Annotated in this window: 47 protein-coding genes and 1 tRNA gene (2 of these 48 running past the window's edge); 14 read left to right on the top strand and 34 right to left on the bottom strand. The window is 58.0% G+C overall.

The genetic code is table 11. The features are described 5' to 3' along the window. Positions 1-774, bottom strand: the 5' portion of a protein-coding gene (locus FJW00_RS16375; RefSeq protein ID WP_111208145.1) for a cytochrome ubiquinol oxidase subunit I. It extends 639 nt beyond the left edge of the window; only the first 774 of its 1,413 coding nucleotides appear in the window; the start codon lies at positions 772-774; the stop codon falls past the left edge of the window. Positions 775-1,560: 786 nt separating this feature from the next. Beyond that, complete coding sequence (locus FJW00_RS16370) at positions 1,561-1,941, bottom strand: winged helix-turn-helix transcriptional regulator (protein ID WP_009087181.1); 381 nt, start codon at positions 1,939-1,941, stop codon at positions 1,561-1,563. Positions 1,942-2,039: 98 nt separating this feature from the next. Here FJW00_RS16370 and FJW00_RS16365 point away from each other — a divergent pair, with 98 nt between their 5' ends. Both FJW00_RS16365 and treF read left to right on the top strand, forming a co-directional pair. Continuing rightward, on the top strand, positions 2,040-2,897 hold the full coding sequence (locus tag FJW00_RS16365; protein ID WP_140924963.1) for an SDR family oxidoreductase: 858 nt from the start codon (positions 2,040-2,042) through the stop codon (positions 2,895-2,897). Between the two features lie 330 nt (positions 2,898-3,227). Further along, complete coding sequence (treF, locus tag FJW00_RS16360; RefSeq protein WP_009087184.1) at positions 3,228-4,907, top strand: alpha,alpha-trehalase TreF; 1,680 nt, start codon at positions 3,228-3,230, stop codon at positions 4,905-4,907. A 66-nt stretch (positions 4,908-4,973) separates the two neighbouring features. Here treF and FJW00_RS16355 read toward each other — a convergent pair whose 3' ends face one another. The 5 genes from FJW00_RS16355 to FJW00_RS16335 all read right to left on the bottom strand — a co-directional run bounded on the left by FJW00_RS16355 (position 4,974) and on the right by FJW00_RS16335 (position 8,712). Continuing rightward, positions 4,974-5,480 carry a ferritin-like domain-containing protein gene (locus FJW00_RS16355; protein WP_009087185.1) on the bottom strand — a complete coding sequence of 169 codons (507 nt, stop codon included), beginning with the start codon at positions 5,478-5,480 and terminating at the stop codon, positions 4,974-4,976. Positions 5,481-5,490: 10 nt separating this feature from the next. Beyond that, positions 5,491-5,973 (bottom strand): YciE/YciF ferroxidase family protein, encoded by a 483-nt coding sequence (locus tag FJW00_RS16350; RefSeq protein WP_009087186.1) that lies wholly within the window; start codon positions 5,971-5,973, stop codon positions 5,491-5,493. Positions 5,974-6,476: 503 nt separating this feature from the next. Further along, the gene (locus FJW00_RS16345; RefSeq protein WP_004571242.1) at positions 6,477-6,641 is read right to left on the bottom strand and encodes a con-10 family general stress protein; all 165 of its coding nucleotides are present in this window, start codon (positions 6,639-6,641) and stop codon (positions 6,477-6,479) included. A gap of 742 nt (positions 6,642-7,383) precedes the next feature. Continuing rightward, positions 7,384-8,349, bottom strand: a complete 966-nt coding sequence (locus FJW00_RS16340; RefSeq protein WP_140924961.1) for a sensor domain-containing diguanylate cyclase — start codon at positions 8,347-8,349, stop codon at positions 7,384-7,386. 287 nt (positions 8,350-8,636) lie between these two features. Further along, a tRNA-Phe gene (locus tag FJW00_RS16335) sits at positions 8,637-8,712 on the bottom strand. Positions 8,713-8,935: 223 nt separating this feature from the next. Here FJW00_RS16335 and FJW00_RS16330 point away from each other — a divergent pair. After that, positions 8,936-10,255, top strand: a complete 1,320-nt coding sequence (locus tag FJW00_RS16330) for a methyl-accepting chemotaxis protein (RefSeq protein ID WP_140924959.1) — start codon at positions 8,936-8,938, stop codon at positions 10,253-10,255. Between the two features lie 26 nt (positions 10,256-10,281). Here FJW00_RS16330 and mrdA2 read toward each other — a convergent pair whose 3' ends face one another. The 13 genes from mrdA2 to FJW00_RS16265 all read right to left on the bottom strand — a co-directional run bounded on the left by mrdA2 (position 10,282) and on the right by FJW00_RS16265 (position 24,132). Then, positions 10,282-12,171 carry a peptidoglycan DD-transpeptidase MrdA2 gene (gene mrdA2 / locus FJW00_RS16325; RefSeq protein ID WP_140924957.1) on the bottom strand — a complete coding sequence of 630 codons (1,890 nt, stop codon included), beginning with the start codon at positions 12,169-12,171 and terminating at the stop codon, positions 10,282-10,284. A gap of 209 nt (positions 12,172-12,380) precedes the next feature. Continuing rightward, complete coding sequence (gene deoD, locus FJW00_RS16320) at positions 12,381-13,094, bottom strand: purine-nucleoside phosphorylase (RefSeq protein WP_009087192.1); 714 nt, start codon at positions 13,092-13,094, stop codon at positions 12,381-12,383. A gap of 27 nt (positions 13,095-13,121) precedes the next feature. Beyond that, positions 13,122-14,345, bottom strand: a complete 1,224-nt coding sequence (gene deoB, locus FJW00_RS16315) for a phosphopentomutase (RefSeq protein WP_058958350.1) — start codon at positions 14,343-14,345, stop codon at positions 13,122-13,124. Positions 14,346-14,440: 95 nt separating this feature from the next. Continuing rightward, positions 14,441-15,769 (bottom strand): thymidine phosphorylase, encoded by a 1,329-nt coding sequence (gene deoA, locus FJW00_RS16310; protein ID WP_140924954.1) that lies wholly within the window; start codon positions 15,767-15,769, stop codon positions 14,441-14,443. Positions 15,770-15,830: 61 nt separating this feature from the next. Continuing rightward, positions 15,831-16,610, bottom strand: a complete 780-nt coding sequence (gene deoC, locus FJW00_RS16305) for a deoxyribose-phosphate aldolase (RefSeq protein ID WP_140924952.1) — start codon at positions 16,608-16,610, stop codon at positions 15,831-15,833. Positions 16,611-16,819: 209 nt separating this feature from the next. Further along, entirely contained in the window at positions 16,820-17,617 is a 798-nt protein-coding gene (locus tag FJW00_RS16300) for a TatD family hydrolase (RefSeq protein ID WP_111208152.1), read from the bottom strand. Beyond that, on the bottom strand, positions 17,614-18,666 hold the full coding sequence (locus tag FJW00_RS16295) for a patatin-like phospholipase family protein (RefSeq protein WP_046102541.1): 1,053 nt from the start codon (positions 18,664-18,666) through the stop codon (positions 17,614-17,616). The genes FJW00_RS16300 and FJW00_RS16295 overlap by 4 nt, the downstream gene beginning before the upstream one ends. Before the next feature lie 219 nt (positions 18,667-18,885). Next, positions 18,886-19,047, bottom strand: coding sequence for a DUF1328 domain-containing protein (locus FJW00_RS16290; RefSeq protein ID WP_003848537.1), 162 nt, complete (start codon positions 19,045-19,047; stop codon positions 18,886-18,888). A 98-nt stretch (positions 19,048-19,145) separates the two neighbouring features. Next, entirely contained in the window at positions 19,146-19,760 is a 615-nt protein-coding gene (gene osmY, locus FJW00_RS16285) for a molecular chaperone OsmY (RefSeq protein WP_046102542.1), read from the bottom strand. Between the two features lie 258 nt (positions 19,761-20,018). Further along, positions 20,019-21,605, bottom strand: coding sequence for a peptide chain release factor 3 (gene prfC / locus FJW00_RS16280; protein WP_009087207.1), 1,587 nt, complete (start codon positions 21,603-21,605; stop codon positions 20,019-20,021). Between the two features lie 284 nt (positions 21,606-21,889). Next, positions 21,890-22,993, bottom strand: a complete 1,104-nt coding sequence (locus tag FJW00_RS16275) for a M20 peptidase aminoacylase family protein (protein ID WP_009087209.1) — start codon at positions 22,991-22,993, stop codon at positions 21,890-21,892. Positions 22,994-22,997: 4 nt separating this feature from the next. Continuing rightward, positions 22,998-23,474 carry a YjiG family protein gene (locus FJW00_RS16270; protein ID WP_140924950.1) on the bottom strand — a complete coding sequence of 159 codons (477 nt, stop codon included), beginning with the start codon at positions 23,472-23,474 and terminating at the stop codon, positions 22,998-23,000. Further along, positions 23,464-24,132, bottom strand: coding sequence for a nucleoside recognition domain-containing protein (locus tag FJW00_RS16265; protein WP_009087213.1), 669 nt, complete (start codon positions 24,130-24,132; stop codon positions 23,464-23,466). Before FJW00_RS16265 ends, FJW00_RS16270 begins: the two co-directional genes overlap by 11 nt. Positions 24,133-24,622: 490 nt before the next feature. On the opposite strand from FJW00_RS16265, the gene ftnA reads away from it, so the two are divergent. Next, positions 24,623-25,129 carry a non-heme ferritin gene (gene ftnA / locus FJW00_RS16260; RefSeq protein WP_009087216.1) on the top strand — a complete coding sequence of 169 codons (507 nt, stop codon included), beginning with the start codon at positions 24,623-24,625 and terminating at the stop codon, positions 25,127-25,129. 280 nt (positions 25,130-25,409) lie between these two features. Here ftnA and FJW00_RS16255 read toward each other — a convergent pair whose 3' ends face one another. After that, positions 25,410-27,773, bottom strand: coding sequence for a glycoside hydrolase family 31 protein (locus tag FJW00_RS16255; protein ID WP_140924948.1), 2,364 nt, complete (start codon positions 27,771-27,773; stop codon positions 25,410-25,412). Between the two features lie 10 nt (positions 27,774-27,783). Then, positions 27,784-29,094: an MFS transporter gene (locus FJW00_RS16250; RefSeq protein WP_058958355.1), complete on the bottom strand. Its 1,311-nt coding sequence runs from the start codon at positions 29,092-29,094 to the stop codon at positions 27,784-27,786. 223 nt (positions 29,095-29,317) lie between these two features. Here FJW00_RS16250 and FJW00_RS16240 point away from each other — a divergent pair, with 223 nt between their 5' ends. Further along, positions 29,318-30,382 (top strand): LacI family DNA-binding transcriptional regulator, encoded by a 1,065-nt coding sequence (locus tag FJW00_RS16240; protein ID WP_058958356.1) that lies wholly within the window; start codon positions 29,318-29,320, stop codon positions 30,380-30,382. Here FJW00_RS16240 and FJW00_RS16235 read toward each other — a convergent pair. Continuing rightward, positions 30,373-33,228 carry a bifunctional diguanylate cyclase/phosphodiesterase gene (locus tag FJW00_RS16235; protein WP_140924946.1) on the bottom strand — a complete coding sequence of 952 codons (2,856 nt, stop codon included), beginning with the start codon at positions 33,226-33,228 and terminating at the stop codon, positions 30,373-30,375. The two genes, FJW00_RS16240 and FJW00_RS16235, sit on opposite strands and share 10 nt — an antisense overlap. Before the next feature lie 280 nt (positions 33,229-33,508). Then, positions 33,509-34,108, bottom strand: coding sequence for a cupin domain-containing protein (locus FJW00_RS16230; RefSeq protein ID WP_009087226.1), 600 nt, complete (start codon positions 34,106-34,108; stop codon positions 33,509-33,511). A 310-nt stretch (positions 34,109-34,418) separates the two neighbouring features. On the opposite strand from FJW00_RS16230, the gene FJW00_RS16225 reads away from it, so the two are divergent. Further along, positions 34,419-34,901, top strand: a complete 483-nt coding sequence (locus FJW00_RS16225) for a YlaC family protein (RefSeq protein ID WP_009087228.1) — start codon at positions 34,419-34,421, stop codon at positions 34,899-34,901. On the opposite strand, the gene FJW00_RS16220 is transcribed toward FJW00_RS16225, so the two are convergent. The 3 genes from FJW00_RS16220 to FJW00_RS16210 all read right to left on the bottom strand — a co-directional run bounded on the left by FJW00_RS16220 (position 34,898) and on the right by FJW00_RS16210 (position 40,807). Further along, positions 34,898-36,301, bottom strand: coding sequence for an aminotransferase-like domain-containing protein (locus FJW00_RS16220; RefSeq protein WP_140924944.1), 1,404 nt, complete (start codon positions 36,299-36,301; stop codon positions 34,898-34,900). The genes FJW00_RS16225 and FJW00_RS16220 overlap by 4 nt on opposite strands. Positions 36,302-36,438: 137 nt before the next feature. Next, positions 36,439-38,583 carry a putative bifunctional diguanylate cyclase/phosphodiesterase gene (locus tag FJW00_RS16215; RefSeq protein ID WP_140924942.1) on the bottom strand — a complete coding sequence of 715 codons (2,145 nt, stop codon included), beginning with the start codon at positions 38,581-38,583 and terminating at the stop codon, positions 36,439-36,441. A 139-nt stretch (positions 38,584-38,722) separates the two neighbouring features. Continuing rightward, on the bottom strand, positions 38,723-40,807 hold the full coding sequence (locus FJW00_RS16210; RefSeq protein ID WP_140924940.1) for a putative bifunctional diguanylate cyclase/phosphodiesterase: 2,085 nt from the start codon (positions 40,805-40,807) through the stop codon (positions 38,723-38,725). Positions 40,808-41,351: 544 nt separating this feature from the next. On the opposite strand from FJW00_RS16210, the gene FJW00_RS16205 reads away from it, so the two are divergent. The 5 genes from FJW00_RS16205 to FJW00_RS16185 are packed head-to-tail and all read left to right on the top strand — an operon-like array spanning position 41,352 to position 46,621. After that, complete coding sequence (locus FJW00_RS16205; protein ID WP_009087237.1) at positions 41,352-41,921, top strand: Csu type fimbrial protein; 570 nt, start codon at positions 41,352-41,354, stop codon at positions 41,919-41,921. 46 nt (positions 41,922-41,967) lie between these two features. After that, on the top strand, positions 41,968-42,459 hold the full coding sequence (locus FJW00_RS16200; protein WP_009087239.1) for a Csu type fimbrial protein: 492 nt from the start codon (positions 41,968-41,970) through the stop codon (positions 42,457-42,459). A 25-nt stretch (positions 42,460-42,484) separates the two neighbouring features. Next, on the top strand, positions 42,485-43,180 hold the full coding sequence (locus tag FJW00_RS16195; protein WP_140924937.1) for a fimbrial biogenesis chaperone: 696 nt from the start codon (positions 42,485-42,487) through the stop codon (positions 43,178-43,180). A 7-nt stretch (positions 43,181-43,187) separates the two neighbouring features. Continuing rightward, complete coding sequence (locus tag FJW00_RS16190; RefSeq protein WP_140924935.1) at positions 43,188-45,635, top strand: fimbria/pilus outer membrane usher protein; 2,448 nt, start codon at positions 43,188-43,190, stop codon at positions 45,633-45,635. Then, positions 45,632-46,621 carry a Csu type fimbrial protein gene (locus tag FJW00_RS16185; protein WP_154929154.1) on the top strand — a complete coding sequence of 330 codons (990 nt, stop codon included), beginning with the start codon at positions 45,632-45,634 and terminating at the stop codon, positions 46,619-46,621. The genes FJW00_RS16190 and FJW00_RS16185 overlap by 4 nt, the downstream gene beginning before the upstream one ends. Here FJW00_RS16185 and FJW00_RS16180 read toward each other — a convergent pair. The 3 genes from FJW00_RS16180 to exbB all read right to left on the bottom strand — a co-directional run bounded on the left by FJW00_RS16180 (position 46,618) and on the right by exbB (position 49,328). Further along, positions 46,618-47,940, bottom strand: coding sequence for an MFS transporter (locus FJW00_RS16180; protein ID WP_140924933.1), 1,323 nt, complete (start codon positions 47,938-47,940; stop codon positions 46,618-46,620). The two genes, FJW00_RS16185 and FJW00_RS16180, sit on opposite strands and share 4 nt — an antisense overlap. A 236-nt stretch (positions 47,941-48,176) precedes the next feature. Further along, positions 48,177-48,599, bottom strand: coding sequence for a TonB system transport protein ExbD (exbD, locus tag FJW00_RS16175; RefSeq protein WP_009087249.1), 423 nt, complete (start codon positions 48,597-48,599; stop codon positions 48,177-48,179). Between the two features lie 6 nt (positions 48,600-48,605). Next, positions 48,606-49,328 (bottom strand): tol-pal system-associated acyl-CoA thioesterase, encoded by a 723-nt coding sequence (gene exbB, locus FJW00_RS16170; RefSeq protein ID WP_009087251.1) that lies wholly within the window; start codon positions 49,326-49,328, stop codon positions 48,606-48,608. A gap of 261 nt (positions 49,329-49,589) precedes the next feature. On the opposite strand from exbB, the gene metC reads away from it, so the two are divergent. Both metC and FJW00_RS16160 read left to right on the top strand, forming a co-directional pair. Further along, positions 49,590-50,780: a cystathionine beta-lyase gene (gene metC / locus FJW00_RS16165; RefSeq protein ID WP_009087253.1), complete on the top strand. Its 1,191-nt coding sequence runs from the start codon at positions 49,590-49,592 to the stop codon at positions 50,778-50,780. Between the two features lie 171 nt (positions 50,781-50,951). Continuing rightward, complete coding sequence (locus tag FJW00_RS16160) at positions 50,952-51,614, top strand: DedA family protein (RefSeq protein WP_009087255.1); 663 nt, start codon at positions 50,952-50,954, stop codon at positions 51,612-51,614. Positions 51,615-51,646: 32 nt separating this feature from the next. On the opposite strand, the gene FJW00_RS16155 is transcribed toward FJW00_RS16160, so the two are convergent. Further along, complete coding sequence (locus tag FJW00_RS16155) at positions 51,647-52,555, bottom strand: AraC family transcriptional regulator (protein WP_009087257.1); 909 nt, start codon at positions 52,553-52,555, stop codon at positions 51,647-51,649. Positions 52,556-52,758: 203 nt separating this feature from the next. Here FJW00_RS16155 and dkgA point away from each other — a divergent pair, with 203 nt between their 5' ends. Next, on the top strand, positions 52,759-53,583 hold the full coding sequence (gene dkgA / locus FJW00_RS16150) for a 2,5-didehydrogluconate reductase DkgA (RefSeq protein ID WP_009087259.1): 825 nt from the start codon (positions 52,759-52,761) through the stop codon (positions 53,581-53,583). An 80-nt stretch (positions 53,584-53,663) separates the two neighbouring features. On the opposite strand, the gene ftsP is transcribed toward dkgA, so the two are convergent. The 3 genes from ftsP to parC form a co-directional block, all read right to left on the bottom strand. Next, positions 53,664-55,094 (bottom strand): cell division protein FtsP, encoded by a 1,431-nt coding sequence (gene ftsP / locus FJW00_RS16145; RefSeq protein ID WP_009087261.1) that lies wholly within the window; start codon positions 55,092-55,094, stop codon positions 53,664-53,666. A gap of 146 nt (positions 55,095-55,240) precedes the next feature. Continuing rightward, on the bottom strand, positions 55,241-55,978 hold the full coding sequence (locus FJW00_RS16140) for a 1-acylglycerol-3-phosphate O-acyltransferase (RefSeq protein WP_140924931.1): 738 nt from the start codon (positions 55,976-55,978) through the stop codon (positions 55,241-55,243). A 45-nt stretch (positions 55,979-56,023) separates the two neighbouring features. Continuing rightward, on the bottom strand, positions 56,024-57,671 hold the 3' portion of the coding sequence (gene parC, locus FJW00_RS16135; RefSeq protein WP_140924928.1) for a DNA topoisomerase IV subunit A. It continues 626 nt past the right edge of the window; 1,648 of the gene's 2,274 nt are visible here — the last part of the coding sequence; its start codon lies beyond the right edge, outside the window; its stop codon occupies positions 56,024-56,026.

Raw genomic sequence — 57,671 nt, 5'->3', positions numbered from 1 at the left:
CCCTTCAATCGCTGCAATTTTGGCAGGCTGATGTTCCAGGGTGTTCAGGCCGTGCGCATCACCGATCATCGCCTGAATCGGCGCGACAATCAGTGCCATCCACAGCGCCATCGAGAACATACGGCGGATAGCCGGATTGTTGTTGCCCTTCAGCAAATGCCAGGCCGCCGACGATCCCACGAAAAACGCGCTCGCCAGGAAGGCCGCCACCGACATATGGAACAGCCGGTAAGGGAAAGAGGGGTTAAAGACGATTTTGAACCAGTCCTGCGGAACCACGATGCCATTCTGAATGATGTAGCCCTGCGGCGTATGCATCCAGCTGTTAGAGGCGAGGATCCAGAAGGTCGAAATCAATGTTCCGAGGGCAACCATACAGGTGGCAAAGAAGTGCAGACCCGGCCCCACGCGATTCCAGCCAAACAGCATCACGCCCAGGAAACCCGCTTCCAGGAAGAACGCCGTCAGCACCTCATAGGTCAGCAGCGGGCCGGTGATACTCCCGGCAAAAGCCGAGAAGCCACTCCAGTTAGTCCCGAACTGATACGCCATAACCAGCCCTGAGACCACACCCATACCGAAGTTAACGGCAAAGATTTTGGACCAGAAATGGTAGAGATCGCGATAAGACTGCTCGCGGGTTTTGAGCCACATACCTTCGAGTACGGCCAGGAAACTGGCGAGACCGATGGTTATGGCGGGAAAGATAATATGGAAGGACACAGTAAATGCGAACTGAATCCTGGCCAGATGAAAGGCATCTAATCCGAACATTGCTTACCTCTTTGCCACATAGAACACCATGTATTTACTTATAATTAACAACTTAAGCCTGATGCGCGGGTTTCTCTGCGCTTATTGAAATTCCCGCCGCAAATTTAAAACTATTTGCGACGCGGAAACAGAAACAGTGGGATGAATGAAAACTATAACAGTATTTGTTGATTCTGATCATTGTTTTTAGCAGGAATTACTTATTTAAAAATAAGGCTTAAAGGTTAATTTAAGCGCACTTATGTGTCGCTAATGTTACAGTAACACCACCCGTAAAAAGAGAGACTGGTCTGAGTCAGGCCTGCATGAAAAAGGTCTTCAACAGCCTGTTTTCAGACACTATTTTGTTATAAACCCCACTCAGGTAAAGGTCAAAAATGATAGAGGAAAAATTAAATCGCTTGGTTTTTTAACAGGTTAAAACCGCAAGCTTTTATCTCTGCCGCTTTGTTTGCTTTTTCGCATAACCCTGCTAATACCGCCATTAAAACCGCATAGAAAAACCGGGAAGAAAGCGATTTAAGCGCAGCTGTAAATGTTAATAAAATGAGTCAAAAAGCAGAGCTGAATTAAACGTCACACGCAGGCCGACGATTATTCCGGACCCGCGCGAGAAAAAACGGTTTAATAAGCGGCAACGGGCCGCTGGGGTTATTTGTGCCGCCGTTGCGCTCTGCCGTTTTGGCACCGAAGAGAATCCGTCACAGCGGATGCAGCCGGAGAACTGCGCGAGCGCCTGAAGAGTGAGTCGTCGCGTGGAGACGGAGGCCGGAAAACAGAGGGGAACTACTCTGCGGCGGATTTTTCGCGCTGCGCCAGAATCCGGCTCACGTTCAGCTCCAGCCAGTCAGCCAGCCCGACAACCTGCTCACCGACTTCGCGACCCAGCGGAGTCAGGCAATATTCCACATGCGGCGGCACCACGTCATAGGCGATACGCTGCACGAAGCCATCCTCTTCCAGATAGCGCAGGTTCTGCGCCAGCATCCGCTCACTGACGCCCCCCACCGTCCGGCGCAGCGCGCTGAAGCGCAGCGTCTGACCCTGCAGCGCTAACAGGATCAGCACACTCCAGCGGCTGGTCACGCGCTTCAGCACGTCACGGGACGGGCAGTTGACGTTAAGCAGCTCACCCCGGCTAAATCTTTCACTCAGTTTTTCAGACATTTACTCCGCTCCGTTCAAACTAACAATTCTGTAAGTACTTACTAAAAATTAGTCTATCCCGTAGTCTGATTTTCACCAACCGTCACAGGAGAGAAAACATGATTGCCGTAACAGGAGCTACCGGCCAGCTGGGCCGGTTCGTGATCGATGCCTTACTGAAAAAAGTCCCGGCGGGAGAGATCATCGCTGCGGTGCGTACGCCCGCCAGAGCGGCGGATCTTGCGGCGCAGGGTGTCACTGTCCGTGAGGCTGACTACAGTAAGCCAGAGACCCTCAGGGCTGCATTTTCGGGCGTGGATAAGCTGCTGCTGATCTCCGGCAGTGAAGTGGGCCAGCGTGAAGCGCAGCACAAAGCCGTTATTGAGGCGGCGCAGGCGGCGGGTGTGGGTTTTATCGCTTACACCAGTCTGTTGCATGCCGACAGCTCACCGCTGGGGTTATCGGTTGAGCACCGCGCGACCGAGGCACTGCTGCAGGCCTCTGGCATCCCCTTTGCGCTGCTGCGCAACGGCTGGTACAGCGAGAACTATGCAGCCAGCATTGCTCCGTCACTGGCGCACCACGCTTTTATCGGTGCGGCAGGCGAAGGCCGTATCGCCTCGGCAGCCCGTCAGGATTATGCGGAAGCGGCGGCAGAAGTCATGATCCGTGACGATCAGGCCGGTAAGGTTTACGAACTGGCCGGTGATGAGAGCTACACCCTGGCGCAGTTTGCTGCGGAGATTGCCGCCCAGAGCGGCGAGAAGGTCGATTACGTTAATCTCTCACAGAGTGACTTCGCCGCAGCGCTGAAAAATGCCGGTCTGCCAGACGGCCTGGCGGAGATGCTGGCGGATTCCGACGCCGGCGCAGAGAAAGGCGGCCTGTTTGATGATTCCCGTCAGCTGAGTCAGCTAATCGGTCGCCCGACGACCACCTGGCAGGCGGTGATTGCCGCGACGCTGGCGAAACAGTAATGTGGATGGCAGGGAGCGGACAGCCTGCTCCGCTCCCTGCCCGTTTCCGTCCTCCTTCCGTTGGGTATGCCACTTTTTGCACCCTGCCAGGGCCTCTGGTTTCTTTACAAAATGTAAACAGACGCCTGTTTTCTTCAGCTTAAATTTTTTTCTTTAGTTACCTAAGAGATTCATCTGAAATGCGTTTTTTGTGAACAGCAGCATATTTGGTTGAATTGTCTGGAATTTATTCAAAAACCTCAATTAATAGACAATTTTTATTACGTTCATAGGCAATCTGCATTGTTGTTCCGCAGATTGAGAGGTCTATAATTTGTCCTTTGTGCAACCATGACCGCTCAGGAGGCCGCTATTAATACTTATCGCCAGCAACAAAATGCACTTGAAGAGGTTCGTGCCGGGGCGGAAGTTGAGTATCAATACGATCCCCATGAACTGAAACTGGATCGCATGCAGGATTCTGAACCGGAACCGGAGCTGATCGAAGGCCTGCCGGCGCCGGATGCGCTGACGCCTGCCGATCGTTATCTGGAACTGTTTGAACATGTCCAGATGTCGCGAATTTTCGAGGACAGCAAAACCTTCCCCGACTGTTCGCCAAAGTACGATCCGCTGGATGTGCTGATGCGCTATCGTCGGCAGAAACGCAGCAGTGACTTCGACCTGTCGCGTTTTGTCGCCGATCACTTTTATCTGCCTGGCGTAAATGAAAGCTTCTATGTCTCCAACCCGGATAAAACGCTCAACGAGCATATCGATGACCTGTGGCCGGTTCTGACCAAAATGCCGCAGCAGCATATGCCGCACTCATCACTGTTACCGCTGCCTAAACCCTACGTGGTCCCCGGCGGACGCTTTGGTGAAACCTACTACTGGGACTCCTACTTTACGATGCTCGGCCTGGCAGAATCGGGTCGCGACGACCTGCTGCGTCATATGGCGGACAATTTTGCGTGGCTGATCGATAACTACGGTCATGTGCCTAACGGCAACCGCACCTATTACCTGAGCCGCTCTCAGCCGCCGGTATTTGCCCTGATGGTCGAGCTGTTTGAAGAAGATGGCGTGCGCGGTGCCAAACGCTATCAGGAACAGCTGATGAAGGAGTATCAGTTCTGGATGGACGGCGCCGGTTCACTGATGCCGAACCAGGCCTATCGTCATGTGGTGCGCATGCCAAACGGCTCACTGCTCAACCGCTACTGGGATGACCGCGATACGCCGCGTGATGAATCCTGGAGCGAAGATGTGGAAACCGCGCGTGAATCTAAACGTCCGGCCAGCGAGGTCTATCGCGACCTGCGCGCCGGGGCGGAATCGGGCTGGGATTACTCCTCGCGCTGGCTGCGTAACCCGAAACGGCTGTCGAGCATCCGGACAACGCAGTTCATCCCGATCGATCTCAACGCGTTTCTCTACAAGCTGGAACTGATGATTGCCACGCTTTCGCATGCCAAAGGCGAAGAGCTGACGGCGCTGGCGTGGCAGAAAAAAGCGGAAGCGCGTAAACGCGCCATCACCCGCTACCTGTGGGACAGCACCGCAGGCGTTTTCCGCGACTATGACTGGCGGCGTGAGCGTTTTGGGGCCTTTACGGTGGCGTCAGTCGTGCCGCTGTTTGTCGGGCTGGCTACACCGCATCAGGCACATCTGCAGGCGATCTCGCTGCGCCATCTGCTGCTGAGCAACGGCGGTCTGCTGACTTCTATGGTTGAAAGCGGCGAGCAGTGGGACCGTCCAAACGGCTGGGCGCCGATGCAGTGGATGGCCGTGGTTGGCCTGAATAACTATGGCGAAGAGACGCTGGCGAGTGAAGTGGCGGTTAACTGGCTCAACACGGTCAACAACTTTTATCAGCTGCACCATAAGCTGGTCGAGAAATATGACATCAGCGGCGATCGCGCCCGTCCGGGTGGTGGCGGTGAATATCCGCTACAGGATGGCTTTGGCTGGACCAACGGGGTAACCCGCAAGTTGATGACGATGTATGGTCATCTGATGGCAGACTGACACACAGAACAGCATTGACGCAAAAAAGCCGGGGCATCCCGGCTTTTTTATGCAGACTGTTCTGCGCTATTTCTTCGCTTCCGTGCCTGGCTGTGACGCCCGCTGCAGGAACTGCTGCGTCACTTCAGGCAGATGCTGCAATAGCCACTCCGCCATTGCCACTTCCTGGTCACGGATTTCGCTAAGGATCCGTACACCCTGGGTATCCCCTACCTGTTCTGCCGCCGCAATCAGGCTGGTGTAGCTGGCGATCTCGGCATTCTCAAACACATAGCCGCTGATGGCGCCTTTCACCACTTCATCAGAGTTGAACATGCCGCCCACGGCCTGGCCGGTGGCGGCCATTTTGCCCATCGCATCTTTCATCACGGAATGATCGATACCGTGGCTGTCGAGCAGCTGTTCCAGCAATGTCAGCTGATGTTTTGTCTCGTCCAGATGCTGGGCCAGGCGCTGTTCCAGCGCCGGATAATGTTCAAGACGGCCCGACATTTTGCTCAGCATGCTTTCCGCTTGTTTTTCCATGGCATGCGCATCGCGCAGCCAGTCATGATAATGCTCAATTGCAGTCATGTGTCACTCCTTAAGAGACGGTAATCGACTCAGCGACCGAGGTCAGCTTTTCATCCGTTTGTTTTTCTTCATTCAGTGTCGCTTCCAGCAGCTCGGCGGCTTTGGTGTAGCCCAGCTTTAACGCCAGCGCATGCAGGGTGCCGTAAGTCGCAATCTCATAGTGCTCAACTTTCTGCGCTGCCCCGATCAGCCCCTGATCGCGGACTTCTCCCTTCTCGACCGAGTCGATGATCTCCTGCGCTTCCTCAACCAGACCTTCAAGCGCATGGCATTTCATACGTTTAATTTTAACTTCAGGTGTTACCTCTACCAGTTCGTCGAGGCGTTCAATCTGCACCCGGGTCTCTTCCAGGTGTTGATTAAACGCAGCAACAAGCGTTTCGTCACTGGCAGCACGCGCCATTTTAGGCAATGCACGGGTTATCTGTTTCTCAGCGCTGTATACATCGGATAAGTCATGGATGAACAGATCGTTTAACGTTTTCACTGTCATAAGATAGCCTCATTGATTAAAAAGCTGCGTCGGTAATAACGCAACGCCAGTCATATCGTTGACACATGGAAAGTCTAGTGGAGATTCTTAATATCGCACGCTTCGGTAGTATGAATTTGAGACAAAAGTGGCATGTAAAATGCATTTTCCTTTTTGCAGCAGCATGTTAGCTGAAAAGCATTTTCCACGTTACGGCTTCGCTCGCGACATCGGAATTTGTACAAGGTTATAAATCACTGTATACATTTCCGGAATCCGGCGCATAAAAAATGCACCAGGCAAAACTTCATCTGTACAAACTTTTATTAAACCGTATAGCTTTAACGAAACGGAAATAAAAAAACCGGACAGGTAAACCCATCCGGTTTAATTAAGGATATCTGTTGCTGCCAGTCATTAAGCAGCGACATAATTCAGGGGGTAATTATCTTTAAGGAAAATTAAAGAGAATCTCTGTGGCCCGCTTAACCTGTTAACCTGCTGTGATGACAGCGCTTAAGGGTTTAGCTGCGGCGACTGACCTTACCTCCTTTGCGCCCTGCCTCAATAGCCCGCTCGGGGTCATTCTTAAAGTTCCCGCCGCTTTTCTGGCCGCCTTTGCGCCCGGCTTCAGCCGCACGCTCTTTGTCAGCCGCAAAGTTTCCGGCCCCACCACGATATTGAGTCATTCTGTGTTCCTCTTTGAATTAAAAATCAGAATTTGCACAGTTAATGCTTCATCAGGCCGATTCAGCAATCTAAATGTAGACAGAAAATCGGACCGATCAAGCGAGCCAAATAAAAATCCGTCATCGCTCTGGTTTATTGGTGGCTCTGCCCTCATCCGGATTGATAACGCATTTCAACTATCGCCTTTTCCTATTCAAAAAAGCGCAACGGCGTGTCAAAACTTTATAACCAAATTCGCCGCGCCCTATTAATCGATCTTTTTCGAAAAATGTCCAATTGAAAAAATCGTAAGCGAAGCGGCTGCAACATAACTTCTTCAATATCAGGTGGTGAAGATGATCAACAAACGATCAATTTCCCTAAGCGAAGCGCGAAATAAATCCAGGCCGCGTCTTTTCAGGATCAGAATTAAGCGAAGCGCACGGCATTATGAGCATCAGGTTTAAAATGGTGAATTTGATCAATAAATGATCAATTATCATGGTTTAACGAGAATTTTAATTAAAATCATAGGCCATTTCCGGCCCTGAAATTAATGACTAAGCGAAGCGGTATAATTTAAGCATGTGGACAGTGAAGGTGAGGCTTTCGGAATAGTACTAAAAAGTGTTTTATGCGGAGGCTGGCATCAACCCTGCCGCTCTGCGACACAGGCAGGAGTGTGATGAAGTGTAAAAGAGAAGATCGGGTGGGGTGTGCCGTTACGCCTGATGGAGAGCGCGCACAGCCGGGTATATCAGGTCACAGTAATCGGGTAATGTCAGGATCAAAAGCCACACCGCGTTTGCCGTTTTTCTTGATGCGGTACATCGCTTCATCCGCGCGCGCCAGCGCGGTGTCGAAATCATCGCTGGCCTGCACCTGAGATACGCCCACAGAAGCCCCGATCATGGCGTGTCCGTTTGCCATCTCAAACGGCGTCAGAACGGCATCCAGGCAGGCATGGGCCAGCGCTCTGACCTGCGGATGAATGATGGCAAAGGGCAGCAACAGGACAAACTCATCCCCACCGAGCCGGCCGGTGATGACCGCTTCCGGGACGCTTTGCGTCAGCCGCTGACTCAGCTCAATGAGTACTTCGTCACCGCTGCGGTGACCCAGCGTATCATTGACGTGCTTGAAGTTATCCAGGTCGATAAAGACGACACAGAGCGGCCCCTGCGCTTTGAGTTCGCAGAAGGCGCTTTGCAGTGCATGACGATTATTGAGTAATGTCAGAGGATCGTGCAGCGCCAGCAGCGCGAGCTGCTCTTCATATTGCTTCTCTTTGGTCATGTCGATATGCGTGCCGATTACTTTGACCGGCTGCCCCGCTTCATTCCACTCGCTGACCCGGCCACGATCCAGCACCCAGGCGATGCTGCCGTTTTTGGCGATCATACGATGCAGGGCCTCGTAGTAGGGCGCTTTCCCGGTAATGTGGTCGTAAAACGCGCGCAAAACCTCGTCTGCATCATCGGGATGCAGGCTCTCTTTCCAGGATTCAAACGTGGCGTCAGTCTCTTTCGGCTGGAAGCCCAGCATGGCCCCCCAGCGCCGGTTGAAGATCACCAGCTTGCCGCTGGGAATGTCCAGTTGCCACAGAAACAGCCCGGTGCCATCCAGCGCCGCATTGAGTTTTGTCCGGGCGTCATGCGCTATACGCTTCAGCCGCGCATTATGCTTTTTCAGGTTCTGTATCTGCAGACGCAGCGCTTCTTCTGACATGACCGTAAGACAGGATTGAGAAAGGGGTATTGTGCCTGTCAGAGTGATTCTGTAAAGAGAGGCGTATAAAACACGATTAGTCGCGGCCAATTGCAGGCTGAGCAGCATATCAGGCGGTGGCAGTCTGGCAACACAGCACAGAGGCGAGACGGTAAATTGATTTCGCCGTGAAATCTTTCTGGCGGGTGACCGGATGAGTGAGGGAACGCGGGCAAATCAGTGGCGGGTTATGAGGTGGGATGTGGCGCTAAAAAGCAAAAACCCGCCAGAGGCGGGTTCTTTAAATATGGTGCCCGAACCCGGAATCGAACCAGGGACACGGGGATTTTCAATCCCCTGCTCTACCGACTGAGCTATTCGGGCAACGGGGCGCATTAAACCAAAGCGGCCCGGCAGCGTCAAACGCTTTTCGCCAAAATCAGATCGACTGCCCGCTTTTCCATCAACCCGCCCGCTGTGGCTGTTCTGAGACCAAAAACGTGACGGACGTCAGGATAAATTTTCATCAGCGGAGCGGTAAAGACTCCATTGTGCCGCGCGGATGCCGATAAATAAGGCGAATCCCACACTAATAATAAGGATCGCTATGTTTTCCACCATTACATCAGGAATCGCTGCACGTCACAGCTGGCAGAAACGCGCACACTCAGCAGCCACGCTGAGCTCGCTTAACGGATCTATCGCCATGATCGAGTTTTCGCCTGACGGCACCATTCTCAGCGCCAACTCGCTGTTTCTGGCGCGGATGGGCTACACGCTGGCAGAGATAGAAGGCCAGCACCACAGCCTGTTCTGCACCGCAGAGCAGTTACAGTCGAAAGATTATCAGGATTTCTGGCTGCGACTGAACCGGGGAGAGAGCTTCAGCGACAAGTTTCTGCGCGTAGCCAAAAACAGCCGCCCTGTGTGGCTCGAAGCCAACTATGTCCCGGTGCAGAACCGACATGGCCGGGTGATCAAAATCGTTAAGCTGGCCACCGACATTACCGGCCATATCAACGACGCCCAGGAGCAGCGCGCCATCACGACCGCCATTGAGCGCTCTATGGCAGTGATCGCCTTTAACCTCAAGGGCGAGGTGCTCAAAGCCAATGATAACTTTCTGAAAACCATGGGCTACCGCCGCGAGGAGATCGAAGGTATCCATCACAGCCACTTCTGCTCGCAGGCGCTGCGCGACAGCCGGGAATACAGCGAATTCTGGCAGCAGCTCAACCGGGGTGAATTTGTCTCCGGTCAGTTTCCCCGCGTCAACAAGGCCGGTGAGACCATCTGGCTGCGCGCAACCTACAACCCGGTGTTTGACGAACAGGGCCGGCTCTACAAAATCGTCAAATTCGCGACGGATGTCACCGCTCAGGTGGAAAAAAATCAGCAGGAGCATGACGCGGCGCAGCAGGCTTACCACACCGCGCTGCAGACGGATGAGAGTACACGGCTGGGCGCCGATGTGATTGCCAGCAGCGTTCAGACCATGAATGCGCTGGCGGGGGAACTGCAGGGCATCTCCGGCGACATTACCGGCCTGAGCGAGTCATCAGATCGTATCGGCGCGATTGTCGAAGGGATCCGGCGCATTGCCGATCAGACCAACCTGCTGGCACTGAATGCCGCCATTGAGGCCGCAAGAGCGGGCAGCCATGGCCGCAGCTTTGCGGTCGTAGCAAACGAAGTGCGCACGCTGGCGGCGAACATCAACCGCGCGACTACCGACATCGAAAACCGGATACAGCAAAACCACGTGCTGGCGAGCCGCGCGCTGAAGGGGATCGAATCGAACCTGAAGCGCGCGGATCAGGGCGTGCAGCTGGCTCAGGAGGCGGGCGGCGTCATCGCTGAAATCCGCGAAGGCGCAACCGATGTGGTGCGTGCCATCGGCCAGGTCGCCAGAACGCTTAAGGCCTGAGTGGCTGCGGGGGCTGTTGCCCCCTTTTACTGCGCGGTCTGCGCGGTCTGGGTGGCGGACGCCGTCGCCTCTGACGCGGGCGGGATAAAGATATGGTCCAGAATATCCCGCATCACCGGCGCAGCCGTCACCCCTTCCCCGCCGCCATTCTCCAGAATCAGGGCCACCGCGACCTTAGGGTCGTTAAAGGGGGCAAAGGCGGTGTAGAAGATATGGTCACGCAGCCGGACCGGGATCATCTTCGCGTTATAGGTCTGGTTCTGGCGCAGGCTGAAAACCTGCGAGGTGCCGCTTTTCGCGGCGATGCCATAAGGCGCCGTGTGGAAATATTTATAGCCGGTGCCGTTAGGTGAGTTCGCCATGCCAAACATCGCACGGCGCACCAGCGCCCAGTAGGGAGAATGGGGATCGCCAATCTGCGTTTCGCGCAGCGGTGGATGGTAGTTCTCTACCAGGGTGCCGCGCTGGGTTTTCTCCAGCAGATGCGGCGCAATCACCCGGCCGTTGTTGATCAGCGCCACCATCGCTTTCACCATCTGAATCGGCGTCGCAATCCAGTAGCCCTGGCCAATGCCGACGGAGACCGTATCGCCCTGATACCACGGCTTTTTATGCACCTTCTGTTTCCACTCGCGGCTCGGCAGCAGGCCGTTATACTCCTCATTCAGATCGATACCGGTCGATTTGCCATAGCCGAACTGGCTGAGCATGGTGTGAATGCGATCGATGCCCATCATAAACGCCACCTGATAGAAAAAGGTGTCGGCAGACTCTTCAATGGCGCGGGTCACATCCAGCATACCGTGGCCCGTCTTTTTCCAGTCGCGATAGCGCCGGTCGGTGCCCGGCAGCGTCCAGGTCGGCGCGCCAAAGAACTGCGTCTGCGGCGTAATCACATGGGTCAGCAGAGCCGACATCGCCATGTAAGGTTTTACCGTCGAGGCGGGCGGATAGAGTCCCTGCGTGACGCGGTTAATCAGCGGCAGGTTTTTATCCTGCAGCAGCTTTTTGTAGGCCTGATAGCTGATGCCTTTGACAAACGGATTGGGGTCATAGCTGGGGCTGGAGACCATCGCCAGCACCGAACCGTCGTGCGGATCTTCAATCAGCAGCGCCGCACGCTGCCCCGCCAGGCGGCTTTCCACATACTGCTGCAGATGGAGATCCAGCGTCAGCGTCAGGTTCTTCCCTGCCACCGGCGGCACCTCTTTCAGCACCCGGACAATGCGGCCGTGGTTATCCACTTCCACTTCCTGATAGCCCGGCTTGCCGTGCAGCAGCGCTTCGTAATAGCCCTCAATGCCCTGCTTGCCGATGTTATGGTCCGCCGCATAGTTTTCGGCGATCCCCTCTTCATTCAGGCGCTTGTAGTCGCTGTCGTTGATTTTCGAAACATAACCGACCACATGTGCCAGATCGGCCCCGTAGGGATATTCTCGATCCTGATAGGTCTCAAGACTGGCACCGGTGAAGCGAAACTGATTCACCGCAAAGCGGGCGACCTCCTCTTCGGTCAGCTCCTCTTTCAGCACCACCGGCTTGTAGCGGCTGGTCTGCTTCAGCGCATGGCGGAAGGTGTCGATCTCATCGGGCGTCAGATCCACGAGCGGCGTCAGCTCGCGCAGCGTCGCTTCCATGTCGCTGATTTTATACGGCGTCAGCGTGATGGCGTACCAGCTGACGTTACGCACCAGCGGAATGCCGTTGCGGTCATAGATCAATCCGCGCGTCGGCGCGATGGGGATCATCTTGATGTCGTTCTGATTGGAGCGCGTCTGGTAATAGCCGTGATCGCGCACCTGCAGACGGAAAAGGTTCACGCCAAGAATAGTGAAACAGAGACAGACCAGAGCAAAGGCAACTGCAGCACGGCGGGCAAAGAGCTTCTCTTCAGCTTCGAAGTTACGAAAATTCATCAGGGGGCATTATCAGGCGATTAATTATTATCTGTTGTTGCGCACCATAATAAAGCGCGTTCGCGGCGGTGCCAGCACGAAGATGCACAAGCCTCGGCAAAAGTGTGTCATTTGATGTGAATGTTACGGGAGAGCGCGGGGGAGTGAGGCAGATCCCCCGGTTAAAGAGGATCTGAACAGATGGCGGACGACAGCGCCCGCCAGAGGGATTAATCACCCAGCAGGACAGATTCCAGTGCGATCTTAATCATGTCGTTGAACGTCGTCTGACGTTCAGCCGCTGTGGTCTGCTCATGCGTGCGGATGTGGTCTGATACTGTGCAGATGGTCAGCGCTTTAGCGCCAAACTCAGCGGCCACACCGTAGATGCCTGCCGCTTCCATCTCGACGCCGAGGATGCCATATTTTTCCATCACGTCGAACATCTGCGGATCCGGAGTGTAGAAAAGGTCGGCAGAGAAGATATTACCGACGCGTGCTTCAACACCCAGGTTTTTTGCCGCATCCACCGCGTTGCGCACCATGTCGAAGTCAGCAATCGCCGCGAAGTCGTGATCTTTGAAACGCATACGGTTCACTTTGGAATCGGTGCAGGCACCCATACCAATCACGATGTCACGCAGTTTGACGTCAGGACGCACGGCACCACAGGAGCCAACACGGATGATCTTCTTCACGCCGAAGTCAGTGATCAGCTCTTTGGTGTAGATGGAGCAGGAAGGGATACCCATTCCGTGACCCATGACAGAGACTTTGCGGCCTTTGTAAGTGCCGGTATAGCCCAGCATGCCACGCACATTGTTCACTTCAACCGGGTTTTCCAGGAAGGTTTCTGCGATGTGCTTTGCACGCAGCGGATCGCCGGGCATCAGAACAACATCGGCAAAATCGCCCATTTCAGCATTGATGTGAGGAGTAGCCATGGTTTAAATCCTTATTAAAGTGCTGATTTACAGCATGTTCTTGCCATAGTCCATGTCGGACAGGCCAAAGTAGTGTGCAATTGTCTGACCAATATCGGCGAACGTCTCGCGGTAGCCCAGTGAGCCCGGCTCCACCTTCGGTCCGTAGATCAGAATCGGAATGTGCTCACGCGTATGCTCGGTGCCTTGCCAGGTCGGGTCACAGCCGTGGTCCGCGGTGAGGATCAGAATGTCATCTTCGCCGACCAGCGCCATCAGCTCAGGCAGGCGACGGTCAAACAGCTCCAGGCCGCCAGCATAACCGGCGACATCGCGGCGATGCCCCCAGGTGGAGTCGAAATCCACGAAGTTGGTGAAAACAATCGCCTGATCCGGCGCCGTTTTCATCTCCTGGATCGTCGCGTCAAACAGCGCATCCAGACCGGTCGCTTTGACCTTTTTGGTAATGCCCTGCTCCGCATAGATATCGGCGATTTTACCCACTGAAATCACATGGCCGCCTTTCTCATCTACCAGCTTTTTCAGCATGGTGGCTGAAGGTGGCTCAACCGCCAGGTCGTGACGGTTACCGGTGCGCTCAAACTGCCCCGCTTTGTCGCCCACAAACGGACGGGCAATCACGCGGCCGATGTTATAGCCCCCTTCCGTCAGCTCTTCACGGGCGATTTCACACAGCGCATAGAGGCGGTCGAGGCCAAAGGTCTCTTCATGACAGGCGATCTGGAACACCGAGTCTGCCGAGGTATAGAAAATCGGCTTGCCGGTTTTCATATGCTCTTCACCCAGCTGATCGAGGATCACGGTGCCTGATGAGTGGCAGTTTCCGAGGTAGCCCGGCAGGTCAGCGCGCTCCACCAGCTTGTCCAGCAAATCCTGCGGGAAGCTGTTCTCTTTGTCGCTGAAGTAGCCCCAGTCAAACAGTACCGGCACACCGGCGATTTCCCAGTGGCCTGACGGCGTATCTTTGCCCGACGACAGCTCGCTGGCGTAGGCGTAGGCGCCGGTGATCGTCGCCTCAGGGTCCAGACCGGCCGGGAAGCGACCGGTCGACAGCTCCGCGGCTTTGCCCAGACCCAGCGCGGTAAGATTAGGCAGATGCAGAGGGCCTTTACGTCCCTTGTCTGCTTCACCTTTAAAACAGGCTTCAGCGATGTGACCCAGGGTATCTGAACCTGCGTCACCGAACTTATCGGCATCTTTACTGGAGCCAATTCCAAAGGAATCGAGAACCATAATAAAAGCACGTTTCATGCAAGTCTCCTGCGCATTGGCGCGTGACAAGTCAAAAAAAAGCGATCAGATCAGTATACCTGAATGCATCGCGGCTGGCACGGGTTACGGGCCAGTTAGCGGATATCGCTCACACGGCGATAGACAACCGGCGTCTCAGCCGGGGCGCTGTCACCCAGCACCAGCGCGGCTTTCACCGCGGCGGCGGCCTGCTGCCACTGCTCTTCGCTGCTGGCGTGAATCATCGCCAGAGGGCGCTGTGCGTCGGCCCGTTCGCCCAGGGTGATCATGTCGCTCAGGCCGACGCTGTAATCGATACTGTCGCTGGCACGCTGACGTCCGCCTCCCAGCGCCACCACGGCCAGCCCCAGCGCACGGGTATCCATACGGCTGACGATGCCTGGCTGGTCGGCATATACCGGTCTGCTCAGCATCGCCTGTGGCAGATAGGTGTCGTAGCGTTCGACAAAATCGGCCGGACCCTGCTGAGCCGCAACCATACGTCCGAAGCAGTCGGCCGCGCTGCCGTTGTCCAGCACCGCCATCAGCTTCTGACGCGCTTCGGCGTCGCTGGCAGCCAGTTTACCGGAGATCAGCATTTCACTGCAGAGCGCCAGCGTCACCTCCAGCAGGCGCGGATTGCGCTGCTCGCCGGTAAGGAAACGCACCGCTTCACGCACTTCCAGCGCATTACCTGCGGAGGAGGCGAGCACCTGATTCATGTCGGTCAGCAGGGCTGTGGTCTGACAGCCTGCGCCATTGGCGACGCCCACGATCGACTGCGCCAGCTGCTCAGAGGCATCATAGGTTGGCATAAACGCGCCAGAACCGACTTTCACATCCATCACCAGTGCATCCAGTCCCTCGGCCAGCTTCTTCGCCAGAATCGAGGCGGTGATCAGCGGAATGGAATCAACGGTGGCGGTGATGTCACGCGTGGCGTAGAAACGCTTGTCCGCCGGGGCCAGCGAGCTGGTCTGGCCGATAATCGCCACACCCACCTGCTTAATGATCTCGCGAAAACGGTCATCGCTGGGGAAGATGTCGAAGCCCGGAATCGCCTCCAGCTTATCCAGCGTGCCCCCGGTGTGGCCCAATCCGCGCCCGGAGATCATCGGCACATAGCCGCCGCACGCCGCCACCATCGGTCCTAACATCAGTGACGTCACATCGCCAACGCCGCCGGTAGAGTGCTTGTCCACCACCGGGCCATTGAGATGGAGTGATTGCCAGTTGAGCACCGTACCGGAGTCGCGCATCGCCATCGTCAGCGCCACCCGCTCAGGCAGGGTCATATCGTGAAAATAGATGGTCATTGCCAGCGCAGCAATCTGGCCTTCCGAAACGCTGTTATCGCGCACACCGTTGATGAAGAAGCGAATCTCCTCTTCAGTCAGCGCATGGCCGTCACGTTTTTTACGAATAATTTCTTGTGGCAGGAACACGAAAGCCCCCTGGTTCAGAAAAGATGCGGTGGGGAAAGGCGGTCAGCGACCGCCAGAAGGATCAGTAACCGGCTTTACTGGTGTCGCTGTCGTGACCCAGGGTATTCAGCAGGCTCGCCAGCAGGCTGGAGGCACCAAAGCGGAAATGGCGCGCATCGGCCCAGTCGGCGCCCAGCGTCTCTTCCGCCATTTGCAGATAGAGTGCGGCATCTTCCGCGGTGCGCACGCCGCCCGCAGGTTTGAAGCCAACCTGCTCACTGACGCCTTTATCCCGGATCACATTCATCATGATCTGCGCCACTTCGGGCGTCGCGTTGACCGGCACTTTGCCGGTAGAGGTTTTGATAAAGTCCGCACCGGCGTCGATGGCGATTTCTGACGCCTGACGAATCAGAGCTTCCTGCTTCAGCTCACCGGTTTCGATGATCACTTTCAGCAGCACATTCGCTTCCGCACAGGCCGTTTTACAGGCTTTGACCAGATCGAAGCCGACCTGACTGTTCCCGGCGATCAGCGCGCGATAGGGGAACACCACATCCACTTCATCGGCACCGTAGGCGATTGCGGCACGGGTCTCGGCCAGCGCAATGTCGATGTCATCATTGCCGTGCGGGAAGTTCGTCACCGTGGCGATACGAATCTCCGGCGTGCCCTGCTCGCGCAGCGTTTTACGCGCAATCGGAATAAAACGCGGATAGATGCAGATTGCGGCGGTGTTGCCTGCCGGGGATTTGGCCTGATGGCACAGGGCGATCACTTTTGCATCGGTGTCGTCCTCATTCAGGGTGGTCAAATCCATCAGTTTCAGGGCGCGCAGGGCGAGGTGTTTGATATCGGTCATGAGGCTCTCCAAAGAATCGGGGTGCAACCCACCGGCTCGCCGGCGGAATGTTATAATAATAACACTCTGAAGCGGCCTGATATGTGCCAGCAGTCACATAGAAATAAGAAATTGGTGCAAAATTACCACGCAGGCTGTGACAAAAATCGCAGATAACGCGGATTAATGGCCATTATACGTCAGGCGATGTGATGTTACTATTATCACATTTATGGGCGCAGCGCCGGAAAGGCGGGATCGAGCCGGAACAGCTGCTGGCTGTTGTGCCACAGGGCATCGGCAATTTCTTCAGGTGACTCGTCACGCAGGCTACAGAGCACCTCCCACACCCGACGCGCCCGTTCAGGACGATTGGGCTGACCCTGAAAGCCCTGCAGCGGCATATCAGGGGCATCGGTTTCCAGCAGCAGCGAAGAGAGTGGCAGCTGCGCCACGGTCTGACGGGTTTTGCTGGCGCGCTCATAGGTGATGGTGCCGCCAACGCCAATCGCATAGCCCAGCCGGATAAAAGCCTGCGCCTGCTGCAGGCTGCCAGCAAAACCATGCACCACGCCACGGCGCGGCAGATCGTGACGACGCAGGATCTGCGCGAGTTTGTCATGCGTGCGCCGTGAATGCAGGATCACCGGCAGCTGATAGGTTTTCGCCAGCTTAAGCTGCGCCTCAAGAAAGCGCTGCTGCTTATCAAACTGCGGATCGTCGCGATAGAGATCCAGCCCGATCTCGCCGATCGCCACCAGCTTACGCGGTCGCTGTTGCAGCAGCGTTTCAAGCTGGTCGAGATGGGAGGCCTGATGCGCTTCAATCACAATCGGATGCAGCCCCAGCGCGGCATATAAGGCCGGATGCGCCGCGGCCAGCGCAGAGACCCGCTCAAAGCGGCTGGCATCAATCGCCGGAACGATGATTTTCTCCACGCCCGCCTCAGCGGCGCGCGCCAGGCTGGCGGGAATGTCCCCCTCAAACGGCGGAAAGTCGAAGTGGCAGTGCGTGTCGATAAACTTCATGCCAGCGATCCTTTGTCGTAATGCTCATCGTTATCCGCCAGCGGCGGCGTGATAATCTGGCGGGTATCGGGCGCGTTCGCCACCGGGGCAGCCGGCGTGACGATGCGCGGCGAGGTCAGCGGTTCCGCATCGCTCAGCCACTGCCCCAGCGTCGCGAGGAAATAGCGGCCGCAGCGCCGTCCCAGATGATAATCCTGATTCAGTGAGCTGATGCGACTGCCAAGCGCACTGCTGGCCAGCGCATGCGGCGGAAAGATTTCGATGATACGCAAATCATCGGGGGGATTCTCAATGAACTGCTGAATTTCCCGATAGCTCTGCTCGTGCCGGTTGACCACATTCACCATTGGCTGCAACGCGCCGGTGCTGAGCCAGCGCTCCATCCGCCTGAACCATTTCGGCGTGTAGAACATCTGCGACGGCACGGTGCGGATCACCACGATGGTGTCAGCCCCGCGACGGGCCGCCTCCCGCACCGGAATGGCATCGCTGATGCCGCCGTCGAGATAGCTGATCCCCTCCAGATTGACCCCCAGCCGGTAAAAGCCGGGGATGGCGCTGGAGGCTTTGATCAGATCCAGCCAGTTGTCGGCAGTGGGCGTGAAGTAGCCAGGGGTGTAATCGTCACTGCGGCAGGCGCACATATAAAATTCGCGGCCGCTGGAGAACATCTGCTCTGCACTGCTCATCGCCAGCGGAAATTCACTGCGGGTTATCTCAATCAGCCAGTCGAGATCGATAAGATTTCCCCCGCGCACAAAGCGCAGCGGATCGAAAAAGAGTTTGCTGGTGGTATATCGGGTAATGACGCGCCGGGCATAGCCGGGCTGACCACAGACATAGGCAGAGAGATTTTGTGCACCGGCAGAGGTGCCAAGCATCAGCTGAAACGGGTTAAATCGGGCGCGCTGAAATTCATCCAGGACACCGGCGGTGAAAATACCGCGCTGACCGCCGCCTTCACACACCAGGGCAATCTTCTGCGATTTAAAGGGGATCAGTGCCAGAGGTTCAATGGCACCAAGCGTGACAGGAATGCGTATACCCACTGTGCGAACCTCAGAAGGGCTCCGGGCAGGCTGAGGGAGCAATCCGCTTGCAGCGGCAGCATTCCGGAGAACCAGTCCTCTATTCCTTTAACCGGTAAACCTGCCAGGCAGGCTTACCACCGTCGCGATATGAAGGTGTCCCTCTCTTCACGTCTGTCGCTGACGATGACTGGTCTCCGCTCTATGCTTTGCGTTGCATTACACTGCAGGACTCATCGGCTAAAGCTTTTTACGGCCGGTAAACAGGCTGATGAGGAACAGGATAATACCAACAACGAAGACAACTTTAGCTGCCCATGCTGCTGTACCCGCTAAACCGCCAAAACCTAACGCTGCAGCAATCAGTGCGATCACCAGAAAAATAATGCCCCAACGAAACATAAGCCTCTCCTTACCCTATTTAAATTCGAACTGCTTATTTCATCCCCGGATGGGTCTCTTTTATTCGTGCGGCCACAACCGTGACCGCACTGCAGCCATTAAGATTTAACCGTCAGGTCATTCTTAACGCTTTTCACGCCTTCAATGGCTTTAGCGATGCTTTCTGCACGGTCTGACTGTGCTTTACTCGCCACATGCCCTGAAAGCTGAACAACGCCGTCGGTGGTTTCAACTTTAACGTTGCGCGACGGAACAATGTCATCCGCTAATAGCTTAGCTTTAATTTCGCTGGTCGTTGCGGCATCGCCCGCATAACCTTTCACAGAAGTGGTTTTGCTGTCTCTGACGTGTAGTTTGTCGCTGACGGATTTAACACCTTCGATTTTCTGCACCACAGCCACAGCCTTTTCAGCCTGATCCTGTGAGGTGACGAAACCGCTTAAGGTCACGACGCCCTGATGCGTTTTTACCGAGATATCCGTGCTTTTAATGGCGTCGTCATCCACCAGTGCCGCTTTGGCTTTGGCGGTGATGCCGCTGTCATCCATATAACCATCGACTTTTTTCATAGAACTATCGATTTTCGAACCCGCGCTGTCGGCAGTCTGAGACGCTTTCTGAGAAAGTGATTCGTCAGCCAGGGCGCTGCCGCTGATCAGTGCTGAGCCAATCATGGCGGCCATCAGGGTTTTAGCAATCTTAGTCTTGTTCATCGATATCTTCCTTCTATCAGTTAACTCACCCAAAACTGTGGGCGAAACAGCAGCACAGGTGCCGCTGCGTTACAGGACGTAAGGACAAGAGAAGTCTCTTTCGCCGTCCGATAGAATAATCATAGTCGGCATTTTGCGATTTGCCTGGCTAACTGGTTGATCGCACGTTAAAACAGCAGAAAAACAGGGTTTTTAGGAGGAGTCTGTAGCGGGGAAAACAGGGCCATTCCCTGCTGGAATGGCCCGGAAACAGCGCGATCAGTGCTCGCGCGTTTTGCGGAAACGAACGTCCGGATAACGTTCCTGGGTAATATTGAGGTTGACCATGGTAGGCGCGATATAGGTCAGATTATCGCCGCCATCGAGCGCCAGGTTAACTTCGTTTTTACGCTGGAAGTCATCAAACTTTTTCACGTCGTCGCACTCAACCCAGCGCGCCGTAGAGACGTTGATCGCTTCGTAGATCGCTTCGACGTTATATTCGCTCTTCAGGCGTGCGACGACCACGTCGAACTGCAGCACCCCGACCGCACCCACGATCAGATCGTTGTTGTGCACCGGGCGGAACACCTGCACGGCGCCCTCTTCCGACAGCTGAACCAGCCCTTTCAGCAGCTGTTTCTGCTTCAGCGGATCGCGCAGGCGGATACGGCGGAACAGTTCTGGCGCGAAGTTCGGAATCCCGGTGAACTTCATATTTTCACCCTGAGTAAAGGTGTCGCCGATCTGAATGGTGCCGTGGTTATGCAGGCCGATGATGTCGCCAGGATAGGCTTCTTCCACATGGGAACGGTCGCCCGCCATGAAGGTCAGCGCATCGGAGATCATCACATCTTTGCCGGTGCGCACCTGACGCAGCTTCATCCCCTTTTCATACTTCCCGGAAACCACACGCATAAAGGCGACGCGGTCACGGTGTTTCGGGTCCATGTTTGCCTGGATCTTAAAGACAAAGCCGGTGAACTTCTCTTCCTGCGCTTCTACAGTGCGGGTGTCGGTCTGACGTGGCATCGGACGCGGCGCCCATGAGACCAGGCCATCCAGCATATGGTCCACGCCAAAGTTACCCAGCGCGGTGCCGAAGAAGACCGGCGAGAGTTCGCCGCTCAGGAACGCTTCCTGCTCAAACTCGTGCGAGGCACCCTGCACCAGCTCCAGCTCTTCACGCAGCTGCGTCGCCAGATCTTCACCGACGGCGCTGTCGAGTTCCGGGTTATTCAGCCCCTTCACGATGCGCACGTCCTGAATGGTGTGCCCTTTACCGGACTGGTAGAGGTAGGTCTCATCTTTGTAGAGGTGATAAACCCCTTTGAACAGCTTGCCGCAGCCAATCGGCCAGGTGATCGGTGCGCAGGCGATTTTCAGCTCGCTTTCCACCTCATCCAGCAGCTCCATCGGATCACGGATGTCACGGTCAAGTTTGTTCATAAAGGTCAGGATCGGCGTATCGCGCAGACGGGTGACTTCCATCAGCTTACGGGTACGATCCTCGACGCCTTTCGCGGCATCGATCACCATCAGACAGCAGTCCACGGCGGTCAGGGTGCGGTAGGTGTCTTCCGAGAAATCTTCGTGACCTGGGGTATCCAGCAGGTTCACCAGGCTGTCACGGTAAGGGAACTGCATCACCGAGGTCGTAATGGAGATACCACGCTGTTTCTCCATCTCCATCCAGTCCGACTTAGCGTGCTGGTTAGAGCCGCGGCCTTTTACCGTACCGGCGGTCTGGATAGCCTGTCCGAACAGCAGCACTTTTTCGGTAATCGTGGTTTTACCGGCATCCGGATGCGAAATGATCGCGAAGGTGCGGCGGCGTGCCACCTCTTCTAAAAAGGGATTAGACATGAATTCTTCTCAATGGAGCAGCGCGGGTCACAGGCGCTGCTGATAAATCACGGTGGCCGGCAGAACCTTACCGGCGGGTAAACGGTGCCAGAACGATCTTTTATCGTTGGCGGGTCAGCGCGAAGTTACATTGGCGTGAATTCCGGTTACCTGGTCAGCTTTAAGGCGGCATAGCATACAATATTTTGCGCGCGCGGCCTACAGGGGAAGCGGCGGGATTTAGCGGAGATAGCGCGGTGAAAAGTGGCTCAGGGCGGGGCTGACCCGCGCCCGCCCTGTTTTCGTTATCCCAGCACCTTTCTGACGCAGGCTTTGAAGATCTGCACGCCGATCTCCAGCGAGCTGAGGTCAAATCGCATATCGGGATGGTGCAGTCCTGGCGTCAGGTTAGTACCCAGCCCCCAGAACCCCGCTTTCACTCCCGGACGCTTCACCGGATAGTAGAAAAAGTCCTCGCTGCCTGGCGTCGTGCGGGCTGGCAGTGCACCCGCTTCGCCCAGTACCTCAACGATAGCGGCGCGGATCACCGCCGTGGCTTCATCATCGATCTCGGCCGCAGGCATCTCTTTCAGCACCCGGACCTCGGCGCTGGCCCCCAGCGCCGCCACGCTGTGGGTAATGGCGCGCGTCACCTGCTCTTTCAGCTGGGTCATCGGTCCATTCTCCTGAGAGCGCAGATCCCACACCACACGGGCTTCATCCGGCACCGAGTTCGTTACCCCGGCGTCACACAGGAAACGGGTCGCTTTAACGCTCCAGGTCAGGCCGGGAGAGAGATGCAGGGCGTTGACCGCCTGCACCGCCTGAACGGCGGCATCGAGCGCATTCACGCCCAGATGCGGACGCGCCGCGTGGGCAGGCTGGCCTTTAATCGTCGCTTCCAGCGTGCTGCAGGCGGAGTAAAGCACCGCAGGCACCGCCTGCCCCACGACACACTCCTCCAGCGGACGCAGATGGAAGCCCAGAATCATCTCTACATCATCCAGCGCGCCCCCCTCGATCATCGACAGCGCACCGGCGCCCAGCTCCTCGGCGGGCTGAAACAGGATCTTCAGCCGGCCACGTTTCACTGTGCCCTCCTGCAGCAGAGCCGCGGCCGCCGTCAGCACCACCGACGAGTGACCATCGTGACCGCAGGTGTGCCGCGCGCAGGGGACACCGTCGATCACGTGTCCCAGTGCATCCATATCCGCCCGCAGCGCCAGCACCGGCCCCGGGACACCGCTGTCAATCTCCGCCACGATACCGGTGGTGTTGTTAATGTTGCGCGTCACCTTCAGGCCCGCTTTCTCCAGCTGGTCAGCGATATAGGCCGAGGTTTTGAACTCCTGAAAACCGAGCTCCGGGATTTCATGCAGCGTGTGATAATGCTCCAGTACCTTAGTCAAAACGTTACTCCTGAATAAACAGACGCATAACAGACATGGCGATCAGCGCGTTGATGATGCTGACCAGCATCAGCAGCGGCCAGTATTTTTTGGGTACATCGGCCACACCCAGCAGCCGTCCCATATATTGCAGTTGCGATCCCATCAGAAAAATCGCCGGCGCCAGGATGGTGATATCTGCCCCGGTCAGCAGCCCTTTGGTCAGCAGGCTGACCGCCACACCGGTTCCCGCCGACGACGAGAGCCAGGCCGTCAGCAGCACCGTGATCGCTTCACCCGGCAAGCCGAACAGCCCCATGACCGGCGCAAAAACATGGCCAAGGAACTGCATGATGCCCAGCAGATTCAGCACCTCCGCCAGCACATAGGCCATCACCACATTCGGCATCAGGTTGTGGATGGCGATATGAAAACCTTTACGTGCGCCGATAACAAATACGTCAAACGGATTGCTGCTGGCAGTAACGCTTTTATTTTCCATCGATAAAATCCTTCTTATAAACACTGTTTAGCACAGCGCGCGTGATGGCCGCACCGACAAATTTCAGCGCGAACATGACTAACAGCGGAATGATGATCGGCAGCGTCATTGAGGCAAAGAGTGCGGAACCGATGGCGAAGTAGTTATTGATTAACCCGGCCCCGGAATATTGCCAGGCGCTCATGACCACCACCTCTTTCTTACCAATCTGCTTCTGATCGGCCATCTCTTTCGTTAATGCAGCACCTGCGTCGGTGCTTTGCAGGTCGGTGATGAGTGCCAGCCCGCAATGCCCCGGCAGACCCATCAGGGGTCGGAGTAAGGGCGTCAGCAGCCGGTGCGCCGCCCGAATCGCACCGTAGTGGGTAAAGATCTCCAGCACGCCCAGCGCCAGCATGACGGTAGGCGTCAGCGACAGGGCGAACAGGAAGCCGGCTTTGGCACTCAGCCCGCCTGCGCCGAGAAAGGTGTTACTGGCGGGATCTTTCATGGTGCCAAAACTGCCGCCCAGCGTGGTGAAATCAAACGCGCCAAGCCATTTCAGGCCGTCGACGTTATAAAAGAGCCCGGAAAAAAACAGAATGGCAAAAATTAACGCGACATAACTGCCTCGGGTCGCCGTCATTTTCATCGGTGTAACGCGGGTTTCATCTGACATGATTTTCTCCTGATCACCTGACCTGCCCCTGTTCCCTGTCGGGGCAAGTTTCAATATATGGAACTGAGTTCTAAGCAGGATTTATGCCAGTGCTGACGCAGTCAGCCTTTATTCCTGCCCTGTTTCGCCTCTCCGGCACTCCCATCCCCGCGATATGCGCGACTGCACGGAAATTTATTTTTGTATCCGCTGCGAATGCGTGCCTGCTGGCTGTATCCGGTAACCGCGCTCGTATGCCGCCATCAGGGCGATTGCACCAGCAGGATGCTGTACAGGTGCACTAGCGTGGTGCCGTCCCCTCTGTTGTCAGGCCGATAACCTGTAATACAAAATGAGAATTGGTCGCATTCAAATTGCTGAATAATTCTATTTAAATCAAACAGATAAATTGCCCTATTTTGCGAAAAAGGCTTCACATTACTAACATATCTGATGCATAATTCGCCGCATCTGCCTGTTTAATTAACATCTTCGTAAAAAGGATTCGGCCATGCTGACTGCTGAAATGACTGGACGTTTAAACGACCAGCTGAACCTGGAATTTTTCTCTGCCAATCTATATCTGCAAATGAGTGCCTGGTGCTGTGACAAAGGCTTTGAAGGCGCCGCGTCCTTCCTGAAAATGCACTCACGTGAAGAGATGCAGCACATGCAGCGTCTGTTTGATTACCTGAGCGACACCGGCGCAATGCCGGTACTGGGAACCATCGCGGCACCGCCGGTTTCCTTCAACTCACTCAATGAGATCCTGGAGCAGGCGCTGGAGCACGAGCAGCTTATCACCCGTAAAATCAATGAGCTGGCGCATGCCGCCATGACCTCACAGGATTACTCCACCTTCAACTTCCTGCAGTGGTATGTTGCCGAGCAGCACGAAGAAGAGAAGCTGTTCAAAACCGTGCTGGATAAACTGGCGCTGGTCAGCAACAGCGGCAACGGTCTCTTCCTGGTCGACAAAGATCTGGGCCGCATGAGCACCGAGAACCACGCGGAGTAATCTTTTTCAGGTCGGTTCCGACTGCTGACACTTCCCTGGTACGCTTTCAGGAAGCCATGATAAAGCTCAGGTAGCAGGGAATACGGTCAGAAGAGGAAAGCGTCCCGCGCCATGGATGGCGCGGGTCGAGCGTGTCATGGATGACGGCTTTTGCGTCTTTCCGATCTGACCGTATTTCCTGCTCAGGCACGATCTCACAGCGAAGCAGGTCCGGTTTTGCTGTTGCCCCTAACGGCCCCGCTTCGGGGCCGGACTTTTCTTCACTGCCACGTCAACACAGCTACTGCAGCCGGTAACTCGCCGCTTTCTCGCCATTCACCCACAGCTCACGATCTTCACCCGCAGGCAGTAACAGCGCGATCTCCCGCCAGGCAGGCTGATAATCACCGCGTTTTTCCACCGTCAGATCGATGCGCGTGGCGCTGCTGCACAACGTCCAGCTGAGCCACAGGGCGTTCCCCTGCTGCCAGCCGTGACTCTCACCATCATCGTCAAAGGTTTGTCCCTGCGTCGTTACCCCTTCAGGTGCAGGCCATATCTGCCACTGCCGCACCGTGTCGCGCCGCGCATCGGTCGTGCTTTCACACTCACCCAGCGGAATAACCGCACCGGCCCGCACCAGCAAAGGCAGCCGATCGAGCGGAGCATCCAGTGTGATCGTCTCGCCGCCCGCAAACGCCCTGCCACTGTGCCAGTCATACCAGCCACCGGCATGACGGGGCAGATAGACCTGACGGCTGCGCGCGCCCTGCTCCACCACGCTGGCGACCAGCAGATCGCGACCCAGCATGAAATCATCACACTCCTCATAGGTTCGCGGGTCCTGCTCGTGGTCGAGGAAGGTCGGACGCAGCATCGGCTCATCTTCTGAACTGGCCAGCCAGGCAAGCGTGTAGAGATAAGGCATCAGACGATAGCGCAGCCGGATCGCCTCGCGGATCATCGGCGTCACCTCCGGGTACATCCAGGGTTCGTTCACCGTGTGGTCATCATTCCATGAGTGAATGGTAAAGCGCGGATGCATCACGCCATTCTGAACCCAGCGCACAAACAGCTCGGCATCGGGCTTATCGCCCGAGAATCCGCCGACATCGTGTCCGACGTTAAACAGCCCCGACAGGCTCATGCCCAGCCCCATGCGGATGTTATAGCGCAGGGTTTGCCAGCTGGTGCGGTTATCCCCGCTCCAGGTCTGTACGTAACGCTGCATCCCGGCGCAGCCGGAACGTGAGATGAGATAGGGACGCTTGTTCGGGGCGAACTGCTGCTGGGCTTCCATGGAGGCGCGCATCATCAGCAGCGGCATTACCGGCCGGATATGCTTGATAGCGATCGGCTGACCAAAGCCGTGACAGCGTGCTTCGCCATCCCACACCTCATATTCGTTATTGTCGTTCCAGGTGGCGTCGATACCCTTTTCCAGCAGCTGTCGGGTGACGTTCTCCTGCCACCAGCGCACCGCTTCCGGATGGGTAAAATCGAGGTGCGAACCCTCATCATCCCAGAACACCGAGCGCTCAGGGCGATCCTGCTCAGAGTCCCGAATAAACAGCCCCCGGGCCGCCACTTCCTGATAGCGCGGGTGATCCTGCAACAGACAGGGCTTGATGTTAGCCGCCAGCTTCATCCCGGCATCGTGAAACGCCGCGCTCAGGCCGTCGGGATTCGGGACTTTGTCATAGTTCCAGTGGAACACGTAGCGCTTGTTATTGATCGAGGTATAGCCGGAAGAGAGCTGGAACGAGTCACAGGGGATCTCATGCTCGTGACACAGGCGAATAAAGGATTGCAGCTGCTGCTGCGCATCCGGTGCGTCGGTGTAGTGCATGGTCGAGCCGCTGTAGCCCAGGCTCCACTTCGGCTGAAACAGTGTCCGTCCGGTCAGGCGGACAAAGGCTTTGGTGACGTCGAGCAGCGTCGGGCCCAGCATCATATAGTAATCAAGGTCGCCCGCCTCAGCGCGGTAGCGGCGGTAAGGCAGATGGTAGTTATCCAGTTCGTTACCGAGATCCAGCCAGCTGCTGCTGAGGTTGTCATAAAACAAACCGAAGCTGACGCCATCGCGCTGCGTCAGGGTAAAGGGAATATGTTTATAGAGCGGATCGGTGCTGGCGGCGTTATAGCCCATCGCGTCGAGGTTGCGCATCTCAAAGCGCCGGTTGACGCGGTTCAGGTCGCCGCTCTTCTCGCCCAGACCGTAGACCCGATCCTGGGGCTGACGACGCTGATAGTGCTCCACCCCATCCCCGTGGGCATTGAGCAGATAGGCGCCGGTGTGACGGTCGGCGGTCAGCGGCTGCCAGCTCTCACCATCAAACTGCTCCCAGCTCAGGCAGAGCGGCTGATGCACCGTGACCCGCAGCCGTGACGTGCTGAGGCGCAGCTGCTGGGCATCGTGCTCAACCTGAAAGGGCGGCAGCGTAAAGCCGTCCAGCGCCTCACGATCCCGTCCCTGCCAGGGCACATCCGTGACCGGTGCAATGCTCCAGGTGCGGTCCAGCGCCAGCTCGCCATCGCGCTTCAGCAGAACGCGCATCAGCTTCTCCTCCAGCACGTAAAGCCGCAGGTGATGACGCTCTTCGACCTTGAGTTCAACAAAGTGGTCGGCCTGCTGATGCAGCGTCCAGTTCTTCAGGGTTTTCATCTCGATATCCTTATGGGTTAGCCGGGCGCTGGCGTCGTTCGGCGATCAGCATCACCAGGAAAACGGCACCAATCAGGTCAAAAAAGCCCATCGCCACAAACAGCGGATTAAAGCCGATGGTGTCGGCGGTGACGCCGATAATCAGCGAGAAGATAAAGCTGGCAATCCAGGCGCAGGAGCCGCGCATACCGTTGACCGTCGCCATCTGACGGCGATCGAAACGCTCCACCACCAGCGCACTGAGCATGCAGGAGATGACCTGATGCCCGAAGCCACCGATGGAGATGAGCGCGATAGCCAGCAGGGGATCTTTCACCAGCGTCATCAGCGCCAGCGAAACCATTAACAGCGCGCCCGTCACCGAGCTGGCGACAATTGAGTTGACGCGGGTAAAACCGAACCAGCGCACATAAATGCGGGTGAGATAACCGCTGGCGACGCTGCCAAGGTCAGCCGCCAGGAAGGGCAGCCAGGCAAACATCACGATCTGCTTCAGATCCATGCCGCGCTCATTGGCGAGGTAGAGCGGCACCCAGAAGCTCAGCACCGCCCAGGCGGGTTCAGCCAGAAAGGCCGGAATCGCAATACCGTAAAACTTCTTCTCTTTACCAATCACTTTCAGCGCTTTGAAGAACGGCAGCTTCTCGCCGATGGCTTCGTTGTCCTGATTGATAAAGTCGCGCTCCTCAGCAGAAAGGCGCGGATGGCTCTGCGGAGCGTGATAGCCCCACCACCAGAAGAGCACCCACAGCAGCCCCAGGCCGCCTGTCAGCAGGAAGGCGCCCTGCCAGCCAAAGTTGATGTGGGAAACGTAGATGATGGGCGGTGCCAGCATCGCCCCGATGGAGAAGCCGACGCCCGCCCAGCCTGCTGCCACCGGCCGCTCTTTTTTCGGGAACCAGTCACCAATCGCTTTGGCGTTGGCTGGCGTGGCGGCCGCTTCAGACGCCCCCATGACAAAGCGCAGCAGCGCCAGATGCAGCCAGCTTCCGGCCCCGGCGTGCAGCAGACAGGTGACCGACCAGACCAGCGCACAGATCAGGAAGCCCATCTTCAGGCCGATCACATCGATCAGCCAGCCGCAGACCGGCTGAAACAGGGTGTAGGCCAGCTGGAACGCTGCCACCACCCAGGAGTACTGTTCGGTACTCATGTTGAGGCTGGTTTTGAGTTCCGGTGCCAGAATGCCGAGTGAGTTGCGGGTGATGTAGTTAACGGTCACACCCAGCAGGAACATCCCCAGCATCCACCAGCGTAAATTTTTAATCACGCGCACCGTGCGTGAAGCACTGACGGGTTTGGTTGTCGATTCGAGGCTCATAGTGCCACTCCTGATTTCCATTGATAAATCACACCGCCTGCTGGCGTACCGCGTGTCCTTTTAGCGAACTTAGAAAAGTGCGAAACGTGGGTACAGCCTCTTTTTTGCAACTCTTTTCATGGCAGGCTGATTACCGGCAGGAAATGACACTGAAACGACCATCTGACGCGATTCAGCAGGTTATGAAAAATTTTTCACTGGCAGATTTGAAGGCGATCACAGAATGAAACAAAGGCTGAAAGTAAGCGAAATTGCGGCGCTGAGCGGCGTTTCGATCAGCACGGTGTCACGGGTACTGGCGGGCAAAGCCAACACCCGCCCCGCCACCCGCGACAAGGTGCTGGCCGTGGCGCAGCAGCAGGGTGTGCTGGATAACCTGCACAGCGGTCGCCTGCTGCTGAATAATCTGATGGTCTTCGCGCCGCCACGTGCCTTCGACGTGCGCAGTGACATCTTCTACTACAAAGTGATTCAGGGGATCAGCCAGGCGGTGGAGCCGCACGAGGTACGGCTGCGCTACTCTCCGCTGGAAGAGGTGGAGAGTGACGCGGCGCTGTTTATCGACAAGATGCAGCAGACCGAAGCGGCAATCCTGATCGGCATTGATGATGAGCACATTCATCAGCTGGCGGCGGAGATGAACAAACCCTGCGTGCTGATTAACGCCCGCGATCGCCGTATGCGGCTGCCTTCGGTTTCGCCGGATCATCAGCTGATTGGGGAGTTTTCAGCCCGCTACCTGTTTGAGCAGGGGCACCGGCAGATCCTGTCGCTGCACTGCCTGCGCCGCTACACCATGGAGCAGCGGCTGCAGGGCGTGCGTGACGCCTGGCATGCGATGAATCTGCGCTTTGACAGCCGTCAGCATCTGCTGACGCTGAACAGCTTCAGCAGCAATGAAGCGGCGGAACGGCTCGGTGAATATCTGCGCCACTGCCCGGACGTGCTGCGCCCGACCGCCATTCTGGCCAGCGGTGATTACATTGCCGCAGGTGCGGTCAGCGCGCTGGAGCAGGCGGGCCTGCGGGTGCCGCAGGATATTTCGGTCATGAGCATGGATGGCTTTAACCTGGCCGCCATCCACGATATTCCCCTGACCTCAGTGCAGGTGCCGCGTGATGAGCTGGGTGCCGCCGCCGTGAAAGTGCTGCAAGAGATGCGACTTAATCCTGCCACCCCGGCCGGCACCCTGCTGCTGAATGGCCGGCTGGTGGTGCGCGAATCGGTGCGCCGCATCCGCGACAACCTCAGCCATGCGCCGGTTCAGCAGCATGGCCTTTACGACTGACCCAGCGTTTTCAGCCGCAGTTCCGACGGCTGAGGACGCCCGAACAGGAAGCCCTGGAACAGCGTACAGCCCTCATCGCGCAGCTTCATAAACTGCTCATCGCTCTCCACCCCCTCGGCGGTGATCTGGATATCCAGACTGCGACTCATGCCGGTAATGGCCCGGATAATCGCCAGCGCCTCACGGCTGTCCCCCATGTCGTTAATAAAGGATTTGTCGATTTTGATTTTGTCGAACGGGAAGGATCGCAGATAGCTCAGCGACGAATAGCCGGTACCAAAATCATCCAGCGCAATCTGCACGCCCAGCGCCTTGAGATTCTGCAGGGTACGGATATTCCCCAGCGAATCATCCAGCAGCACCGATTCGGTGATCTCCACCTCCAGCCGCGCCGGATCCAGCCCGGACTCCTGCAGTGCGCCCTCCACCACCGGCACCAGTGAGCTGTTTTTAAACTGCAGCGGTGAGAGGTTAACCGACACCGACTGGTTGCCTTCCCAGCTCGCCGCTTCACGACAGGCTTCATAGAGCGCAAACGCGCCCAGCATATGAATCAGGCCGGTCTCTTCCGCAATCGGAATGAAGTCGTTGGGCATGATCAGGCCACGGATGGGATGATGCCAGCGCATCAGCGCTTCATAGCCAATGATGGTGTGGTGGTCGCCATTGGTGATGGGCTGGTAGTAGAGCCGCAGATGCCCGCCGCTGATCGCATCGCGCAGGTCATTTTCAATCAGGCGGCGGCTGCGTGCCACGTCGTCCATCTCCAGCGTGAAGTGCTCAAAGCGGTTACGGCCGTTGCGTTTGGCCTCATACAGCGCCATGTCGGCACAGCGCAGCAGCTGTTCCGGCGTGTTGGTGATGGTGGTGCTGAGCGCAATACCGACGCTGAGCCCGACCGAGAGGTTATGACCTTCGATGTTGACCGGCGGACGAATGGCCTCGATCAGCCGCTGCGCGACCACGCTCGCCTCGTCGCCGCTGGCAACCGACGGCAGCACGATGGCGAACTCATCGCCGCCGATACGCGCCAGGGTATCCTGATCGCGCAGCACGTTGCGCAGCCGCTTCGCCACACTGCGCAGCAGCTCATCGCCAATCTGGTGGCCCAGCGCATCGTTCACATTCTTGAAATTGTCCAGATCCAGGCAGAGCGCGGCGGTCTGACGCGGCGTCTGACCGGCGTTGCGCAGCGCTTCACTCAGGCGCTGGCGGAACAGGATACGGTTCGGCAGGCTGGTGAGGTTGTCATGGTGCGCCATGTGGTGAATGCGGGCATCTGCGGCGCGCTGGTCGGTCACATCTTCCACCAGCAGCATCAGATAGTTACGCCGTGCATCCTGACCATTAATCGCGGTGGCGCGGGTGTGCAGGATGCGCTCACCGCTGGCGGTCATCAGCAGCTGTTCACGCTCATGCATCCCCTCGCTGCGCAGCGCCACATCCGCCAGATTGTTGAAATAGTCGCTTAACTCAGGCGACATACACTCGTGCGGCCGTTTGTTGACGATCAGCGATTTGGACAGGCCAAACAGCTGCTGGGTACGGTCATTGACCAGCAGAACCTCACGGGTAATGGCATCTTCGACAATCACGCAGGAGGGGATGTTGGCGATGATGTTATCCAGAAAGCGGGAGAGCGCCGTTTTCTGGGTACTCTGGGCTTCCGCCAGATCGCGGGCGCGCAGCACCTGCTGCTCCTGCTCACGGCGTTCCGTCCGGTCGCGGGTGATCTTGGCGAAGCCGATCAGCTTGCCGTCATCGTCGTGGATCGCGTCGATCACCACGTGCGCCCAGAAGGCGCTGCCATCTTTGCGGTAGCGCCACCCCTCATCTTCGAAGCGACCGGTCTTCAGCGCAATGCCGAGGTTGGCTTCCGGCGTTCTGTTCAGCCGCTCCTGAGCGCTGTAAAACAGCGAGAAGTGCTGACCCACGACCTCTTCCGCCCGGTAACCTTTGGCGCGCTCGGCACCGGCGTTCCAGTTCACCACCACGCCGTCGATATCCAGCATATAGATGGCGTAATCCGTGACGCCCTCCACCAGCAGCCGGAAGCGTCGCTCCTGCTCGCGCTGCTCATTGCGTACGCGCTGCTGTTCGGTACAGTCGCGGGTGATCTTGGCGTAACCCAGCAGCTTACCCTGATCGTCACGGATCGTGTCGATCACCACATGCGCCCAGAAGGCGCTGCCATCTTTGCGGTAGCGCCAGCCCTCATCTTCAAACCGGCCGGTGCGATAGGCGATCTGCAGGTTCTGATTGGGAACGTGATTCAGACGATCCTGCGCGCTGTAGAAGCGGGAAAAATGCTGGCCGACAATCTCTTCGGCTACATAGCCTTTGGCGCGCTGGGCGCCGGCGTTCCAGTTCACGACGTTGCCGTCGATATCTAGCATATAGATGGCGTAATCGGTGACGCCCTCCACCAGCAGACGGAAGCGCGCCTCCTGTTCCCGCTCTTTGCGCTGCTGCTCCTGCTGCCGGGTACAGTCGCGGCAGACCACAGCGAAGCCCACCAGCTGCGCCACATCATTGCGGATGGGATAGATCACCACATGCGCCCAGAAGGTGCTGCCATCTTTACGGCAGCGCCAGCCTTCGTAATCATAACGTCCCACGGTGGCGGCAATATCGAGTTCCCGCTGCGGCAGACCGCGACGACGATCCTCTTCGTTGTAAAACACGGCGGCATGCTGACCCATAATTTCTTCTGGTCTGTAACCCAGAACGTTCAGCCCGCCTTCATTCCAGCTGGCGACGGTTCCGTCCGGTTTGAGCATGGCGATCGCGTAGTCGATCACGCTTTGTACCAGCATGCGATAGATGACATCAGAGTTATTATCCATTGTTATTTGCCTGCTGCTCGGTAGCCTGGTCATGGCTTAGGAATGTTCTTAATACATCTGCGGAGACTACAGCGGAAATGGGCTGTGAAGACAAGTGTATTAAGAAGAATAACTAATCTTAACAGGGGAGTTATCGGCAGCGGTGAGCAAATGTTCAATGGTGTCGCGATCGGGGCGAGCGCGCGCGCCTAAGGCGCAGAGCGGGATTGCGGGAAGAGGGGGAAAAGCGCGAGACGGGCTCGCGCATCGTTATTCAGCAGCGTGTCTGAAGCACCTTCCCTTATGGCTGCGGCTGCATGGCGGCAATCGGCTGCCAGATTTCTGTCAGTGCGCCCTCTTTACCGGTGAAGGGATCCTGGGTCGGCAGAGGCACTTTTTTCACCTGCTCCTGCGCCATTTTCAGTTTCGCTGGCTCATCGCGCAGTGTCTCAGGCGACATGCCACGCGGATAGGCTCCGACCACCATAAAGTCTTCACTGGCGCTGACCTGCCGGTGGCCGACGCCCGCCGGGATCAGCACCGCATCGCCGGCGCGCAGCGTCACCATCCGGCCACTGTCACCGCCAAACAGCACTTCCGCCCAGCCTTCAGCCACACCCAGCAGCTCATGGGTGTTGGGGTGGTAGTGGGTGTAAGGAAAAATCGGATAGCGCCAGGCGGGTGGCCAGCCGTTTTCTTCGAAGGTTTTCTCAAACCATGCGGCGATCTCCTCCTCTTCCGGCACCACGCGTGGCCAGATAATCAGAGGTAACGGGTTATTCGGCACGCCGCCCGACGGAATGGCGAGCATCAGGTGCTGAGGATTGTCAGACGCCCCGGCCGAAAAGGTGCCAGCGGCAAAAGACATCATCAATAACAGACTGGAGGATGGGGTACGCATGCAGGTTCTCCGCTTTTTTATCAGTGTGGCAAACCTGCGCCATAATGCAATGTGCGCCAGGCGACAGAATTGAGATAATTGACTGATATTGCTGACTAAAGCCAAATGCGGCGTTAACTACAGGGTGTTACCCGCCCTGCACCACCACGGGAAGCGGTTCTGACTGCGGTAAAATGTTGCAAAATGTCAGGCCGCCCGGAGCAGGACTCTGGTCACGGTTCAACTGTTATATAAAAATCGCACAGATCTGTTTCTGATATCCTTGACTGTTATCTGTTCTAATCGCTAGCAGATCACAGAGAGGTAACCAATGGACGCTATTAAACAAATCCTGATTGACGAGATCGCCACGCTTAACCGCGAAGAACGTCGCGACAATTTGCCGCGCTTCAGCCTCTCGTTTCTGAAAAACCATCCCGGCCTCTGGGCGGTGATGTACCTGTGCTATGGCCTGTGCGTTGCGCTGATTTTCACGACCGAGATGCTCGGCTGGCCCGCCTTCTGGTTTGCGACCATCTTTGTCCTGGTGATGAGCCTGCTGATGCTGATGGACATCAACCCGAAATATCGCTTTGAGGATATCGACGCACTCGATCTGCGCGTCTGCTACAACGGTGAATGGTATTACGTTCAGCCGGTGCGCGAGCAGGCCGTTTCGCGGATTCTGTCGCTGCCCGAGACGCCGGAACGGGTGAAGAGCGGCATCCAGCGTCTGCTGTCGCAAAAAGGCGAAGTCGATTTTTATGATGTCTACTACCTGACCTGGGGCCATCAGGAAGCGGCGCGGGTTTAATCTGCCCCGCTTTCCGCCATTAACCGACCCAGCGTTTCGATTGCCGCCTCGGCCCGGCTGTCCCACGGCCAGGCGGTATTCAGCCTGAAGCAGTGACTGAACTGCTCGCCTGCCGAAAATAACTGTCCCGGTGCAATACTGATCCCCTGTGCCAGCGCGCGCTGATAAAGCCGGGTGGTATTGATCCGCTCCGGCAGCGTCACCCAGAGAAAATAACCGCCGAGCGCCTCGCTGAGTGTGGCCTGGGGTGGCAGCACCTTCAGGAGTGCCTGGCGCACCATCTGCTGTCGCTTCGCCAGGATCTGCCGCAGGCGCTTCAGGTGGGTGTCATAACGCCGTGTCGCCAGAAAATCCGCCAGCGCCAGCTGCATGGGCGCGCTGGTCGAGAGCGTGCTCATCAGTTGCAGCCGCTGAATGCGCTGCGCATGCTGTCCCGCCGCCACCCAGCCAACGCGAAATCCCGCCACCAGCGATTTTGAAAATGACCCACAGTGCAGCACGTTGCCCTGACGATCCCAGGCTTTGGCCGGCAGCGGCGCGACATCGCCTGTCCAGAGTTCGGCATAGACATCATCTTCAATCATCGGCACCTGATAGCGCGCCAGCAGCGCCACCAGTTGCTGTTTGCGTTCCGGGGTCAGGGTGACGCTGAGCGGGTTCTGCAGGGTGGTCATCAGCCAACAGGCCTTTACCGGCCAGCGCTGCAGCGCCTCCTCCAGCTGGGCAAGATCGATGCCCTGTTTTGCATCCACCGGGATCGCCAGCGCTTTCAGCTTGAGCCGCTCAATCGCCTGCAGCGCGCCATAAAAACCGGGATGCTCAATCACCACGTAATCGCCCGGCTCGGTGAGGGATTGCAGGCTGAGGTTCAGCGCCTCCAGCGCCCCGCTGGTGATGACAATTTCATCCGGTGACAGCGTGATGCCCTGACGCGCATAGCGCTGCGCCAGCAGCTGTCGCAGCGTGGCGTTACCGGGCGGCAGGTTATGCAGCGCATCGGTTGGCGTGAGGTGATGGGAGACATTCGCCAGCGAGCGCATCAGCTGACGCTGCGGAAACAGCGCGGGGTCGGGAAAGGCGGAGCCAAACGGCACAATCGCCGGATCGCGCGTTGCCTGCAGGACATCAAATACAAAGTCGTTGATATCCACCTGCTCGCTGATCGCCACGCTCATGGGCGCGGGTGCCAGCGCGCGGGGCGCGACGTAGTAGCCCGACTGGGGACGGGAGACGATCCAGCCCTGGCTCTCCAGCAGCTCATAGGCGTGCAGCACCGTCATAAGGCTGACGCCCTGCTGCGCCACCTGCTGGCGCAATGAGGGTAAGCGTGTACCCGGCAGCCAGATGCCGGCCTCTATCTGCTGCTGAATCTCATCCATCAATCGCTGGTATTTCGCCACGGCTCATCTCTCCTTGTCTGACCGCGTGACTTTACCACGCGCGGCGGCCAATGACAGGCGGCATGAACCGCTTATACAGCCCCATTGCACTGATGCAACGCGCACGGGACGCTTTTTCAGCCCCGACGCGCCGCGCGTCAGACCGCTGCCACCTCTGGCGTCAGCGGCCGATCGACATCCGCAGTCAGGCCCGTGCTGGTCACCGTTTCTTCAGTTTCTGCCGCGACAAAGTCGGTCAGCTCCGGCACCCGCTCCGGCGGAACCGGCTTGCCCAGCAGATAGCCCTGCAGCGTATTGCAGCCCAGGCTGGTCAGAAACGCCTGCTGTTCGGCGGTTTCTACCCCTTCAGCTACCACTTTAAGTTGCAGCGACTGCGCCAGCGCCACGATGGCCGACACGATGGTGGCATCCTCTTTCTGATGCTGCAGCTCGTTCACAAAGGCCCGGTCGATCTTCAGTTCGCTGGCCGGTAATCGCTTCAGATAGAGCAGGCTCGAGTAGCCGGTGCCGAAATCATCAATCGAGGCTTTCACGCCCAGCCGGGTCAGCTCGGTCAGGATACGCACGCTCTCATCGGGGTCGCGCATCGCGGTGGTTTCTGTCACCTCCAGGGTCAGCAGCTCGGCCGGGATCTGATGTTTTGCCAGCGCCTCAACCACCGTCTCCACCAGATTCGACTGCTCAAACTGCAACGCCGAGAGGTTAACCGCCACCGACCAGTGCGGGTGCCCCTGCAGATGCCACTGGCGCAGCTGGCGGCAGGCTTCCTGAATTACCCAGTTGCCGATATTAACAATCATCCCGGTCTTTTCCGCCATCGGCAGGAATTTGTCGGGCGACAGCAGGCCGTGCTGCGGATGCTGCCAGCGCAGCAGCGCCTCAAAACCGAGGATCGGACCACGCGGGGCGCAGAATTTTGGCTGGTAGAAGAGGCGCAGCTCATCATTATCCAGCGCCTGCCAGAGATCGTTATTCAGCTGCAGCTGACTCTGTGCCTGAATATTCATAGAGGGCTGAAAGAAGGTATAGCCGTTGCGGCCATTATTTTTGGTGTGGTACATCGCCGCATCCGCATTGAACATCAGCTCCCGCTCATCCACCCCGTCACCGGGATAGACGGCAATGCCGAGACTCAGGGAAACCACCAGTTCATAGCGGGAGATATCAAATGGGCGGTCCACCGCTTTGACCAGCTTATCGGCGACGGCCGCGGCATCATTGGGATCGTCAATCTCCACCAGCAGCACGAACTCATCGCCGCCAAGCCGCGCCAGCGTGTAGTAGCCGGTCATCTGCTGGCTCATTCTCTCGGTTACGCCAACCAGCAGACTGTCACCAATATGGTGACCAAAGGCGTCGTTAACCGCCTTGAAGCCATCCAGATCCATAAACATCAGGGCGAACTGCGTCTGTTCACGGTTCGCTTTGTTGATCGCCTGCTCCAGCCGATCTTCCAGCAGGATGCGGTTTGGCAGCCGCGTCAGGTTATCGTGCAGCGCCAGCTGGGCCAGCTCGCGATTCGCCTCCGCCAGAGAGCTGGCGAGAATCGAGGTGCGCGCCTGCATCCGCGCATCCAGCATGGAGACCAGCAGGGTAATCCCCAGGATAGAGAGGGTGACCACAGTGACCAGAATCGCCAGCCAGTTGCTGTTGACGCCCTGCCCCACCGAATGACTGTGCGCGGGAAACTCGGCGGCCATCATACCGGTGTAGTGCATGCCTGCAATGGCAAACCCCATCACCACTGCGGCGCCAATCCGCAGCAGCGTGACCCGGCTGGTCTGCCCTTCGCGCAGGTTAAAGGCGAGCCACAGCGCCGCGCCAGAGGCTGCCAGGGCGATGATTACCGACAGTCCCACCCAGCCCCACTGCCAGACGATACCGGGCGAGAACATCAGGGCCGCCATGCCGGTGTAGTGCATCGCCACCACGCCGCTGCCGAGGATCAGCGCGCCGCCCGCCAGCCGCGGCCAGGGCAGATCGCTATGGCAGACCAGCCACAGCGCAAATATCGACGCACACACCGCGATGGCGGCAGAGAGCGCGGTCAGTGAGGCGTTGTAGCTCATCACCATATCCATGTTCATCGACAGCATGCCGATAAAGTGCATCGCCCAGATGCCGATCCCCATGGAAAAACCGCCGCCGAACAGCCAGACCAGCGCGACTTTGCCGGTCGAATGCACCACCCGCCCTGCCATATCCAGCGCGGTAAACGAAGCCAGCATCGCGACCAGAATCGAGACGATAACAATAAAAGAGTCGTATGAGGTCACTAACATAGTGCATTCCCGCGAAAAGCCGTGCTTGTGGTTAGACAGAGGAGAGTGTTCTTTTTGTTATCGGCACCGCCCGGCGGTTAATGAGCCGCGCAGGCTGCGTGCTTTCACTTACTCTGATTGCTAAAAACTATCATGACGTTCAGCCCGAGAGTGACGCCACCGGCTGCCGCCGTGAGGCGAAACGGAACGTGTCAACCCGGTCCGCCGGGGTCGGTTTACCCAGCAGATACCCCTGCAGGGCATCAAAGCCTAAGCTGGTGAGTAAATGCTGCTGCTCTTCGGTTTCCACCCCTTCCGCCACCATCCGCAGGTTGAGACTCTGCGCCAGCGTCAGCATGGCGCTGACCACCGTTGCATCTTCACTGCCGGGCCGCAGGCAGTTGATAAAGCTGCGGTCGATTTTGAGTTCGCAGGCATCCAGATCTTTGAGATGCAGCAGGTTGGCATAGCCGATGCCAAAATTATCAATGGCGACGCTGATACCCGCCTGCTGCAGTTCGCGGATGCGCTGCTGGCTGAACAGCGGGTCACGCATGGCTATCGTTTCGGTGATCTCCAGCATCAGCGCGCTGGCTGGCAGCTGGAAGTGCGCCAGCGTCCGGGTCAGCGTGGTCAGCAGATCGCGCTGATGAAACTGCAGGGCGGAGAGGTTCACCGACACCGTCCAGTCACTGTGGCCCTGATTGTGCCAGCTTCTCAGCTGGCGACAGGTCTCCTCGATTACCCAGTTGCCAAGCGCGACGATCTGGCCGGTCTTTTCGGCGCGCGGCAGAAACAGCTCCGGCGTCAGTAACCCGCGCAGCGGATGCTGCCAGCGCAGCAGCGCCTCGAATCCCAGTAACAGGGTGCCGCCGGAACTGAATTTGGGCTGATAGAACAGGCGCATCTGCTGGCGCTCTATCGCCTCCCACAGATCGTTCGCCAGCTCCAGCTGATGCTGGGTCGCATCGCTCATCGCCGGTTCAAACAGGCACCAGCCATTGCGCCCGTTGTGTTTGGTGTGATACATCGCCGCATCCGCATTGAACAGCAGCTCATGCCGGTTTCGCCCGTGCAGCGGAAAGATTGCAATGCCAGCGCTGAGTGATACGTGCAGCACATAGCGGTCAAGTTCAAAGGGGGTGCTGATCACCTTAACCAGCTTTTGCGCCAGCTGACGGGCTGGCGTGATATCCAGCGCCTCTGCCATCAGCACAAACTCATCGCCGCCCAGACGCACCAGCAGCATCGTGGTCGTGAGCTGGCTGCGCAGCCGCTCCGCGACTGCGACCAGCAGGCGGTCACCGACGTGATGTCCCCAGGTGTCATTCACCGCTTTGAAGCCATCCAGATCCATATAGAACACGGCAAAGCGGCTCTCCTGCAGCATCGCCTGCTTAATCGCCAGATCGAGCTGCTGCTCCAGCATGACCCGGTTCGGCAGCGCGGTCAGGTTGTCGTGCATCGCCAGCTGGCGCAGCTCCTGGTTGGCACGATTGAGCCGCGCCGCCAGCCGTGCCGCGCGCAGCTGAGCATCCAGCATGGAACTCAGCAGCGTGACGCTCAGAATAAGCAGGGTAATCAGCGTTACCCATACCGCCAGCCCCGGATTGCTGAGGCCATGCGGCTGCATGGTGCTGCTCGGGCTGAACCGTGCGGCGGCCATGCCCACGTAGTGCATACCGGCGATGGCGATCCCCATCACCAGGGAGGCCAGGCTGCGCATCAGCAGCAGATGCTGCTCCCCCTGGCGCAGATGAAACGCCAGCCACAACGCCAGCGCAGAGGCCACAAAGGCGATCAGCACAGAGAGGGTGACCAGCAGAGGATTCCAGTCAGGCCCCGGTTCAATCAGCAGCGCAGACATGCCGAGATAGTGCATGACCACCACTCCCGCGCCCAGGATCAGACTGCCGCGCAGCAGCCGGAAACGGGTGAGATGTACGCCTCCCACCGTCTGTCCGAAAGCCAGCATGGCGGCCAGAATCGCCACCAGCAGCGAGCCTGCCGTCAGCGGCACGTCATAGCGCATCGTCATCGGCATCATCATCGCCAGCATGCCGATAAAGTGCATGGCCCAGATGCCAATTCCCATGGCGGTGCCGCCGACCAGCAGCCAGAATCGGGCAGGCCAGCCCTGGGAGACCGCCACCCGTCCGGCGGTATCCAGGGCTGTAAAAGAGGCAATAAACGCCACGATCAGCGAAATGCCGATCAGGACGTTATCCCAGGTGATCTGCAGCATGTGCCACTCCTCACCACCCGTGCTGAACGGGTGCTGTGTAAAGTCTGATAAGTCATCTGAAAACCCCCGCGGGGGAAAAAGTTATTTAATGCCGGTATTTCGCCAGGGATTATTTCCGGCAAAACCCGCCCGCCAGCGCTGGAGAACGATGCGCAGCATCCTGTTCCCGCATCCGCTAAGCGAGCCGGTAAATCGTTATTATGTCTGATTGATACAGCAACATATTACCGAAGCGGAAAGCCTGTACGCGAGGAAAAAAGCAGGGATTTCTGCTTTCCCGTTACGCTTACACGCCTTGCTATTACTGGGTTATCGGCTGAAGTGACCATTAGATTAGTGAAAAATAATCAGGAGCACTTCGCCAGACGCGTTAACTGTTCTATAGTAAGTAAAACTGATATAAATCAGCACCCTTAAGTCTGAGATTTTTCTTAAGACAGCCCCGTTGCGGGCACTGCTTTATTTATTTCTTATTTTTGGGCCGAATCGTTAATTAATACCAGGTGAAAAAGCACTGACTCCTGATAATCCGTAAGGAAATATTATGAAACTCAAGCTTTTTCTGTGTGCTGCTGCGGGATTAACGCTGTCACTTCCGACCTTAACCCAGGCGGCAACCACCTCCGGGACCATCAATGCCACCCTCACGCTGACCACCGGTTGCCTGGTCAACGGTCAGTCCGCCACGGCAGGCGTTAACTTCGGTACGCTGAACTTTGGTAGCAGCGCCGCCACCTTTGATACGCTGAACGCCACCCTGGTGGGCGCCGCCGGTAACGGCATCTACGTGCGCTGCACCACCGGTCAGGACTATAACGTGGTGGTGACCAGCAGCAACGCGGCGCCAGCGACCATCTATGGCACCGCCTCTGCGTCACCGCGCTATTTGCTGCTGGGATCGGACAATGCGCAGGGCATCGCCTATACCCTCTACAGCGATGCCTCCTTCACTACCGCGATTGCCAACAATACGCCGATTGCCGCCAGCGGCACCAACGATCCGACGCTGGGCACCAACTACGCCATCTATGGCCGGGTGGTCGGCGGCGGCTTTAACCCGCTGATTCCGGCCGGAACCTACACCGATACCATTAACGTCGCCGTGAATTATTAACTGCAGCCGCAGGTCAATGAGGGTGGTTCTCTGGCGATCCTGCCTGATGATCGCACGTGCTTTGCCTCTGCTGACAGGGAGCGTCAGCGCCTGGGGGCTGCCCACCAGCACCTTTCAGGTCTCCGCATCGATTGTGGCAGGCTGCGTGATATCCGGTACCAATACCGGCGTTTTCGGCACGCTCAATTTCGGCACGCAGTCTGGCGTGGCGACAGCGACCGTCAACGCCAGCTTTCTGCAGAGCACGACCATCAATCTCGCCTGCACACCCGGCACTACGCTGAGCATGAGCATCAATCAGGGCAACAACTACACCACCACCCGCAACCTGAAGCTGCCCAATTTCAGCAATACCGTTCCCTATACGCTCTTTAGCAATGCCAGCCGCACCACGGTGATCCCGGTCAACCAGGCCGTGCCGCTGAGCTACAGCAATGCCGGTAACATTACGCTGCCGATCTATGGCCAGCTGCAACTTCCCGGCACCGCGCGCGCCGGCGTTTATACCGACACGCTGACCGTCACCCTGAGCTGGTGAGGCGATAAAAAACAAGGATATGATCATGAAGTCACTGTGCGCTCTGCTGCTGCTGAGCCCCTCCCTGCTCTCTCCGGCCTTCGCCGCTAACTCGGTGATGATCTGGCCCATCGATCCCGCCATTAATCCTGACGAGAAAGCCAGTGAACTCTGGCTGGAAAATCGCGGTAACAGCACTACGCTGATGCAGATCCGCGTCTTCAGCTGGCAGCAGGTCAGCGGCCAGGAACAGTATCAGACTCAGCAGCAGGTGGTAGCCAGCCCGCCGATGGTGCGGATGGAGCCGGGCCAGAAGCAGCTGGTCAGGCTGATTAAACAGACGCCGCCTGCGGCGGGTAAAGAGCTGGCCTATCGGGTGGTGCTGGATGAGATCCCGGCACCGCGCAATCCCGGTGAGAATCAGGCCGGGCTGACGTTTCAGATGCGCTATTCCGTGCCGTTGTTTGTCTATGGCACCGGGCTGAACACCGACAGCGCCCGGCCGGAGTTGCGCTGGCAGCAGGTCAGCGACGGCGGCAAGCGCTGGCTTCAGCTGACTAACAGCGGCAGCGGCCACGCCCGGCTGAGCAATGTCACGATTGGCGGTCGCCGGCTGGGGGAAGGATTGTATGGCTATGTGCTGGCGGACAGCATGCATCGCTGGCCGCTCACCTCCCCGGTCAGCGGCGAGCTGAGCGCTGAGGTCAACAAGCGCCAGTGGCGCAGCGCGGCTCAGAAGTAAGTGCTGAATGAGACGCTATCCGCTTCATCCCTGTGCGCTGGCGGTTGCCAGCCTCTGCTACGCCTGCTCGCCGGATAGCGTGCTGGCGGAGACTTACTCCTCCCTGCCACCGCCGCCGAGCCTGCAGTCCCGCGACAGCGGCCAGCAATATATGCTGGAGCTGGTGGTGAATCAGCAGGCAGAGGGCAATATTGTACCGGCAGAGCAGCGCGACGGTCACTTCTGGCTGCGCAGCGGCGATCTGCAGCGTGCCGGTCTGCCGCGGGAAAAGCTGGGCCAGCAGCCGCAGGTCGATGTCAGCAGCCTGCCTCTGGTCAGGGTGGACTATGATGCTGCGCGGCAGCGGCTGCTGCTGACCGTGCCGCCAGAGTGGCTGCCCGGCCAGGTGATTGGCGAGGCGAAAAACGGGCCGCGCTATCCGGGACGGACCAGCAGCGGCGCGCTGCTTAACTACGATCTTTACGCCAGCCGCACCGACAACAGCGGCACCCGCCTCTCCGCCTGGAATGAGCTGCGGCTGTTCGGGGAGGCCGGGCACCTCTCCAGCAACGGCGTCTGGCAGCAGCAGCTGGAAGGCAGTTCCTCTTATCAGGATGATGGCTACATCCGCTACGACACCTGGTGGAGCAACGAAGATGAAAATACGGCGGTGAGCTGGCGGGTCGGGGATCTGGTCAGCGACTCGCTCGCCTGGGGCAGCAGCGTGCGGCTCGGCGGCATCCGCATCGGTCGCGACTTCAGCATCCGGCCCGATCTGGTCACCTACCCGCTGCCCGCCTTTTCCGGCCAGGCCGCCGTTCCCTCCACCGTGGATCTGTTTATTAATGGCTATCGCTCCAGCCAGGCGAACGTGCAGCCTGGCCCCTGGTCGCTGACCAATGTCCCGTTCGTCAACGGCGCGGGTGATGCGGTGATCACCACCACCGATGCAACAGGCCGACGCGTCACCACGACCATGCCCTTTTACGTCTCCAGTAACCTGCTGAAAGCGGGACTGTCGGATTACGCCTTTTCCGCCGGGGCGATCCGCGAGAACTACGGCATTAAAAATTTCGATTACGGACAGGCCGCCGTCAGCGGCGCGTATCGTTATGGCATGACCGACTGGCTGACGCTGGAGAGCCAGGCCGAAGGCAGCGAAAACCTGGCAATGGGCGGGCTGGGCGGTCAGCTGCGCGTCGGCAGCTGGGGGGTGGTAAATGGTGCGGTGGCGCAGAGTCAGCTGGAGGGCGAGCGCGGCGGGCAATACAGCTGGGGCTATCAGTACAACAACCGCTGGTTCAATTTCGGCACGCAGCAGACCCGGCGCAGCCGCGACTTTGGCAACCTGGCGCTGGTCGGCAGCCGTGCCGGAAGTCAGGCAGATAGCCGCTACGCGCTGTCGCGCCGCAGTGCGCAGTACAGCGCCAGCGTCTCACTGAACCGTTTTGGCAGCGTCGGCGCCGCCTTTATCGATATTACCGACGGTCAGGGCGACCGCACCCGCCTGTGGAATCTCTCCTGGAGTAAAAACCTGTGGGGCAACAGCAGCCTCTATGTCTCCGCCAGCCGCGATCAGCAGGAGAAGAGCTGGACCGGCGCGATCTCGCTGGTGATCCCCTTTGGTGAACAGGGCAGTGCCGCGATCAGCACCGAACGCGACCGGCGCGGCCGCAACAGCCAGCGCGTCTACGCCTCACGCGCCATGCCCAGCGACGGCGGATTCGCCTGGGATGCCTCCTGGGCGAATCAGAGCGGTGACAGCGGCGATTACCGTCAGGGCAGCCTGCGCTACCGCAACAACCAGGTTGACGCCTCGGGAGGCTTTTATGGCGACGACGACAACCTCACGCAGTGGGCCGATCTCTCCGGCGCGCTGGTGCTGATGGACAACAGCGTCTTTGCCGCCAACGCCATCAACGACGCCTTTGTGCTGGTGAAAACCCGCTACCCCGACGTCAACGTCCGCTACGAGAATCAGTCGATGGGACGAACCAACCCGCAGGGCTATCTGCTGGTGCCCACCATCAGCAGCTATTACCCGGCTAAATATGATATCGACACCCTGGATCTGCCCGCCGATATGACCACGCCGCAGGTTGAGCAGCGCGTTGCCGTCCGGCGTCAGAGTGGCTATCTGCTCAACTTCCCGGTGGAGAAGCTGCGATCGGCCAGCGTGATTCTGGTCGATGCGCAGGGTCAGCCACTACCGGTCTCAAGCCAGGTCGTGCGGCCCGATCGTCCCACGGAGTATGTGGGCTGGGATGGGATTGTCTGGATGGAGGCGCTGACGGTCAGCAATCCGATCGCGGTGGTCACGCCCGATGGTCGCCGCTGTGAAACCGAACTGCACATCGCCAGCGGTCAGCCGCAGGCGCTGAAAACCTATGGCCCGCTGACCTGTCCGCTGCCTGCACCGGCCACGGGCAGCGCCGCCACGCCCGCTGATACTTTCTCTTCCGGAGCGCGACCATGATAAAAATTCTGCTGAAATGGCTGATCCCTGCGGGCCTGCTGCTCTGTCTGCCGTCGCTGGGTTATGCTGCCTGTACCCTTCCCGCCTCCACCGCCAGCTTCGGCTCCCTCACGACATTTGTGGCGAATACCACCGTGAACGCCACCACCACAAACGCCAACGTCAACTGTGGCTCGGGCAGCGCGCTCTCGCTGCTGGGTAATAACCAGATTACGTTTCAGCTGACCGGCGCGACGAATGTCAGCGGCACGCGCGGCACCCTGAAACGCAGCGGTGACACCGGCAGCGATAATGTACCGGTGCGGCTCTGCACCGACAGCGCCTGCGCCAGTGAACTGACGATTGGCGGCGCGGCCTACGTCTATGGGTCACAGACGCTGGTCAATCTGGCGGGGTTACTGGGCAGCCTCAACTTCGCTATCCCGGTTTACCTGCGCACCGTTCCCGGTCAGGTGGTGGCCGCCGGCACCTATCAGGTGACGCTGAACATGGCCGTGACGTATCGCGTCTGTACCAGTGTCAGCGTGGGAAACGTCTGCTTAAGCGAACAGAACGGCAGTGGCGTGATCCCGATAACCGTGACCGCTACGCTCACCAATGACTGCACCACCATCACCTCGCCCAACATCAGCTTCGGCAGCGCGCCGCTGGTCGGCAGCTTCTCTGCGGTGTCGCAGACCATCAATGTGCTGTGCAGCAAAGGCAGCACCTATACGGTCGGACTGAGCAATGGCAGTTATCCGGTGAGCAGCGTGAGGAATATGGCGAGCGGAACGAATCGTCTGAGCTATGAGATCTACAAAGGCACGACCAGCAATCGCTGGGGACCCTCAGGGACGGAGCGCTGGAGCAGCACGACCTCGACCGCGGTCTCTGCGGATGGACTGACGCGCGGCTTTAACTACACCGCGCGCATCCTGACGACGCAGGCCACGCCGCCCGCCGGAAACTACAGCGACAGCGTGGTGGTCGATTTAGCCTTTTAGAGCGAGGCGCTGACCGGCGTACCGCTGTGGCGCAGCTGATACTGCTTCACCATCCGGCCAATCAGCAGGGTGCCGATCAGCCCGCAGATGGCCGCAAAGGTCAGCCAGACGCCCGGCATCGCCTTGTCGCCGGTGGCGTGGATCAGGTAGCTGGAGATGGCAGGGGTAAAGCCGCCAAACAGTGCCGTCGCCAGGCTGTACGCCATGGAGAAACCGGCCGCGCGCACCTCAGCAGGCATGATCTCTGCCAGATAGACCACCATCGCCCCGTTGTAGCTGGCATAGAGAAACGACAGCCACAGCTCTGCTTCCAGCAGATGGGCGAAGCTGGCTGAACCGACCAGCCAGTGCAGCACCGGCCAGGTGGTGACAATCATCAGCAGGGTACAGGCGATCAGCAGCGGACGACGCCCGATGCGGTCCGACAGCGCGCCCATCAGCGGCAGCCAGAAGAGATTGGAGATGCCGACGCAGAGCGTCACCATGAACGCCTGCTTATCACTCATCATCAGCACGGTTTTGCCAAAGGTCGGGGTAAAGGCGGTGATCATGTAGAACATCACCGTGGTAGTGACCACCATCAGCATCCCCGCCAGCACCAGCGCCCAGTTGCTGGCGACCGAGCGCATGATCTCCGTCATGCGCGGATGATGCTTGCGTTTGCTGAACGCTTCGGTCTCTTCCAGCGTGCGGCGGATATAAAACAGGAACGGCACAATCAGACAGCCCACCACAAACGGGATACGCCAGCCCCACTCCGTCACCGCCTCTTTCGCCAGCAGATGGTTCAGCATCAGACCCAGCAGGGCGGCGAAGATCACCGCAATCTGCTGACTGCCCGACTGCCAGCTGACGAAAAAGCCTTTGCGCCCTTTCGGCGCCACTTCGGCCAGGTAGACCGACACGCCCCCCAGCTCAACGCCCGCGGAGAAGCCCTGCAGCAGGCGTCCCAGCAGGATCAGAATCGGCGCCGCAGCGCCCAGCGTGGCGTAACCCGGCACCAGCGCGATAGTCAGGGTGCCAATCGCCATCAGGCCCAGCGTCAGCAGCAGGCCTTTGCGGCGACCATGATGGTCGATGTACGCGCCCAGAATAATCGCCCCCAGCGGGCGCATCAGAAAGCCTGCGCCAAAGGTCATCAGGGTCAGCATCAGGGAAGCGAACGGGTCATCGCCGGGGAAGAAGGTTTTAGCAATGGCCGTGGCGTAGTAGCCAAAGACCATGAAATCGTACATCTCCAGGAAGTTACCACTGGTGACGTTGAAGATGGTTCGGGCGGCGCTTTTCGGGGGCTTTTGTAAAGACGGGGCGTGACTCATAACGGCTTCCTGTTGTTTTTTAGCCGTTTTAGCCTGCCTGCCGCGAGAATAATGTGACCTGGCTCACCATTGCACTTTACAATTCTATGTACATAAGTAACAACAAATTAACAATACGGACCAGCCAGCATAAGTGATCGGTGTCACGGCGGATCGGCCAGATATCATCTGGTCAGCAGAGGGCCATAAAAAAAGGCGACTGTCTCAGTCGCCTCTTTATCGTGCCGGATAACCCGCTATTTCTTCACGGTTTCCATACCCATCAGACCAATTTTCAGGTAGCCCGCCGTGCGCAGCTTATCCATCACGCTCATCAGCGTTTCATAATCGACCGACTTGTCCGCCTGGAAGAAAATGGTGGTCTCTTTGTTGCCCTGGGTCTGGCTGGTCAGCACATTCACCAGTGAGTCCGGCGTCACCGCGTCGTTACCGACGTAAAGCTGCTTATCCGCTTTGATCGACAGGTAAACCGGTTTTTCCGGACGCGGCTGCGGCGCGCTGGTAGAGGCGGGCAGATTGACGCGCACGTCGACCGTTGCCAGTGGCGCGGCCACCATAAAGATGATCAGCAGCACCAGCATGACGTCGATAAACGGCGTCACGTTAATCTCATGCATTTCACCATCGGTTTGCAGATCGTCGTTTAATCGCATTGCCATAAGAACTTACCCTAAGCGCAGTTTCTGAGCCGCTGCAGGACGCGGAACCTCAGTGGCCACGGTGCCCAGGTCGATGTCACGACTTTGCAGCAGCATCACCTGCGCAGCGACATCACCCAGCGAGGCTTTGTAGTTGGCGATCATGCGGGCAAAGACGTTGTAGATCACCACCGCCGGGATCGCCGCGACCAGGCCAATCGCGGTCGCCAGCAGCGCTTCGGCGATACCCGGTGCCACCACCGCCAGATTGGTGGTCTGGGTTTTGGCGATACCGATAAAGCTGTTCATGATGCCCCAGACGGTGCCGAACAGACCGATAAAGGGTGCGACAGAGCCGATGGTCGCGAGGAAGCCATTTCCGCGTCCGGCGTGGCGGCTGAACGCAGCAACGCGGCGCTCCAGGCGGAAGCTGGTGCGATCTTTAATGCCGTTGGTATCTTCCACACCCGCCGACAGCGTCAGTTCATTCTGCGCATCGTTCAGCAGTACGACGCTGTGACTGTGATCGGTAAACGACTGGGCAATGCGGGCGGCGTCATTCAGACTGCGCGCTTCGCCCAGCGCCAGCTGCTCGCGCTTCAGGCGGCGCTTCGCGGCACTGAGTTCGGCATATTTGCCAAAGAATATCGCCCAGGTCACTACGGAGGCCAACAACAGGCCAATCATGACCACCTTTACCACGATATCGGCATGCTGATACATGCCCCAAACGGAGAGGTCCGTTTGCATCAAATCACTGGCTACCACGCTGCTTCTCCAACTTCATATACAGGGATGCGGGACAAGCGCGAATAATAGCAAAATAATGGCGAATTGATAGTAGTTCTCATTACTATTTACAAACTCTGACCGCCCGCTTTGCCGTGAACCGCGCGGCTTTCAACCTGCTTTTTATCCTGCTCTCTGTTCTGATAATCGCCATTGAGTCTCAACCCTGCTGGCCGTTTCGTGGTAACGTGAGAGCTTAGTCAGAAGCGGCAAGGGCGACTCATGACCACCAGAAAAATTGATACCACGCTCGTCAGTGCAGGACGCAGCAAGCGTTATACCCAGGGTTCGGTGAACAGCGTGATTCAGCGCGCTTCCTCGCTGGTTTTTGATACGGTCGCGGAGAAAAAACGCGCGACCGCAGGACGGGCAAAAGGTGAACTCTTTTATGGCCGTCGTGGCACCCTGACGCACTTCGCGCTGCAGGATGCGATGACGGAGCTGGAAGGCGGCGCGGGCTGCGTGCTCTACCCCTGCGGTGCGGCAGCGGTGGCGAATGCGATCCTGGCCTTCGTCGAAGCGGGCGATCATCTCCTGATGAGCGGCGCGGTCTATGAACCGACGCAGGATTTCTGCACCAGAATTCTGGCGAAGATGAATGTCTCGACCAGCTGGTTCGATCACAGCATCGGCAGCGAAATCGGTGCGCTGGTCCAGCCCAACACCCGCGTCGTGTTTCTGGAGTCCCCCGCCTCAATTACCATGGAAGTGCAGGATATTCCGGCGATTGTGGCGGCGGTGCGCGCCATCGCGCCAGAGGCGATCATCATGCTTGATAACACCTGGGCAGCCGGTATCCTGTTTGATGCGCTGGCGCACGGCGTCGATATCTCAATTCAGGCTGGGACCAAATATCTGATTGGACACAGTGATGCGATGATCGGCACGGCGGTCGCCAATGCGCGCTGCATCGATCAGCTGCGCGAAAACTCCTATCTGATGGGCCAGATGGTCGATGCCGATACCGCCTATATGGCGAGCCGCGGCCTGCGCACTCTGGGCACCCGTCTGCGTCAGCATGAAGAGAGCGCCCTGCAGGTCGCGGAGTGGCTGGCAGCACGGCCCGAGGTGGCCCGCGTTAACCATCCTGCGCTGGCGCAGAGCAAAGGCCATACGTTCTGGCAGCGCGACTTTAACGGCAGCAGCGGCCTCTTCTCATTCATTCTGCAGGAAAAATTGAGCGCCCCGCAGCTGGCGGAATATCTCGATCACTTCCATCATTTCAGCATGGCTTACTCCTGGGGCGGCTATGAATCGCTGATCCTGGCCAATCAGCCTGAAGAACTGGCCGCGATTCGTCCGGCGGGCGGTGTGGATTTCACCGGTACGCTGGTCAGGCTGCACATCGGTCTGGAGCATGTGGATGACCTGATCGCCGATCTGGAGGCCGGTTTTGCGCGTCTGACGCGCTGAGCAAAGAAAAAAGTAAACAGAAGATAAACCGGGTCGCGGCTGACCAGTGAGTTTGCCGGGCTATGACGGATTTGTTGTTAACATTTATCCCGTATCGTTCAGCGTGTCAGTGCAGTCACTGCGCGCGCGGAATGCAGACGAATAGTTCCTTGTGACGTGATGGAATCGCTAATGGGTGTTTTACACGAGATTGTCCAGGCGCTCTGGCATCAGGATTTTGCCGCGCTGGCAAATCCGGATGTGGTATGGGTGGTATATGGCGTGATGTTTCTGACGCTGTTTCTGGAAAATGGTCTGTTACCTGCCTCCTTCCTGCCGGGCGACAGCCTGCTGTTACTGGCGGGTGCGATGGTGGCCAAAGGGGTCATGGATTTTGTCCCCACGATGGTGATCCTCACGACCGCCGCCAGCCTCGGCTGCTGGCTGAGTTATCTGCAGGGGCGCTGGCTGGGCAATACCCGTCTGGTGAAGAGCTGGCTGATGCATCTGCCCGCGCAGTATCATCAGCGTGCCTGGAATATGTTTAACCGTCACGGCCTGATGGCGCTGCTGGTCGGCCGCTTTCTCGCGTTTATCCGCACCATTCTGCCCACCATGGCGGGAATTGCGGGCCTGCAGAACAGTCGCTTCCAGCTCTTTAACTGGCTCAGCGGCGTGCTGTGGGTCGGCATTGTGGTCGCCTTTGGCTATGGCATCAGCCAGGTGCCGTTTATCAAGCGTCATGAAGATCAGGTGATGGCGATCCTGATGGTGCTGCCGATGGTGTTGCTGGTGGTCGGCCTGTTTGGCAGCATTCTGGTGATCTGGAAAAAGCGTCGGCAGAAACAGGCCTGATCGCAGCACGCGGTGCCGGGATCTGCCACCTTTCAGGCGGACGGATCCGCGACCGTCTGCCTGACCCGACTCACCTCTTCTCCCGGCGTTACGCCAAAGTAGCGCTTAAACTCCCGCGAAAACTGTGAAGGGCTTTCATAGCCAACCCGCACCGCCGCCGCGCTCGCTTTCAGCCCATCGTGCAACATCAGCAGCCGCGCCTGATGCAGACGATAGCGCTTGAGATACTGCAACGGCGACGTCTGGGTGACCGCTTTAAAGTTATGGTGAAAAGCGGAAACGCTCATGTTCACTTCTGCCGCCAGTGCATCGACACTGAGGTTATCCGCATAGTGATTCTCAATCCGGCGCAGCGCACGCGCGATCTGGCTGAACTGGGTCTGCCGGCTCACCAGTGAGAGCAGCGCGCCGCCAATCGGGCCGGTCAGCACGTAATAGATAATCTCCCGCACAATGTGTGGTCCCAGCACCCGCGCTTCGCGCGGCTGAGTCATCACATCAAGCAGGCGTTCTGCGGCACAGAGCATCGGCTCCGTCAGCCACGCCGAGTGGATACCGGAGGTCAGCGGCTGCGGCTGAAACTGATCGTCATCGCCGATTTCGATCAGCAGATCCTGCAGGCTGGCGGTGTCCACATTGAGACACAGTCCGGCAATCGGGGTTTCCGGCGACGCCCAGGTTTCGCACTCCGCCGGCAGCGGCACGGTGAGCATCAGATATTTGCTGGCGTCATACTGAAAGACGGTGCTGCCAAGGTAGCCGGTTTTGCTGCCCTGAAACAAAATGACAATGCCGGGCTGATACATCATCGGCGTCCGGGGACGATACTGATTTGCGTAGATCAGCGACACATTTTCGACCTGACAGAGCCGGTCGCGACCCTGCGTCATTAAGTTAACTACCTGCTGTGCCAGCCGGTGACACAGTGCATCGTGCGCCATAGCGACTCCTTTACGGGTAAAAATCCAGTGTGCCGCGCGGATGTGCAAATCACCAGCGGGCTGGAGAATCAGGCAAGAATTTTACCGAATCAGGCAGGGCTTCAGAACGCGGGCGGAGCGCTTCACTGAGCAGGCTGAAAATTGTTGGCTAGACTTAAGCACAGTGAAATCTCACGGGTTAACCGCAACGGAAAGGAGCAACTATGGCAGACCAGCCCATTATTAAACTGCGCGATGGCAATATGATGCCGCAACTGGGACTCGGCGTGTGGCAGGCCAGCATTGAAGATGCACGTCATGCGGTGCTGAAAGCGCTGGAAGTCGGCTATCGCTCAATCGACACCGCCGCGGCCTACAAAAATGAAGAGGCGATTGGTCAGGCACTGCAGGAAACCGATGTGCCGCGTGAAGAGATTTTTGTCACCACCAAACTGTGGAATGACGATCAGCAGAACGTTCAGCAGGCGATGGAAACCAGCCTGCAGAAACTGCAGCTGGAGCAGGTCGATCTCTATCTGATGCACTGGCCCTGCCCGGAAAAAGATCACTATGTGGATGCCTGGAAGAAGATGATTGAGCTGCAGCAGCAGGGACTGACGAAAAGTATCGGCGTCTGCAACTTCCATGAAGCGCATCTGAAGCGACTGATGGATGAAACCGGTGTTACCCCGGTGGTCAATCAGATTGAGCTGCACCCGATGCTGCAGCAGCGCACCCTTCACGCCTGGAACGCGATGCACCAGATTCAGACCGAATCCTGGAGCCCGCTGGCGCAGGGCGGCAAAGGGGTGTTCGATCAGGAGATCATCAAGTCGCTGGCGAAGAAGTATGGCAAGACCCCGGCCCAGATCGTCATCCGCTGGCATCTGGACAGTGGCCTGGTGGTGATCCCGAAATCTGTAACCCCAGCCCGTATCGAAGAGAACTTTAAGGTGTTCGACTTCCGTCTGGATAAGCATGAAGTGAGTGATATTGCGAAGCTGGACAGCGGCAATCGTCTGGGACCGGACCCGGAAACCTTTAACTAAGCCCGGTAACGCACTGACCGCTCTGCGGCTGCAGAGCAGAAAGCGTAGGTCAGGCGGGTCTCTCCGCCTGACCCTGTGCATTATGCAGAAGGCTGTACCACCAGCTGACCGGCCGTGCCACGATCGGCCAGTTCCAGCGTCTGGCTGTAATAGACGAACGGGAAATGGTCTGACGAACTCTGCGGGAAGCTGACCATCAGTTCCACACTGCCATCGACCCACACCGTATCTTTCCAGCCACGATCTTCGCCCATCGGCTGTGCGCCATTAACACTTTTAATCAGGAACATGACGCCCTGAATATGCAGCGCCTGTGGCCGGTCGGCGTGCAGGATCCAGCGCTCAAAGGTGCCCTGCTGCGCGGTGGTATCAATCCGGTTCATATCCCAGAGCGCGCCGTTGATGCCCGGCATCGTGTCGCCGATACGGAATTCGCGGGTGCGAACCGACGCCCCATCCAGAATCTGATCGGCCAGCAGCCGCATCGGCAGGTTATCGGTCACCAGCGGCAGTAAACCGGTGGGCCGCAGGGTCAGGATCAGGGTAGAGGTCAGAATCGATGAGGGCTCGAAGAAGCCACGCAGCCGATCCATGATGCCCGCCGCCGTTCCCGCCGTAATCGACACTTCATCGCCCTGCGACATGTCTATCAGCACCTCCCGGCGTTCACCGGGTGCCAGCGAGAGACGCTGCACCGCCACCGGGGCAGAGAGAAAACCCTGATCGCTGGCAATAACCATAAACGGACGATTATCGCTGAGCACCATCTCATAGCGTCGCGCATTTGAGGCGTTCAGCAGACGCAGACGCACCCAGCCGCGTGACACCTCGACGTACGGATTGCGGACGCCATTCACCAGCAGCGTATCGCCCAGGAAGCCGCCATCCTGCGGCGGGTCATAGACCGGCGTGGCAAAGTTATCGAGCCGCTTGTCCTGAATAATAATCGGGAAGTCATCCACGCCGTAGTGCTTTGGCAACGGCAGTTGCTTGCTGACATCATCCTCCACCAGCCACATGCCCGCCAGTCCATTGTAGATATGCGGAGCCATGCGGTTTGGCGTGTTGGCGTGATACCAGCAGGTCGAGGCGGCCTGACGAATCGGCAGAACCGGTGCCCAGTCAACCCCGGCCGACATCATGCGCGGCGCGCCGCCCATCAGGGCGCCTGGCAGCTGCAGGCCGCTGACGGTCATGGAGACCGGTTCATTCAGCCGGTTGCTGTAGATCAGCTTAACGTCATCGCCGCTGTAAACCCGGACGGTCGGCCCCAGGTAGAGACCATTGATGCCCCAGACCGGTACTTTGTTGTTGTCGCCATTAAAGGACCAGTGGCTGCGCTGCATCGTCAGGAACAGCGGCTGGCCGCGACGGGACTCCAGCAACGGCGGAACCGGAAGCGGTGTGTCGCCACTGGCAGAAGACGCGGCACGGGCCGCATGAGGGATGATACCGGCGCTAAGCGCCACTCCGGCAGAAAGCTGGATGAACTGACGTCTGCTGAAAGACATAAAACTTCTGACCCTTTACGCGTGGCGCTAACGCGCCGACCCTGTTTTTATTGCTCTGTTTTTGCTGTGCTGCGTTCACGACGGCGGGCAGTCACTGCCACGCCGTGTGGCATCCATGCAGGATAGTTCGGCGAACGGCTCGCCGGTCAGATTTTTCCGTTTTTTTCGCGCTCGGCCACTTCGGCGTTCAGCTCTTCCAGCTTCGCGGCCATCAGTTCGCGACAGTGGGTAGCCAGCTTACGCACCGAAACCGATTCAAACGCCTTTACGTCAACCGGTGGCAGCATCTCAACGATGACCAGGCCATTTTTCAGGCGGTTAAGGTTGATCTTGTCATGGGTGTTGGAGACCACAATCGGAATGATCGGCACGCCCGCCGCGACAGCAGCGTGGAATGCCCCGGTTTTAAACGGCAGCAGGCCACGGCCCCGACTGCGCGTGCCTTCCGGGAACATCCAGATGGAGATGCGCTTGCGGTTGAACTGATCCACCAGCTCACCGATGGTGCCGCGCGCTTTAGCACGGTCGTCACGGTCAATCAGCAGGTTGCCGGTCAGCCAGTAGAGCGGGCCAAAAAACGGCACCCACAACAGGCTCTTCTTACCGACCGTGACCGTCGAAGGCTGCACAATTTTGGCGGCGGTGACCATGTCGTAGTTGTTCTGGTGGTTCGCGATGTAGATCGCATTCCCGTAGTTTTCCGCCCCTGCCGGTTTACGCAGTTCGACTTTCAGGCCAAACACCGTCGATAAGCGGCCAAACAGATGGCCAAAGGTGGCGACGTGACGCGGATCGCGCGGTGAAAAAAGACACCAGACAGAGCCAAACACACAGATCAAAATCGAATAGATGATGACAATAATGGTACGCAGAATCAGTAGCATAGTTCCCTCATTGAGCCACGGCTGACGCGGGGTCAGCCGGGTTGTTTACGCTTCGCTATCCGGGCTCGCCGGACGCGCAGGCGCATCCAGTTCAACACGATCAATTTTTTGCAGGCCGCGCGGTAACAGCGTGCCGCGACGTCCGCGATCGGCGCGGAATTTCTGAAGCTCTTCACTGCGCAACAACATTTTACGCTTGCCGACGTGCAGCGTAATCGCGCTGCCCGGTGGCAGGATCATCAGCCAGGCCAGTTTGTCCTGACCGGCGGCCGCTTCCGCGGAAGGAATGGAGATGATTTTGTTGCCCTTGCCTTTCGACATCTGCGGCAGCTCTCCGACCGGGAACATCAGCATCCGTCCCGCCTGCGTGATCGCCAGCAGCATGTCATCTTCATGATGCACGGCCATTGGCGTCATCACGCGGGCATTGTCCGGAAGCGTCAGCAGCGCTTTACCGGCGCGGTTGCGCGACACCAGGTCGCTGAAGGTGCAGATAAAGCCGTAACCCGCATCCGAGGCCATCAGCAGACGCTGGTCATCAGCTTCCATCAGCACCTGTTCAACCACGGCGCCCGGCGGCGGCGTCAGCTTGCCGGTCAGCGGCTCGCCCTGTCCGCGTGCAGAAGGCAGCGACGTCGGGTCCAGGGTGTAGCTGCGACCGGTGGAGTCGATAAAGGCCACCGGCTGATTGCTCTTGCCGCGTGCGGCAGCCAGATAGCTGTCACCCGCTTTGTAGCTCAGGCCCGCCGGATCGATATCGTGCCCTTTGGCACTGCGTACCCAGCCCATCTGCGACAGCACAATGGTGACCGGCTCAGACGGCACCAGCTCGGTTTCACTCAGGGCTTTGGCTTCTTCACGCTCATGCAGCGGCGAACGGCGCTCATCGCCGTAGCTGGCGCTGTCAGCCTGCAGCTCTTTCTTCAGCAGGGTGTTCATCTTGCGCTCAGAGGCCAGCGTGGCCTGCAGCTGATCGCGCTCTTTTTCCAGATCCGCCTGCTCGCCACGGATCTTCATCTCTTCCAGTTTTGCCAGGTGGCGTAACTTCAGTTCGAGAATCGATTCGGCCTGGGTTTCACTGATGCCAAAACGCGACATCAGCACCGGCTTCGGCTCATCCTCCGTCCGGATGATTTCAATCACCTCATCGATGTTGAGGAACGCCACCAGCAACCCTTCGAGAATATGCAGGCGACGCAGCACGCGATCCAGACGGTAGTTAAGACGGCGTTTTACCGTTTCGCGACGGAACACCAGCCATTCGGTCAGGATCTCATGCAGGTTTTTCACCGCCGGACGGTTATCCAGCCCGATCATGTTGAGGTTAACGCGGTAGCTTTTTTCCAGATCGGTGGTGGCGAACAGATGGTTCATGACCTGATCGAGATCGACGCGGTTAGATCGCGGCACGATCACCAGCCGGGTCGGGTTCTCATGATCCGACTCATCACGCAGATCCTCGACCATCGGCAGCTTTTTATTGCGCATCTGGCTGGCGATCTGCTCCAGCACGCGCGCGCCTGAAACCTGATGTGGCAGCGCGGTGATAACCACCTCGCCTTCTTCTTTTTTCCAGACCGCGCGCTGGCGGATGGAGCCCCGCCCGGACTGATAGATTTTGCGGATTTCGTCACGCGGCGTGATGATCTCCGCCTCGGTCGGATAATCAGGCCCCTGAACAATATCGAGCAGC

The organism is Pantoea anthophila (assembly GCF_006494375.1).
GTDB classification, from domain to species: domain Bacteria; phylum Pseudomonadota; class Gammaproteobacteria; order Enterobacterales; family Enterobacteriaceae; genus Pantoea; species Pantoea anthophila.
This window is presented reverse-complemented; position numbering and strand designations above follow the sequence as displayed.

What these genes read in the sequence shown, in the direction of transcription:
- FJW00_RS16140 (WP_140924931.1), bottom strand. Translation starts at nt 55,978, where the DNA reads ATGCTACTGATTCTGCGTACCATTATTGTCATCATCTATTCGATTTTG.
- FJW00_RS16370 (WP_009087181.1), bottom strand. Translation starts at nt 1,941, where the DNA reads ATGTCTGAAAAACTGAGTGAAAGATTTAGCCGGGGTGAGCTGCTTAAC.
- FJW00_RS16210 (WP_140924940.1), bottom strand. Translation starts at nt 40,807, where the DNA reads ATGCTGCAGATCACCTGGGATAACGTCCTGATCGGCATTTCGCTGATC.
- FJW00_RS16180 (WP_140924933.1), bottom strand. Translation starts at nt 47,940, where the DNA reads ATGAGTCACGCCCCGTCTTTACAAAAGCCCCCGAAAAGCGCCGCCCGA.
- FJW00_RS16365 (WP_140924963.1), top strand. Translation starts at nt 2,040, where the DNA reads ATGATTGCCGTAACAGGAGCTACCGGCCAGCTGGGCCGGTTCGTGATC.
- FJW00_RS16195 (WP_140924937.1), top strand. Translation starts at nt 42,485, where the DNA reads ATGAAGTCACTGTGCGCTCTGCTGCTGCTGAGCCCCTCCCTGCTCTCT.
- FJW00_RS16330 (WP_140924959.1), top strand. Translation starts at nt 8,936, where the DNA reads ATGTTTTCCACCATTACATCAGGAATCGCTGCACGTCACAGCTGGCAG.
- FJW00_RS16350 (WP_009087186.1), bottom strand. Translation starts at nt 5,973, where the DNA reads ATGACAGTGAAAACGTTAAACGATCTGTTCATCCATGACTTATCCGAT.
- deoB (WP_058958350.1), bottom strand. Translation starts at nt 14,345, where the DNA reads ATGAAACGTGCTTTTATTATGGTTCTCGATTCCTTTGGAATTGGCTCC.
- FJW00_RS16225 (WP_009087228.1), top strand. Translation starts at nt 34,419, where the DNA reads ATGGACGCTATTAAACAAATCCTGATTGACGAGATCGCCACGCTTAAC.
- FJW00_RS16190 (WP_140924935.1), top strand. Translation starts at nt 43,188, where the DNA reads ATGAGACGCTATCCGCTTCATCCCTGTGCGCTGGCGGTTGCCAGCCTC.
- FJW00_RS16215 (WP_140924942.1), bottom strand. Translation starts at nt 38,583, where the DNA reads ATGTTAGTGACCTCATACGACTCTTTTATTGTTATCGTCTCGATTCTG.
- FJW00_RS16250 (WP_058958355.1), bottom strand. Translation starts at nt 29,094, where the DNA reads ATGAGCCTCGAATCGACAACCAAACCCGTCAGTGCTTCACGCACGGTG.
- ftsP (WP_009087261.1), bottom strand. Translation starts at nt 55,094, where the DNA reads ATGTCTTTCAGCAGACGTCAGTTCATCCAGCTTTCTGCCGGAGTGGCG.
- metC (WP_009087253.1), top strand. Translation starts at nt 49,590, where the DNA reads ATGACCACCAGAAAAATTGATACCACGCTCGTCAGTGCAGGACGCAGC.
- FJW00_RS16230 (WP_009087226.1), bottom strand. Translation starts at nt 34,108, where the DNA reads ATGCGTACCCCATCCTCCAGTCTGTTATTGATGATGTCTTTTGCCGCT.
- FJW00_RS16300 (WP_111208152.1), bottom strand. Translation starts at nt 17,617, where the DNA reads ATGAAGTTTATCGACACGCACTGCCACTTCGACTTTCCGCCGTTTGAG.
- FJW00_RS16160 (WP_009087255.1), top strand. Translation starts at nt 50,952, where the DNA reads ATGGGTGTTTTACACGAGATTGTCCAGGCGCTCTGGCATCAGGATTTT.
- deoC (WP_140924952.1), bottom strand. Translation starts at nt 16,610, where the DNA reads ATGACCGATATCAAACACCTCGCCCTGCGCGCCCTGAAACTGATGGAT.
- FJW00_RS16270 (WP_140924950.1), bottom strand. Translation starts at nt 23,474, where the DNA reads ATGGAAAATAAAAGCGTTACTGCCAGCAGCAATCCGTTTGACGTATTT.
- FJW00_RS16340 (WP_140924961.1), bottom strand. Translation starts at nt 8,349, where the DNA reads ATGTCAGAAGAAGCGCTGCGTCTGCAGATACAGAACCTGAAAAAGCAT.
- ftnA (WP_009087216.1), top strand. Translation starts at nt 24,623, where the DNA reads ATGCTGACTGCTGAAATGACTGGACGTTTAAACGACCAGCTGAACCTG.
- mrdA2 (WP_140924957.1), bottom strand. Translation starts at nt 12,171, where the DNA reads ATGAATTTTCGTAACTTCGAAGCTGAAGAGAAGCTCTTTGCCCGCCGT.
- FJW00_RS16345 (WP_004571242.1), bottom strand. Translation starts at nt 6,641, where the DNA reads ATGACTCAATATCGTGGTGGGGCCGGAAACTTTGCGGCTGACAAAGAG.
- FJW00_RS16355 (WP_009087185.1), bottom strand. Translation starts at nt 5,480, where the DNA reads ATGACTGCAATTGAGCATTATCATGACTGGCTGCGCGATGCGCATGCC.
- dkgA (WP_009087259.1), top strand. Translation starts at nt 52,759, where the DNA reads ATGGCAGACCAGCCCATTATTAAACTGCGCGATGGCAATATGATGCCG.
- treF (WP_009087184.1), top strand. Translation starts at nt 3,228, where the DNA reads ATGACCGCTCAGGAGGCCGCTATTAATACTTATCGCCAGCAACAAAAT.
- FJW00_RS16155 (WP_009087257.1), bottom strand. Translation starts at nt 52,555, where the DNA reads ATGGCGCACGATGCACTGTGTCACCGGCTGGCACAGCAGGTAGTTAAC.
- exbB (WP_009087251.1), bottom strand. Translation starts at nt 49,328, where the DNA reads ATGCAAACGGACCTCTCCGTTTGGGGCATGTATCAGCATGCCGATATC.
- FJW00_RS16235 (WP_140924946.1), bottom strand. Translation starts at nt 33,228, where the DNA reads ATGGATAATAACTCTGATGTCATCTATCGCATGCTGGTACAAAGCGTG.
- deoD (WP_009087192.1), bottom strand. Translation starts at nt 13,094, where the DNA reads ATGGCTACTCCTCACATCAATGCTGAAATGGGCGATTTTGCCGATGTT.
- osmY (WP_046102542.1), bottom strand. Translation starts at nt 19,760, where the DNA reads ATGAACAAGACTAAGATTGCTAAAACCCTGATGGCCGCCATGATTGGC.
- FJW00_RS16255 (WP_140924948.1), bottom strand. Translation starts at nt 27,773, where the DNA reads ATGAAAACCCTGAAGAACTGGACGCTGCATCAGCAGGCCGACCACTTT.
- FJW00_RS16265 (WP_009087213.1), bottom strand. Translation starts at nt 24,132, where the DNA reads ATGTCAGATGAAACCCGCGTTACACCGATGAAAATGACGGCGACCCGA.
- FJW00_RS16200 (WP_009087239.1), top strand. Translation starts at nt 41,968, where the DNA reads ATGATCGCACGTGCTTTGCCTCTGCTGACAGGGAGCGTCAGCGCCTGG.
- FJW00_RS16290 (WP_003848537.1), bottom strand. Translation starts at nt 19,047, where the DNA reads ATGTTTCGTTGGGGCATTATTTTTCTGGTGATCGCACTGATTGCTGCA.
- FJW00_RS16205 (WP_009087237.1), top strand. Translation starts at nt 41,352, where the DNA reads ATGAAACTCAAGCTTTTTCTGTGTGCTGCTGCGGGATTAACGCTGTCA.
- FJW00_RS16240 (WP_058958356.1), top strand. Translation starts at nt 29,318, where the DNA reads ATGAAACAAAGGCTGAAAGTAAGCGAAATTGCGGCGCTGAGCGGCGTT.
- exbD (WP_009087249.1), bottom strand. Translation starts at nt 48,599, where the DNA reads ATGGCAATGCGATTAAACGACGATCTGCAAACCGATGGTGAAATGCAT.
- FJW00_RS16185 (WP_154929154.1), top strand. Translation starts at nt 45,632, where the DNA reads ATGATAAAAATTCTGCTGAAATGGCTGATCCCTGCGGGCCTGCTGCTC.
- prfC (WP_009087207.1), bottom strand. Translation starts at nt 21,605, where the DNA reads ATGTCTAATCCCTTTTTAGAAGAGGTGGCACGCCGCCGCACCTTCGCG.